Here is a 56587-nt window from a genome sequence, read left to right as displayed (position 1 = left end):
GGCTCGTGGGCCTGCGTCCACTGCGCGCCGAAGTAGCGCCGGGCGTCCTCGACGGGCGTGGCCGTGTCGCCCGGCGCGTACAGGCGAGCCTCGACCCGCAGCCAGCGGAAGTCCCTTCCCGTGGACGAGTACGTGCAGGTGGTGAGCGTGCTGTTGGAGCTCTGCCGCCGCTCGGCGTCCGGCACCAGCCGCTCGACGGTCGCCCGCGGCACGGTATCGCACGGCCCCGGCAGCGAGGTGATCGGCTGGGGCCCGCCCGATGACGGCGGCGCCGGAGCGGAAGGCCGCGACGGCGACGGCGCGGGCGTGGACGCGCCCGGCGCGGCCGAGCCGTCCGGATCGGCGGCCGCCCTACCGGACGGCGACGCCCCGGCCGCGGGGCGCCGGTCCTCGCCGTCTCCGGGCACCAGCACGAACACCGCCGCGGCGGCCAGCGCGAACGCCGCCAGCGCGACCACCGCCGCCAGCACGCGCGGACGCCGCCCCCGCGACGGGGGCTCGGGGGCCGAGTAGACCCGCTCGAACCGCTCCGGCGGACGCGGAAGGCCCACTCTCCCGCTCCTCACTCCCGGCCGACCGCGGCGCGCCCCCGCGCCGCGCGGTCCGGGCTTGCACCACCCCTTACGCCTGGCAAGGTAGTCAGCCCGACGAGGTGCTGACCAGGGTCCCCGCGAGGGCGTTTTGTCAGACCCCGAGGTCACAATGGGTCCGTGCTCCACCGTCGCGGACTCCTCGGCCGGCGGGTGTCGGCTCCGCGCACGCGGGGATGGACCTGAGCCTGTGCTGCTGGAACAGATCGCCCGCACCTCGGCGGCGGTGGCCGCGACCTCGGCGCGCAAGGCCAAGGTCGCGGCGCTCGCCGAGTGCCTGCGCGCGGCCGGCCCGCGGGAGGCGCCCCTCGTCGTGGCCTACCTGTCCGGGGAGCTGCCGCAGCGCCAGATCGGCGTCGGGTACGGCGCGCTGCGCGACCCGCCCGAGCCCGCCGCCGCGCCGACGCTGACGGTGCCCGAGGTGGACGCGGCGTTCACCGAGATCGGCGCCGTGTCCGGCAAGGGCTCGGTGGCCCGGCGGCGGCTGCTGCTGGGCGCGCTGATGGCCCGCGCCACCCGCGCCGAGCAGGGCTTCCTCGTCCGCCTGCTGTCCGACGAGCTGCGCCAGGGCGCCCTGGACGGCGTGATGGCCGAGGCGGTCGCCGCGGCCGCCGAGGTGCCCGCCGCCGAGGTGCGCCGCGCGGCCATGCTGCGGGGCGCGCTCGGCCCGGTCGCCGCCGCGGCCCTCGCCGACGGCGTCCCCGGCCTGCGCTCCTTCGGCCTCGAGGTCGGCCGCCCGATCCGCCCCATGCTGGCCGCGTCCGCCCCCACCCTGGACGACGCGTTCGCGAAGCTGTCCGCGGGGCGACGGCGCCCCGCCTCCTCCGGCGCGCCGGATCCCGCGGAGGCGGCCGTCGAGTGGAAGCTGGACGGCATCCGCGCCCAGATCCACATCCGCCGCGGCGACGGTCCCGCCGCCGAGGTGCGGATCTTCACGCGGACGCTGGACGAGATCACCGAGCGGCTGCCGGAGGTCGTGGCGGCGATGCGCGAGCTGCCGGTGCGGGACGCGGTGTTCGACGGGGAGCTGATCGCGCTGCGGCCGGACGGGCGGCCCCACCCCTTCCAGGTGACCGCCGCGCGCACCGCCACCCGCGCCCGCGGGACCGCCGGGCAGGTGCCGCTGTCGGCGTTCCTGTTCGACGTGCTGCACCTGGACGGCGCGGACCTGCTGGACGCGCCGGGCGCCGAGCGCGGCGCGGCGCTGGCCCGGGTGGTGCCCGAGCGGCTGCGCATGCCGCGGCTGGTCACCGCCGACCCCGGCGAGGCCGAGCGGATGTTCGACGAGGCGGTGGCGCACGGCCACGAGGGCGTGCTGGTGAAATCGCTCGCCTCGCCCTACACCGCGGGCCGCCGCGGCGCCGGTTGGATCAAGGTGAAGCCGCGGCACACCCTCGACCTGGTGGTGCTCGCGGCGGAGTGGGGGCACGGCCGCCGCCGCGGCTACCTGTCCAACCTCCACCTGGGCGCCCGCGACCCGGCCACCGGCGGGTTCGTGATGCTCGGCAAGACGTTCAAGGGCCTGACCGACGAGCTGCTGGCCTGGCAGACCGAGCGGCTGCGGGCGCTGGCCGCGCGCGAGGACGCCTGGACGGTGCACGTGCGGCCCGAACTCGTGGTGGAGATCGCCTTCGACGGGGTGCAGCGCAGCCCCCGCTACCCCGGCGGCATCGCGCTGCGCTTCGCCCGCGTCCTGCGCTACCGCCCGGACAAGTCCGCCGCCGAGGCCGACACGATCGACACGGTCCGCGCCGTCGCGCCCGTGCTGGACTGAGGCGCGGGTCACCGCGGCGCGCCGGGACGCCCGGCGATGAGCTCCTCCATGCGGATCTTGGCGCGGACGAGCGGACGCCGCAGGCGCTCCTCGCGGCGCACCGCCCGCAGGTATCGGCGCGAGCCGGGAGCGTACCGACGGCGCGCCCACGGCGAGCCCGGCCGCGCCACCCGGAGCGCGCCGACGACCAGCAGCACGGGCAGGAACAGGCCGATCAGCCCGGTCCACACCTTGCCCTTGAGCAGGGTGATCACGGCGAGCAGCAGGTCGAACGCCAGCGAGGCCGCGTAGCCGGCGACGAGGGCGGACCGGCTCACCGCGGCGTCCCCGCCGAGCCCCTCGGCGCCGACCGGGTGCAGGCCGAGCAGCAGCAGCCCGGTCATCGCGACGGCGACGAGCACCGCGTCCACCGACTGGCGGCCCTGCTCGGTCCAGTACACGTCGCTGAGATGCAGGATCAGCGCGAACTCGTCCAGCGTCAGGGCCGCGCCCGCCCCGAACACCGCCGCGGCCGCGACGGGCGCCCAGCCGCGGGCGTCCGGCAGGGCGATCCCGGCGACCCCGCCGACCAGCATGAGCACCACCCCGAACACCATGTGGTGGATGTGCAGGCCGCCGGGCTCGACGTTGCGCAGCGGCCCGCGCGGACGCGCCCGGATCAGCCGGACGATCACCCGCGTCAGCAGGAACACGACGATGAAGGCGGTGAAGAACGCGAACAGCGGCACCCGCCCGGTGTCGACGATCCGCTCCCGGAAGATCTCGGCCATGGCTCCCCCGTCGCTCCCGGCGCTCCCCCGCCGCGCCCTCTCGCCTCCGCATCCCTTACCCTCCCCGCGACGTGCGGGGATATGGTGCGCGGTGAGCATCCGAGGGAGGGCGTCGCATGAGCCGTGTCGTGGACCGGTGCGACCCGCGGTCGCGGGCGTGGATCGCCGAGGCGATCAGGAAGGTGGAGGCGGACGCCGGGCGCAGCGCGGACACGCACCTGCACGCGTTCCCGCTGCCGCCCGAGTGGGGCGTCGACCTGTACCTCAAGGACGAGTCGGTGCATCCGACCGGCTCGCTCAAGCACCGGCTGGCCCGTTCGCTGTTCCTCTACGCGCTGGCCAACGGGTGGATCCGCGAGGGCACGACGATCATCGAGGCGTCCAGCGGGTCCACGGCGGTGAGCGAGGCGTACTTCGCGCGGCTGCTCGGCCTGCCGTTCGTCGCGGTGATGCCCGCGACGACCAGCCGGGAGAAGATCGAGCTGATCGAGTTCCACGGCGGCCGCTGCCATCTGGTGGACGATCCGAGGGCGATCTACGACGAGTCCCGGCGGCTGGCGCAGGAGTGCGGCGGGCACTTCATGGACCAGTTCACCTATGCCGAGTTCATGGTAGCGCATCATGTCCGTGACGTGCGGAAACAACGTCCAGACATGCGAAGACCCCCGGCCGCCGAGCTGGCGACCGGGGGCCAGCTCCCGCGAGCGTGCCGCGCCCTTGCTAGTGCTCGCGGGGGTCTCAGGTCAGAACGGCGCGCGGTGGCGGCCGACGTACCGGGGACGGCGGGTGGCCAGCGCCAACGCGGCCCCACCCGTCAACAACCCGAACCCGATCACCGCGACCAGCGCCAGCGCGAGAGTCACCATGCCCGGTCTCCCTCCCCGCGCAGGTACGCGCGCCGCCGCTCCACAGCCGCCACGTTGCCCGCCCGCATCGGCAGCCACGCCCACAGCGTGTCGAGCCTCTGTGTTTCGCGGATGCACGCGTCGCGGTCCGGGCCGAACGCGTGCGGTTCGACACCGGCCGCCAGCTCCGACGGGGTAGGCGGGTGCTTCAGCCGCGCAACCCAGAAGTTGCCGTGCGGGTCGTACTCTGGGCCATCCCACCTCCGCGACGGGGCGTCAGTCGCGGGACCGGTACGCTTCATTTCCATGGGCTGACCTCCTCGGCAGGTCGGCTCAAGGCCCGCCTCGGTGTCGTGAGCATCGGGGCGGGCCGCCTTCATGTACACCCCCAGCGTCCCAAAGTTGTCCAGCCCAGTCCAGCGCAGTACAGAGATATCCAGGGTTGTCCAGCTATATCCGCAGGTCACTAGCGTTGTAGACGTGCTCGACCTGGACGGCCCCACGCCGCTGTTTCAGCAGATCGCCGCGATCCTCCGCGCCCGCATCGCGGACGGGACGTACCCGGCGGACAAGCGCATGCCGTCGGCGCGGGCCATCGCGGAAGAGTTCGGAGTGACCCGAGGGACAGCTGTAGCCGCCCTGGACTTGTTGAAAGAAGAGGGTTTGATCTACGGAGTTCGCGGACGCGGCACCTTCCCCCGCGCCCGGGACTGATCAGCGCTGAACAAACCGCGCACACAAGAAAAGCCCCCGCACCCATCAAGGGCACGGGGGCATGTCTCACTTCGACGGCGGCCGATAAACCGCCGCGATCTTCTGCTTCTTCGTGAGCCGTCGGCCGGACTCGATCCGCTCCACCGCGTCCAACACGTCCGCCATCTCATCCGCCTCCGCGTCGGACGCGGGCCGCCAGTTCCAAGCCTCAGAGGCGATCGCCTTCACGCGCGGGTCCTTCTTGGCCTCACGCACCGGGATACCCCACGACTTGCCCAGAGCGGACGCGAGCGCGTTCCGGAGCGCGGTACGGGCTCGGTTGCAGGCGAGACACTTTCGCCACCCGCGCGCCGCGCGGTCGGGCCGGTTGTTCTCCGGCGTTAGGGCGTGGCCACGCGGGCAATGCGTGCGGTTCGCCATGGGGTGCGTCCCGTCCCGCGTCACCTGGAAGCGGCTGTTCTCCACGTGAGTCACCACTTGGAGGTGATCCGGTCGAACACAGTCGCGGCGGCCGCACATATGGTCCACTTCCATCCCCGCCGGAATTTCGCCGTGCGTAGCGGCGTAGGCGACCCGGTGGGCGTACTGATGACGGCCGTCGAACCAGAACTTGCCGTACCCGTCCCGCGTCTTCGAGGCCGTCCACACGTGGCAACCGGTCTCCGGGTCGATGACAACCTTGCTCGTAAACCGCTCCGGCAGCGTAAACAATGCGATCCCTTTCTAGTGTCAACATGTAAACCCGCCCCCGACCGCCCCGGTTTCCACTCGCGGCCGCAGACTGGACACCCGGCGACGGCGGAGGCGACAGTGTGACATTTCAAACGTCAACGGGGACGACACACGCGGCAATAGCGGTTACACGCGTCAACCCGCCCCCGCCGCCGACGTCAACACCACGCGGCCGGATGTCACGCGGGGGCGTCAACGTCAACACATCTGAACACGCACTCAGACAACAACTCTCACATGCGCAAACGTTTTATCGCGGGGGCGTAGTTCGGGAACCACGAGTATCCGTCGCCAGTAGTGACAAGCGACATGCAAACCCGTATCACGTCCGCGTCGTCCTCGTCCGGAAACTCGTAGCCGTACGCCGCCGCGAACTTGTCACGCGCACGAAACCAGTCGCGCCATGTGTCGACAGTCCCCGGAGTGATTGACGCGTCAGGCGACAACGGAAACTCCACCAGATTACGCGGCGGTGACGGTGTCACGTCCACCCGCACCGACCGTTTCCGCCTCATCGGGTTCCCCAGCGGGCATGTGCGGCAACCCGCCCGGCTTCGCTTCGCGTCAGCTTGCGGTACTTCTTCGCCTCTTCCAGCCGCGTCACCTCGGCTTCCGCGTCATCGTCCGGGATGCGAAGGGTGCGGAGGTACGTCGTTAGGGCGGTCCGGTACAGGCGGAGTTCCACTAGAAGCGGGTGTTGGACCGGCTGACGCTGGGAGCCAAGAACCGTAAGTGGCTGGCCCTCCAGTTCCGCCTCCATTGCTGCGATCAAGTCGAGCGTCCGGCACGCGGCGGAGAGGACCTGGAGCTCGTCAGGTCGGAGGTCGAATTCTTCTGTGATGTCGTTCCATAGCTTTGTACCGCGTGGGCCAAGTTTTTCAAGTGCCGGAACCGGCTTCCGGTCGTCTTCCGTTGCCATGGTCACCTCCTTCCGAAATGCACAAGATCACAATTCTCGGTCGAGAACGTGCTCACCGGCGCGGATTCCAAATCAGGGACTAGATACGTCGCATCCGACCGCTCCTGCTAACCCCCGCCGTTCAGGAAACCCTTTGAGGGGAGTCCCCCCCACCCCCTGTCACCGCGTCGTCACAACACGCATGTTCTTGCAGTTCACGCGCGTTGCCCACGCTCGGCATCTCGCGGCACACAGCCCGGCCGGGGCGGGATGGGCAACCAACCGGCCGCACCCACACCCGCCCCTGTACGGCCCTCAGCGCCACGCTGACGGCCGTTCGCGTGCCACCAGCACCCAAACCTTAGTGCAGCCCTTACAAGGCTCAGAGACGCTCTCAGCGCTTCTGGTGAGGCTGGGGGGTGTTCAACCACGGGGGACTAGCTCAATCGAAGGCAGTCCCCTCGTATTCCCCTGGGCCCGCGTACTTGCGGCGGGTGATCCGGTTGACAATCTGCTCCAACATCTCGTCGTACCCCATGACGGGCACCGGATCATTACCGGTGTGCAGATTGCCCAAGTCAGGTACGCGGTTGTTGTCGTCGTTGTCGTCCGCCATTAGAACCCCATCCCGTAGATCCTCCGCCGCGTCCTATTCGCGGCCGGTCGGTTTATCTCGTCAAAACGCCCAGACCGCCGTCAGAACCAACCCGACGACGTGCATTGTCATGAAGACAGGTACCGAAATGTTCATACCCCCCACTCCCACGGGCTGTAGTCCGTCACAGATTCCCGCGTCTGATGGTCCATGTCGAACACGAACGCGTTCCGGGAACGGAACGGAATCCCATCCACCAACAGGCACCACCCCCTCCAGTCGCGATACGCGCGGAGGGTCGGCACGAGTTGTTCCGCCCGCTCGGCCGCGAAGTCTTCACGAAGGACCGCCGAAGGAACGCGGCGGGATCGCAAGTCCGGCCCAAGCATCAGGCCGCCGCCAGATTCGCGACAGACGATACACGCGGTACCCGGAACTCGTGGACGCCGGAAGGGCGGCCTTCCGCGTCTTCCACTGCCACCACCTGTACCCTCCAATATGCGTGTAGGCCGGTCTTGCCCCCGGATATCGCGGTGTGTGCGGGGGTCCATTCCGCCGCCTCTAGGCGCTCATCCAAGATATGCATGGTTCCCTTCCCAGGCTGATAAAGCACAACCGCTCACGAGCGGCGAGCGCCCATGAGCGGTTGGCCTATGTCCTACCCTGGGTCAGCCGTCAGGCCGACTTCACGACCCGCACAACACGGTTCCCGTCCAGCAGTGACGCACCAGCGAACACAGAGACGAGGCTCTGCTCAGTGGCGGTGGATGGGTTGTACTGCCGGACCACGCGAAGCGCGTACCCATCCCGCGTAACCACGGCCGAGTCCGCGCCGCTCGCGGGAAGCGGAGCAAAACTCGCCATGGCAAACGCGGACTGGTGGTACGCGACCATGGAATCGGCGGCAAGCTGGTTCGCCTTCACGAGCGTGAACCCGGCAAGCTGGCCAATTACCGCAGATCGGAAAGCGCTCGGTGAACCACTGGCAGACGCATCCAGAACCGCCGGGTGCCCGATCAGCGCCCGCGCCACCTGAGGCGACACAGCGACGAACCGGCCGCCCTCGGGCACATTTTGGATGTCCAGGGTCATGCCCGCGTCCAGGATGGCGCTAAGCCAGGCGTCCGCGTCCGGAGCGGTCAGCGTCACATCAGCCGCCAGGTCATTCATCGCGTCCGCGACGTACTGATCCATCCGCGCAGCCACGCTGTCCACCTGCGGTTCCAAGATCTGTGCACCGAAGTCCGCCAAACCGAGCGTAAGATCATGCTCGGTTAGGTTGGCCAGGTCATACACGTGGTTCACCACCACGTCAACCAGCGTTTCAGCCACGTCGACCGCCGTCAGTGCCGCCCCCGGCGTGGCCTGGACATTCGCGGTGCGGGTGTTTCGGATCCGAACCGACACCGTCCCGCCGGTTCCGGAGTAATTCCGCTGGGCCACTCGAAGAACGGTGGGCGCGAGCACCACCGTGCGGGACAGTAGCGGCACAGCGAGATCGGCAATAGCCGTGGCAGTTGCAATCGAGTTCGCCATAATGGCCACTCACCTTTCACATCACGTATCGACCATGGGCAAGTTCCCCCGTTTCGGGTGAGTGGTGAGCCTGCCGTTTCGGCGCTCAATAGAAACCCGCCGTCCGGCCTGTAGCGTTCCGCCGTAGGCCGGGGCGGGTGCGGTTCTCACCCGGCCGGTTAGCCGGGTGTGAACCCGAATTCGCGGTGGTGGTGGGGAGCCGCGCCCGTTTCGGGTCGGCGGTCGGACTTCCGCCACGCACGCCGCGCGGCGAACGCCCAACAGGTCCCCCCTGGACCCCCTTGAACACAAAAAACCCCCGCCCCCGGCCGCCGCCCTCCATGTATGGCCCCATGGAAGACGACCCCCGGGGACGGGGGTAAAAACACCGCTTTAGGACTCGCGGCTAGTCGCACACCATCCGCTGCGGTGGGCCATCACCGCTTGCGGAGGGGAAGTCTGAAGATGGGCGGGGGTGTGGCGTCCCGTGGCGCGCCTGATCCACACTGCGCCACACCCCAACATGCGGTGACGCGCAGGTGGACACGCCACCTTGGGAACCGCCCGCAGGAAAGAGAAGACACCCTGTCACCACGTTGGCGCGGCCCGCCGAATTCGTCCGCGCGAACCGCCCATGTTCCCGGCTCCCGATCGCCCGGGGGCTCGCCCCCGAAGACACATCGGAAACCCTCACTATAGTTACGGCTCCCGATCGGCCGGGTGTCAGCACAAGTTTCGCGGGGATCCGGCCGCCCCCGCCCCCTCTGCCGTCTCGTCACCCGTGAGGCTTGGTCACAGTAGGGCTGACCTGCGAAGGTGACGGAGGTGACGAGGTGACGAGAATCTGAAGTTCACTATAAAGAAACAAGAGTGAACCTCGGGTCGACGTCATCACGTCACCCTCGTCACCCCCTGGCGGGGCGCGGGATGGTCCGCCGGGCCGCTCCGTCACCGCTCCGCCGCTCCGAGCTGGGCACTCTCAGGATGTCCCCGATTAAGAAGATGGTGTCAGGGTAACTTTAAATCTAATCCCTATACATAAGCACTTAAACCAAACCGACCCTGACACCACCCCCTTTTATCGGGGACATACGGGAGTGGAGCGGCCGGACGCGGGAAGACCCCGGGCCCCTCCGTCACCGCTCCGCCGCTCCGAGGTCCGGCTGACCTGCGAAGGTGACGAGGTGACGAGGTGACGAGAATCTGAGGTTCACTATAAAGAAACAAGAGTGAACCTCGGGTCGACGTCATCACGTCACCTTCGTCACCCCTAGGCCGGAGCGGCGGGGGCGGTCCGGCTTCCCCGCGTCCCCTGCGCCGCCCGCGCCTGACGCGGCCCGGCCCGGCCGCACCTTGAAGGCCACTGGCCGGGGTGCAGTTTGCGCACCCAGGGTGCAAATTCAACACCCGATCCCGAAACCTTCGTATCTAATTAGAAGAGGTTTGGGAACCAGGTGAATTTTTGCACCCCGGGTGCGATTCTCGCACCCCGCCCGGCGGCCCTTCTCCGCGAACCGGCCGGGGGCGGCAGCGGTACGGGGACCGGGACGCCTGCCAGCCCCGCGACCACGCACCGTGACTGTCTCCGGATCCGGGGCACCCCGCTTGACCTGCGCAAACCCTTCGCCGGCCAGTGCGGAGCGTGACGATCACCGGGGGTAGGGGGTTGGGACGCGGGGAAGCCGCCGGACCTCCCGCGAACCGGCCGCGACCGCTCGTGCCCTCCCGCGCCCCTCCCGCGCCCTTCAGCGGCCCCGTGCGCGGCCTTCCGGGGTCGCAGGGGGACAGAGCACGGGCAGGGCGGCTAGGGCGGCTCTGGGGCGGCTCTGGGGCCGTTCCCGGCATGCCCGCGAACCGGTCCGCGTGCCTCCGCCCCCACGCGGCACGCGGGCGGGAGCCCCTGGTTACCCGGGGCGGGTCCGCCAAACGTTTAGCGGAGGGGGTGGTGTGAGTTCGCAAATCATTTGCGCGTTCCCATTCTTGTGCAGCGCTGCACAGAAATTGCGTTTCGTGGGAAGGTCGGTTACTGTTCCGCCGTGAAACGCAGTCGACCGGATTGGAGACCGTCATGGACGCCACCCCGATGACCGACGCTGAGATCATCGATTCGCTGTTCTTCCAGATCACCGACTGGGCGGCTGATCTGGTTCACCGTGGCCTGATCTCGGAGGCCGAAGCGAACGCGGTGGAGTTGACCGCGCTGGCCACGATCCGGCAGGACATGTCGCTTCTGGAGCCGGGGGCGGCGGCCGTGCTGGAGGCGGAGCGGCTCACGCGGTTCGCGGCAGGCCCCGAGACGCGCTGAGACGCCCCAGAAACGACGAAAGCCCCGGGACCCTACGCGGGTATCCCGGGGCTTTTCGTGTGCCGCCTGCGGACTTCTGAGCGCGTTCTACGCGGGTTCCCACACGAACCGCACGTATACGCGCCGGGTGTCTAGTCGGTTCGCGCCGCGTCCGGCCTTTATGACGCGAACCTCCGCGACCACCGTCGCCAAGATCTTCTTCAGCATTTCGGGTGTCTGGTCCCGCCACGCGGCTAGAACTTCCGGCCCGCTCCACCACCCGGCCCATTCGGGGAGTACGAGGGTTGTGCTCCCGGTGAGCTCGTCCAGCCGGGCACGTGCGGCCGCGAGCGTCTCCCGAGCGGCCTTCAAATCGCGTTCCAGGCCCGGTTCGTCGTCGTCGTAAACGCCCCACCGTGCATTTCGCTGCACGCGCTTGAGCACCTTCTCGGCGTCGCGCACGGCCATTTCTGCGTTTGTGATCGCGGCAGTGTCTTCGGGTGGGCGCATGGTCGCGGCCCACACGCTCGCGAGAGTCGCCAAATGATCCCGATCCTCCGGGTCATCTGGGTCCAACGCCGCGACCGCATTCGAAGCACGCCACAAAACGTACTCGTCGAGCGCGTTCATTTGGGCCGTAGCCGGGGCGGGACACGGGCGGCCCTTTGAGTGCCGCGAGCACCGGTAGCCCGTCCCGCCGCTGCTCATGGGCCCTCCGCACCCATCGCACACCAACCGGCCCGTCAGAAGCGCGGCCTTTCCCGTGGAGATGAACGCGCGGGACCGGGCGGCCCGGTTCGCGGCGTGCCACAGTTCGGCCGGGATGAGTTGCTCGCCCGGTGCCACGCACAGCACGGGACTTCCCGCGTCGTCCAACACGGACACCGTGCGCGGCCCTTCCCGGCGGGTTTGATGCCCCATGTAGGCCGGGTTGTTGATAATTGTTGCGATCGTGCGGGAGGTCCATTGCCCGCCGCGCGGCGCAGGGATCCCCTCAGCGTTGAGCGCGGCCGCAACACGCCGCGCACCCAGCCCCTCCACCGTCGCAGTGAAAACCCGCTCGACGACGTCCCAGTTGTCCCCGCGCATCAGGCGGCGTGTTTCGGTGTCGTCGAGCTTCATGCCGTACGGAGCTTTACCGACGAATCCGCCCGCCAGACGGGTACGCGTTTTAGCGGCTCGAATCCGCTTGGCGAGCTTATCCGAATAGCGGCGCGCCTCGATCAGCAGTTTGTCCAGCTCGTTCGCGGCCGTCTCAGGGTCTCTGTACCGGGCGGAGTCGTAATCGTCGAGAAGCCCGATGACACGTAGTTGGCCGCGCGCGATACGCCGCTTCAGCTCCTCCGCGAACGGTGTATAGCCGCCTTGCCGTGACATTCTGTCGATCGCGTGCAGGTACAGCACGCGGGGCGCGTCGGGGGCATCTAGGGCCGCCAATGCCGCATCCCACCCCTCCCGAGTGGTTGGGGTCCAGGCCGACGCATTGTCGGTGAATTCCGCCGCGATCTCGACGCCGTACGCTTCTGCCTCGTCGCGGAGTTCGCGGAGCTGATCGGCTATGGAGATCTCCCGCCGCCCCTGCCGGGCCTGGCGGGTGTGGGACTTGCGGGCGTAGACGATCGCGGGCTCGCAGCGGCTCACGCGTCCTCCAAAACGCAGAACGGGCACGGGGCGGACGGGTCGCGGTAGGTCCACCTGCCGCACCGGTCACAGAGGATCGCGCCGAGCCGACGCAGTAGGGACACCAGGTCGGTCATGGGCCTGTCCTTCCAGGTAGCGAGGTTTGGCTACTGCTTACTCTGCATACGCCGAGCGCGCCACCGACTGGCGCGGCAACAACAACATCGCCGAGTCGATCTTCGAGCAGATGCGGCTGGAGCGCTTCCCGGAGCCGACGTGGATCGTGGTGGGCGCGGGCACCGGCGGCACGTCGGCGACGATCGGCCGGTACGTCCGCTACCGCCGCTACCAGACCCGCGTCGCCGTCGTGGACCCGGAGGGGTCGGCCTTCTTCGGGGCGTTCCGCGACGAGGACCCCGCGCGCACGGCGGCCGGGTCGCGGATCGAGGGCATCGGACGGCCCCGCGTGGAGCCGTCGTTCCTGCCGACGGTGATCGACCGGATGGTCCACGTGCCGGACGCGGCGTCCATCGCCGCCATGCGCTGGACCGCCGAGGTCACCGGCCGCGGCGTCGGCGGCTCCACCGGCACCAACATGTGGGGCGCGGTCGAGCTGATCGCCGAGATGCTGGCGCGGGGCGAGCGCGGCAGCGTGGTCACGCTCATCTGCGACGGCGCCGAGCGGTACCGCGGGACCTACGGGTCGGACGCGTGGCTGGCCGAGCAGGGGCTGGACATCACGCCGTACCTGGAGGCGCTGCGCGCCTTCCACAAGACCGGCGAGCTGACCATGCCCCTGTGACCGGCCCCTGTGACCGACCCCTGTGACCGGCCGCCCTGCCCCGCCGTCGCGCCGGTCGGCGCGGCCGGTCAGCCGGAGAACCTGATCGGGTTGACCAGGTCGGCGTAGATCAGCAGACCGCCCATGATGATCAGCACGGCGGCCATCACGTAGGTCACCGGCAGCGCCTTGGCCACGTCCACGTAGCCGGGGTCGGGCCGCCCGAGCAGCCGGGCCACGCCCTTCTTGAGGGCCTCCAGCAGCGCCCCCGCCATGTGCCCGCCGTCCAGCGGAAGCAGCGGGATGAGGTTGAACAGCGCGACCGCCAGGTTCACCGAGCCGAGCAGGGCGATGAACATCGCCAGCTTCTCCACCACGGGGCTCTCCGAGGCGGCGATCTCCCCGCCCAGGCGGCTCACGCCGACCACGCCGATCGGCCCGTTGGGGTCGCGCTCCTCGCCGCCGAAGGCCGCGTTCCACACCCCGACCATCCGCTCGGGCAGCCGCAGCAGCGCCCCGGCGGTGTGCGCGGTCAGCTCGCCCATGTACTCGGCGACGGCGACCGGGCCCTGCCGCTCGCGCTCCTGCAGCGGGGTGATGCCGAGGAACCCGACGTTGACGATCTTGTCGGGGTCCTCGAGGTCGTACATCTGGTTGCGGGTGACGGCGATGTCCATGGAGACCGTGCGGCCGTCGCGTTCGACGACGACGGGCACGGTGCGGCCGCCGGAGTCCCGGATCAGCCTCTGCAGCTGCTCATAGGAGGAGATCTTCGTGCCGTCGTAGGAGACGAACCGGTCGCCGGCCCGCAGCCCGGCCTGCGCGGCGGGTGTGGGCGTGTAGTCGGCCGGGCACTCCTGGGCCTGCTGCCCGGCCGGGATGGCGCACTTGGCCACCGAGCCGATCACCGGCTGCGGGGTGGGCGTGCCGATGCCCATGAGCAGGATGGCGAAGAAGACCACGGCGAGGACCAGGTTCATGGCCGGCCCGGCGAACATGATGATGAGCTTCTGCCACCACTTCTTGGCGTAGAAGACGCGGTCCTCGTCGCCCGGCCGGACCTCTTCCAGGGCCGCGCCCCGGGCCGACTCGATGAGCCCCTGCCACGGGCCGGTGCTGATCCGGCGGACCTGGCCGGGCCGGTCGCCCTTGCGCGGCGGCAGCATGCCGATCATGCGGATGTAGCCGCCGAGCGGGATCCACTTGATGCCGTACTCGGTCTCCCCCTTGGTGCGCGACCACAGCGTGGGCCCGAAGCCCACCATGAACTGGGTGGTGCGCACGCCGAAGAGCTTGGCGAAGGAGAAGTGCCCGAGCTCGTGCAGCGCGATGGACGCCAGCAGGCCCAGAAAGAGGATCAGCACCCCCGTCAGCCAGTCCACCGTCGCATCCCTCCGTGATCTCCAGCAACCCGCTCAGGGTACGTCATGGGCAACGCATCCGACCGCGTACAAATGCACTTGAGCCAGTCCCTAATTCCCTTCGAACCCGTCCTCATTGCGGCGCGAACCGCCGCCGACAGCGGCGCCCGGCAAGTCGAAGCCTGCGTTCAGGCCGTACGCGGGACGCGACCGAAGCGTTCGGCGCGCCGCCGTGGCTCCGTCCGCGCGAATGCGGGGGGCGCACTGCTTCGCCTCGCGGCCCCGAGGCGGCCGCCGCCGCAGGGTCGGCCTCCTCCTGCCCGCCCCGCACGCTTTCACGGCGGGCACCCGGCGGCCGACAGGCCGGGCGACTGCCCCGGCCCTGCTCCCACGCTGGACGGCGCCGTCTCGGAGCCGTCTCGGCCGTCCGGCGCCAGGCGGCCGCGGCCTGCGGCACCGCTTCGGGTCTCCGCGAAAGGCGAGGCCGCTGCTACTCTGACCCTGCGCCGCTGATCCCGCGCGGGAGAGCGCCCTCGCAGCCGGCGGGGGCCGCCGAAGGAGCAAACCCTCCCCGGAACCTCTCAGGCCCCAGGACCGCGCGGACCAGGCGCCCTCTGGAAAGAGGGGACGCTCCCAGGTCCCCCGCCGAAGGTGAAAACCCCGCGAGGGGTGAAGCTCTCAGGCGCCGATGACAGAGGGGGAGGCACCGACCACGCCGGTGCGCCGGTGGGACGATGATGATGCGTCCCGACGCGCGCCCCGCGATGAAGGAGCCGACCCATGTCCAAGAAGACACCGCTGTACGACGTGCACGTCGAGCTCGGCGCCACGCTCGTCGACTTCGCGGGCTACCGGATGCCGCTGCGCTACCAGAGCGAGACCGCCGAGCACCGCGCGGTCCGCACCGCGGCGGGCCTGTTCGACCTGTCCCACATGGGGGAGATCTTCGTGTCCGGGCCGGGCGCGGCCGCCGCGCTCGACTACGCGCTGGTCGGCAACCTGTCCCCCATGGCCGTCGGCAAGGCGCGGTACACGATGATCTGCGCGCCCGACGGCGGCGTGCTGGACGACCTGATCGTCTACCGGCTGGCCGCGGAGACGTTCATGGTGGTCGCCAACGCCGCCAACGCCGCGACGGTCCACGGCGAGCTGGTCGAGCGCGCCGCCGGTTTCGAGGCGGCCGTGGAGGACCGGTCCGCCTCCTACGCCCTCATCGCGCTGCAGGGCCCCGACTCCCAGGACATCCTCTCCCGGTTCACCGAGGCTCCCCTGCCCGACCTGCGTTACTACGCCGTCATGGCGGGGGAGGTCGCCGGGGTGGACGCGCTCATCGCCCGCACGGGCTACACCGGCGAGGACGGGTTCGAGCTGTTCGTGTCCGTCGGCGACGCGGTGCCGCTGTGGAAGGAGCTGGCCGGAGTCGAGGGCGTGACGCCCGCCGGCCTGTCGGCCCGCGACACCCTCCGCCTGGAGGCGGGCATGCCGCTGTACGGCAACGAGCTCACCACCGAGACCACCCCCTACGAGGCGGGGCTCGGCCGCGTGGTGAAGCTCGACAAGAAAGTCGATTTCGTGGGCAAGGCGGCGCTGGCGGCACAGGCCCAGACCCCGCCAGGCCGTAGGCTCGTAGGACTGGTCGCGCACGGCCGCCGGGCGCCCCGCAAGGGGTATCCGGTCGTCGGCTCCGACGGCACGCCGTGCGGCGTCGTGACCAGCGGCGCTCCGTCGCCCACACTGGGCAGGCCGATCGCCATGGCGTACGTCGACAGCGGCGTCGCGGAGAGCGGGCTCGCCGTGGACGTCCGCGGCCGGCGCGAGCCGGTCGACGTCGTCGCCCTGCCGTTCTACAAGCGTTCCTGAAACACCTGGGAGAGACGAACGTGAGCGTTCCGGAACAGCTGCGGTACAGCGAGGAGCACGAGTGGGTGTCCGGCCTCGACAACGAGGACGGCATCGTCACCGTCGGCATCACCGCGCACGCAGCCGACGCCCTGGGCGAGATCGTCTTCATCGAGCTGCAGGCCGGCGAGGGCGACACCGTCGAGGCCGGGGAGCCGTGCGGCGAGGTCGAGTCGACCAAGTCGGTCAGCGACATCTACTCGCCGGTCAGCGGCGAGATCACCGCGGTCAACGCCGCGGTGATCGACGAGCCGAAGGTGATCAACGACGACCCGTACGGCGAGGGCTGGATCTTCAAGGTGCGGCTCAGCGAGGAGCCCGGCGATCTGCTGGACGCGACCGCCTACAGCAAGCTGATCGAGGAGAGCTGAACCGTGACCCTCAACGAGTCCCTGGCGGCCGTCGACCCGCAGGTCGCCGAGGCCGTCTCCGCCGAGCTGCGCCGCCAGCAGACCACGCTGGAGATGATCGCCTCGGAGAACTTCGCGCCGGTCGCCGTCCTGGAGGCGCAGGGCTCGGTGCTGACCAACAAGTACGCCGAGGGCTACCCGGGGCGGCGCTACTACGGCGGCTGCGAGCACGTCGACGTCACCGAGCAGCTGGCCATCGACCGGGCCAAGGAGCTGTTCGGCGCCGAGCACGCCAACGTCCAGCCGCATTCGGGCGCGCAGGCCAACACCGCGGTCTACTTCGCGCTGCTCCAGCCGGGGGACACGATCCTCGGGCTGGACCTCGCGCACGGCGGGCACCTCACCCACGGCATGCGCCTGAACTACTCCGGCAAGCTGCTCAACGTCGTCGCCTACCACGTGCGGCGCGAGGACGGCCGGGTCGACATGGAGGAGGTCGCCCGGCTGGCCGAGGAGCACCGCCCGAAGATGATCGTGGCGGGCTGGTCGGCGTACCCGCGGCACCTGGACTTCGCCGCGTTCCGCGAGATCGCCGACTCGGTGGGGGCGCTGCTCATGGTGGACATGGCGCACTTCGCGGGCCTGGTCGCGGCCGGGCTGCACCCCTCGCCCGTGCCGTACGCCGACGTGGTCACCACCACCACGCACAAGACCCTCGGCGGCCCCCGCGGCGGCCTCATCCTGGCCCGCGAGGAGTACGGCAAGAAGATCAACTCGGCGGTGTTCCCGGGCATGCAGGGCGGCCCGCTGGAGCACGTGATCGCGGCCAAGGCGGTCGCGTTGAAGATCGCCGCGTCGGAGGAGTTCCGGGAGCGGCAGGCGCGCACCCTGGAGGGCGCGCGCATCCTGGCGGAGCGGCTCATGGCCGAGGACGCGGCCAAGGCCGGGGTGAAGGTGCTCACCGGCGGCACCGACGTCCACCTCGTCCTGGTCGACCTGGTCGAGTCCGAGCTGACCGGCCGGGACGCCGAGGACCGGCTGCACGACATCGGGATCACCGTGAACCGCAACGCGGTGCCCGACGACCCGCGCCCGCCGATGGTCACCTCCGGCCTGCGGATCGGCACCCCCGCCCTGGCCACCCGCGGCTTCACCGCCGCGGACTTCACCGAGGTGGCCGACATCATCGCCCAGGCCCTGCAGCCGTCCTACGACCGGGCGGACCTGTCGGCCCGGGTGCGCGCCCTCGCCGAGGCGCACCCCCTGTACCCCACCCTCTAGAGCCTCCCGTGACCGGAGCGATCCTCCGGTCACGGAGGGAGCGGCGATGGCCATCAGCGTCTTCGACCTTTTCAAAATCGGAATCGGGCCGTCGAGCTCGCACACCGGCGGGCCGATGGCCGCCGCGCACCGCTTCGCCCGCGGCCTGGCCCGCGACGGCCTGCTGGAGAAGACGGCGTCCGTCCGGGCGGTCCTGTACGGGTCCCTCGGCCTGACCGGCAAGGGGCACGGCAGCGACAAGGCCGTCATCCTCGGGCTGGAAGGCGACACCCCCGAGCGCGTGGACGTCGACACCGTCGACTCCCGTCTGGCCGCGGTCCGCCGGAACGGCGCGCTGCGGCTGTTCGGGTCCCACGACGTCCCCTTCGTCGTCGGCGAGCATCTGGTCTTCGAGCGCACGCGGACGCTTCCCGGCCACCCCAACGGGATGCGCTTCACCGCGTTCGACGACTCCGGCAACGAGCTGCGGGACCGCGTCTACTACTCGGTGGGCGGGGGCTTCGTCGTCGACGAGGACGAGGCGGGCGCCGACCGCATCACGCGGGACGACACCGCCCTGCCGTACCCGTTCTCGTCCGCCGCCGAGCTGCTCGCCCTCTGCCGCGACACGGGCCTGTCCATTCCGGCCCTGATGATGGAGAACGAGAAGGCGTTCGGCCGCACCGAGGACGAGATCCGCGCGGGCCTGCTGCGCCTGTGGGGGGTCATGCGCGCCTGCGTGGAACGCGGCTGCACGCGCGAGGGGAACCTGCCGGGCGGTCTGAAGGTCCGCCGCCGCGCGCCGCACCTGCACCGGCAGCTGCTGGCCGAAAAGCCCGCCGACCCGCTGCACGCGATGGACTGGGTGACGCTGTTCGCCCTGGCGGTGAACGAGGAGAACGCCGCCGGCGGGCGCATCGTCACCGCCCCCACCAACGGCGCCGCGGGCATCATCCCCGCCGTGCTGCACTACTACGACCGCTTCGTGCCGGGCGCCGACGACACCGGCGTGGTGCGGTTCCTGCTCACCTCCGGCGCGATCGGCGTCCTGTTCAAGCAGAACGCCTCCATCTCCGGCGCCGAGGTGGGCTGCCAGGGGGAGGTCGGCTCGGCGTGCTCGATGGCCGCCGCCGGACTGGCCGAGGTCCTCGGCGGCACCCCCGAGCAGGTGGAGAACGCCGCCGAGATCGGCATCGAGCACAACCTCGGCCTGACCTGCGACCCGATCGGCGGCCTCGTCCAGATCCCCTGCATCGAGCGCAACGCCGTCGGCGCCACCAAGGCCATCAGCGCCGCCCGCATCTCGCTGCGCGGCGACGGCCGGCACTTCGTCTCCCTCGACAAGGCCATCGCGACCATGCGCGACACCGGTCGCGACATGCTCGACAAGTACAAGGAGACCTCGCGCGGCGGCCTCGCCGTCAACGTGATCGAGTGCTGACGTCCGCCGCAAACACAATGAACACAACCGTGACGGCCCTCACAAAGGGCTCCATAGTCGCCTTCGAGGCGAACCATCCACCGACCGGGGCCGACGACGATGACGAGCGGGAGCGACGAGGCGGGGTGCCTGTGCGCCCTGGCGCTGACGGCCTGTCCCGCGGCCGTGCGCGAGGGGCGGAAGCTGGTCGGTGAGCTGCTGGAGCGGCACGCGCCGGCGGAGCTGGCCGACGACGCGATGCTCGTCGCCTCCGAGCTGATCGGCAACGCCGTCCGCGTCGGCGGCAGGATCGTGCTGTCCGTCCACGTGGAGGCGGACCGCCGGGTGACGGTGCGGGTCTGGGATCGCAGCCCGGTCGAGCCCGTGCCCGGTGCGCCCGGGGCCCTGGACGAGCACGGACGCGGCCTGCTCATCGTCCAGTCCCTCTCCGAGGACTGGGGATGGACTCCTCACCCTCTCGGCGGCAAGACCGTCTGGGCCGCGCTCACCGTCCGGCAGCGCCGCGACGCGTCGCCGGACGACGTCACCGTGCAACCGTCGCTCGATGCCGTCTCGGCCGTTTCGGTGTGACCCGCGGGCGATGCCGCGCGCATGACCGCTCGCGGCGTCCGCGTCCCCGCCCGCCGGGCGGGGCGGACGGTCAGGTGCGCGCGCCGCGGCCGGTCGGGGTCGCCCCCTCCCGCGCCGGACGGCCGCAGGAGCCGCAGACCACCTCGGGCTGCAGATGCTCCCCGCAGGTGTGGATCCACCGCACGGGCGGGTCGTCGGGGTGCAGGTGCCGGTCGCCCCACCGCATCAGCAGGGCCAGCACGTCGCTCAGCTCCCAGCCCGCCTGGGTGAGGTGGTATTCGTAGCGGGCCGGACGCTCGCTGTAGAGCTCGCGCCGAAGGATGCCGGCGGCTTCGAGCTTGCGCAGCCGCGCCGTGAGGATGTCCCGCGGAGCGCCCGTGTTGCGGGCGATGCCGTCGAACCGGCGGACGCCGTAGATCAGCTCCCGGATGACGAGCAGACTCCAGCGTTCGCCGACGATCTGGAGGGTGTCGGCGATGGAGCACTCGCGCGGGTCGGCGTTCTTCGGCATGCCCCCAGCATACGTCCGTTGGTTTTTCCGACGCCCTCGCTCGCGTGACGCGGCCGGGACAGGGGACCGGGTCGGCCCGGGCTCCATCGCCCGGTCCCCCGGCGGCGGACGGCGGTCAGAGGCGCTCGATGATGGTGGCGTTGGCCAGGCCGCCGGCCTCGCACATGGTCTGCAGGCCGAAGCGGGCCCCGCGGTCCTCCAGGGCGTGCAGGAGGGTGGTCATGATGCGCGCGCCGCTGGCGCCCAGCGGGTGGCCGATGGCGATCGCGCCGCCCCGCACGTTCAGCTTCTTCGGGTCGACGCCGGTTTCGCGCCGCCACGCCAGCACGACCGAGGAGAACGCCTCGTTGACCTCGAACAGGTCGATGTCGTCCAGCGTCAGCCCGGCGCGCTTGAGCACCTTCTCGGTCGCCGGGATGACGGCGGTGAGCATCATCAGCGGGTCGTCCCCGGCCACCGCGAAGCTGTGGAACCGGGCGCGCGGCCGCAGTCCGAGCCGCTCGGCGGCGTCCCCGCTCATGATCAGCAGGGCGGCCGCGCCGTCGTTGATCGGGGAGGTGTTGCCCGCCGTGACCTGCCACCCGATCTCGGGGAACCGCTCCTCGTAGACGGGGTCGTAGTAGGCGGGCTTGAGCCCGGCGAGCGCCTCCATGGAGGTGGTGGGGCGGATGGTCTCGTCCCGCTGCCCGGTCCAGGCGACCTCGCGGTCGAACTCGCCGCCCTCCCAGGCGGCGTGCGCGCGCATGTGCGACTCGTAGGCGAAGGCGTCGAGCTCCTCGCGCGACAGCTTCCACTTGGCGGCGATCCGTTCGGCGGCGATGCCCTGCCCGATCAGCCCGCCGGGGTAGCGCTCGGGCAGAAGGGTGCCGAAGGGGTCGCTGCCGGGCAGCACGTTGGATCCCATCGGGACGCGCGACATCGACTCGACGCCGCAGGCGATCGCGATGTCGTACGCGCCGCTGATCACTCCCTGCGCGACGAAGTGCGCGGCCTGCTGCGACGAGCCGCACTGGCGGTCCACGGTGGTGGCCGGCACGCTCTCGGGGAACCCCGCGGCGAGCACGGCCGAGCGGGTGATGTTGAGCGCCTGGTCCCCCGCCTGGGTGACCACGCCGCCCACCACGTCGTCGATCTCGGCCGGGTCGACGCCCGCCCGCTCCACCAGAATCTTGAGGGTCTTGGCCAGCAGGTCCACCGGGTGTTCGGAGTGCAGCCGCCCGCCCGGCTTGCCCTTGCCGATCGGCGTGCGCACCGCCTCCACGATCACTGCGTCCCGCATCTCGATCTCCTTGTGACGGCTCGGGACTCCAACGAACCGAATTGCGTTCGATTCCCACTATCCGCACGTTAGTTGGAAAACACAACCCACTCCCCGCGTGGCCGCCGTCACACGGCGCGGCGCCGGGGCGGGCGCGGCGCCGCGCCGCTCGGTCGCTTCAGGAACGTCGGGCGCGCGGGACCGCCAGGCACGCCGACGCGGCCGCCGCGGCGGCGATCACGGTGGCCAGCCAGCCGGCGTCGAACGCGCTCCGGACGTCGTCGCGCGCGCCCAGCACCGCCACGAGCATCGCGACGCCGAGCACGGTCCCGACCTGGCGGGCCATGGTGACCACCGCGGACCCGGTGGAGAAGTTCTGCGGCGGCACCGCCGACACGGCGGCTCCGATCAGCGTGGGCAGGGTCAGTCCGACGCCCACGCCGGTCAGCAGCATTCCGGGCAGCATGCCGGCGGCGTAGCCGTCCTCCATGCGCCACATCCACCAGCCGATGCCCGCCGCGAACACGGCGCAGCCGAGGAACGACAGCGGCCCCGCGCCCAGCCGGCGGGCCAGCGGCGCGGCGCCCACCGCGAGCCCGGGCACCATCAGCGGGCCGGGGGCGATCGCCAGCCCGGTGCGCAGCGCCGACCACTGCCACACCTGCTGGCACCACAGCACCGCCGACAGCAGCATGGCGCCGAACGCCACCGCGAACAGGATGTTGGCCGCCGTGGCGGGGCTGAACGCGGGCAGCCGCAGCAGCGCGGGCGGGACCAGCGGCGACGGGTGCCGCGCCGACTGCCACGCCAACAGCGCGAGCAGCACCGCGCCGACCGCGATCGAGCCCGCCGCCCGCGGCGACGTCCAGCCCCAGTCCTCGCTCTTGACCACGCCGAGGGCGATCGCGGCGACGCCGGCCGTGAGCAGCGCCGCGCCCAGCAGGTCCGGCCGCGACCGGTCCGTCCGGGCGGGCGGACGCGGCAGCAGCGACAGGCCCGCCGCCAGCGCGGCGACGCCGATCGGCACGTTCACCAGGAAGGCCCAGCGCCAGTCGGACTGGGCGAGCAGGCCGCCCGCGACCGGCCCGAGCGCCGCGGCCAGACCGCTGATCGCCGTCCAGCCGCGCACCGCGGCCAGCCGCCGCTCCGGCGGCGCCGCGGCCAGCAGCAGCCCCAGCGAGGACGGGATGAGCGTCGCCGCGCCGGCCGCCTGGACGACCCGCGCCGCCACCAGAGTCCAGACGCCCGGCGCGACGGCGCAGGCCACCGAGGCCGCCGTGAACACGGCCAGGCCGAGCAGATAGGCGCGGCGCGCCCCGGTCCGGTCGGCGAACCCGCCGGCCGGGACCATCAACGCGGCGAACACCACCGCGTAGGCGTTGAGCACCCAGGACAGCTCGGACAGCGACGCCCCGGCGTACTGCTCGCCGATCTGCGGCAGGGCCACGTTCACGATGAACATGTCGAGGTTGGACATCGCCACCCCGGCGGCGACGACGGCGAAGACGGGGCCCAGCCGGGCTTTGGGCGCCGCCGTCGCGGCGCCGGCGGGCCGGGTGGTCGGACTGCTCACGGGCGTTCCTCCGGATCGCGTTCGGGACCGGGAGAGTTTGTTTTTCCAACCCTCCCGGTCCCGAACGTAGCAGCCGTGTTTTTCACGGCACAACCGGTGGCCCGTGTGGACGAGGTCTCAGCCGAAGAAGTCCACGAAGGCGTCGACGACCGCCTGCGGCTGCTCCTCCACCAGGTAGTTGCGCGTGTTCGCGACCTCCACCACGCGCACGTCCTCCGCCTGCTGGGGCAGCACCTTGCTCATGTACTCGTAGAACGGCCCGTACGCCAGCCCCAGCACCGGAACGGTCAGCCGACCGTAGGAGGCGAAGTCCGCGATGTCCTTCTGGTACGCCTGGAACCATCCCTGGCACGCGCGGATCGCCTCGGGCGAGTCGTAGGCGCGCGCGTACACCTCCCGGTCCCGGTCGGTGACGGCCCGCGGGTCGGTCAGGCTGAGCCCGAACATGTAGTCGATCATCAGCCGGTACCGCCCGGCCAGCAGCTTCACCGGGAAGTCCGGGACGATGTTGAACGCCAGCCACCAGCGGTGCGGCGGCGGCTCGTCCGGCGGCGGCATGATCCGGAAGTCGTAGTAGCTCTCGTCGATGTGCGTGGTGTTGAGCAGCGCCAGCCGGCGGGTCGCCTCCGGATGGTTGGCCGCGTGCGCGAACGCCACCATGGAGCCGATGCCGTGCCCGGCGATGTTGATCCGCTCGTGGCCGAGCCGCCGGGCGAGGGCGCGGATGTCGGCCGCCATGGTCTTCTTGTCGAACCCGCCCGCCGGCTTGGACGACCCGCCCATGCCGCGCAGGTCCACCGCGATCACCCGGTACCGCTCGGCGAGCGCGGGCATCACCTTGCGGTACTCCCACCACGTCTCCGGCCAGCCGGGCACCAGCACCAGCGGCTCGCCCGCGCCGCCGGCCACGTAGTGGAGGCGGACGCCGTTCACCTCGGCGTGCCGGCTCTCGAAGTCGCCCAGGGAGGCCGCCAGCTCCGGGTCGCTCAGCCCGTCGGCCGCGCCGTCGGTCGCGCTCATCGCCGTCGTGTCCCCTTCCGTGCTCGTCGCGTGCTCGTCGCGTGCTGGGTCGTCGCTTCCGGTCCGCGGCGGTCGCCGGCGTTCACTTCGTGACGACCGGCAGGGTCGCGTGCCCCCGCTGCACGAGCTGGTCGCGGAAGGTCGGACGGTCCGCGAGCCTCATGCGGGGGAACCGGCGCAGCAGCCGCGGCACCACCGTCCGCGCCTCCATCCGGGCCAGCGGCGCGCCCAGGCAGAAGTGCGCCCCGCCGCTGAGCGTGAGCGGCTGGTTGTCGGGCCGGGTCGGGTCGAACACGTCCGGCCGGTCGAAACGGCGCGGGTCGCGGTTCCCCGCGGCGATGAGCAGCGTCACCGGCGTCCCCCCGGCGATGTGCTCGCCGAAGAACCGCATGTCCCGCGCCGCCACCCGGTTGAGCGCCTGCACCGCGGGGTCGTACCGCAGCGTCTCCTCCACGAACCCTTCCGCGAACGGCGAGTCCGGCTCGTCGCGCAGCCGCTCGGCGTGCTCGGGGTGCTCCAGGGCCAGCCGCACCATGTTGCTGAGCAGGTCCTGCGGCGCCTCCGCCGCCGCCACGATCAGCAGCATCAGGTTGGCGATCAGCTCCTGCTCCGACAGCTCCCCGCTGTCGTCGCTGGCCTTGATGAACGCGCTGGTCAGGTCGGATCCGGGACGGGCGCGCCGCGCCCGGACCAGCTCGGTGGTCCAGTCGGCCAGCCGGTCCATGCCGGAGTCGCCGCGCTCCAGTTCGGACAGGTCGCCGATCGGGTCGAGCGCGGTGGTGATGTCGCCGATGATCCCGCGCATCCCGGCCCGCTCCTCCGGGGGGATGCCGAGCAGCTCGCCGATCACCGAGATCGCGAAGCGGTAGGAGAACTCCGGCACCAGGTCCACGACCGCGCAGCCCGCGCCCAGCACCGCGACGTGCTCGACGACCTCGTCGGCGACCCGTTCCACCAACGGCTGCCATGCCGCCACGCTGCGCGCGGAGAAAGCGCTGCCGAAGAAGCGGCGATAGCGCTCATGGTTCGGGTCGTTGGAGAACAGCATGTTGCGGGTGAGCCACCGCCACGACGAGTGGTCGCGCCACCCGGGCATCCTGGCGTCCTGGACGGCGGCGTCGGTGGACAGCAGGTCGGGCTCGCGCAGCGCCCGCGCGCATTCGGCGTAGCCGGTGACGACGACGTGCGCGCCGCCCAGGCTCACCACCGCGCCGTGCGCGCGCATCTTCTCGTACAACGGGTAGGGGTCGCGCTTGCCCTCGGGGGTCAGCAGCCGCAGCATCACCTCGACCGGATCGGCCAGCGTCCCGGCCGACGTCCCGGCCGACGTCGTGGTCGTCGTCATGTTCGCTCCTCAGGACAGGGGGGCCATCACGAAGTCGTCCTTGCTCACGCCGCAGTCCGGGCAGACCCAGTCGTCGGGGATGTCGTCCCACGCGGTGCCCGGCGGGATGCCCTCCTCGGGCAGGCCCTCGTCCTCGTAGTAGACGAAGCCGCACACCAGGCACATCCAGGCCTTGCCCTTGACGGCGCCTTCGGCGACGCCCGGTGTCGTCATGTCATCGCCTCCTCTCCCGCGCCCGCGTGGCGCACGATGAAGTCGCAGACCAGCTCCCGGACGGCGGGGGCCATGAGGATCCCGTAGTGGCCCGTCCCGGCGACCGGCTCCAGCCGGACGTCGCGCAGCCCGGTCACGACCCGCTGCGTCTCCGCGAACGGCACCACGTCGTCGTCCGGGTCGTGCATCGCCAGGACCGGCAGTCTCAGGTCCCGGCCCAGCCCGACGACGTCCCAGTGCGCCACCGGCACGCCGTTGCGCTTCCACAGCTCGGCATAGATCCGCTCCACCAGGGGCCGGCGCAGCCGCAGCTCCGACCGCGACCAGCGCTCCAGGACCCCGGTCAGCGTGCAGGCCGGAGCGATCATGGCCAGGCACGCCACGTCCGCCCCGCCGCGCTCGGCGACCGCGCCGGTGGCGGCGATCGCGCCGAGCGAGTGCGCGACCACCGCCCGGACGCCGCCGTGGTCCTCCAGCGCGTCCAGCACCGCCCCGGTCGCCCGCGTGAACTGGGTCATCGTGGCCTGCGCCCCCGGGTTCACGCCGTGCCCGGGCGCGTCGAACGCCGCGACCCGGTAGCCCAGCGCGCGCAGCGGCGCGACCAGGGGGTGCATGCTGCCGCTGTCGATGCCCCAGCCGTGGACGAGCAGGACGACGGGGCCCGTGTCGCCCCACAGGTAGCCGCCGCGGACGTCGGGGTCGCCGTCCACGGGGAACCGCCGCGCGCCCAGCGGCACCACGTCGTCGGGGCGGACGCCCAGCGCGCGGGTGTCGCTGAACACGTCGGTGGCCCGCCGCCCGGCGGCGCCGGGCGCGAGCGCGCCCAGCACCGCGTAGCCCAACCGCCGCACCGGCAGCGGGATCCGCACCGCCGTCACGACGCCGCCCGCAGCGGCTCCGCCCGGCGCTCGCGTCCGCCGTCGGCCGTGGGCGGCACCTGCCCCCGGGAGAAGTCGGTGTAGAACCCGGACTCGGTGTCGTAGAAGTGCAGCCGCCGGATGATCGTCCACAGGTGCGACAGCTTCAGGTCGCGCTCGCGGACCATGCCGGGATAGGCGCGCTTGAGCGCCTCCTGCGCCTTGGGCAGGTTGTAGAAGGGGATCGGCGGTGCGACGTGGTGGGCGGTGTGCACCGAGATGTTGTGCGTCAGGAACAGCAGCCAGCGCGGATAGCGGTAGTCGGTGGTCAGCAGCAGCCGTCCCGCGTTCTTGGTCCAGTGCTCAGAGGTCAGGAACGGGACGTCGGCGGCGCTGTGGTGCATCAGCGTGGTGGCGCTGAACCAGGCGTGCGTGGCCAGCCACGGCCCGACGAAGTACAGCAGCAGCCCCTTGACACCGGTGAAATACACCAGCGGCGGGAAGTACAGCGCGCTCGCCGCCAGCACGAACCAGATGGAGCGCCGCACGTCCCGGCGCATCTCCCGCTTGGGGAAGAACGACGGCCGGAAGCCCGACACCCGCCAGTAGTTGATCGTCCCGCCCCAGAACGCCCAGGTGCGGGTGGCGTGGTAGACGAACTTGTCCCACCAGGGCATCCGGTCGTACATCGCCGCCGGCAGCGGCTTCCAGTCGGTGTCCAGCTCCAGGTTGTTGGTGTGCGCGTGGTGCATGTTGTGGACGTGCCGCCACGCGTGGAACGGATAGATCAGCGGCAGCAGCGCGATGTGCCCGATCGCGACGTTGAACCGGCGCGACCGGGAGAAGGATCCGTGCCCGCAGTCATGGGCGATGCAGTGCAGGCCCCAGCCGCCGAGACCCGCCACGACCAGCAGCGGGATCCACAGCAGCCAGTGCGGCGAGAACGCCATGGCGACGATCGCGCCGAGGTAGAGGGCCCAGCTCACCGCGAACCCCAGCAGCCCGCGCCAGGGCCGGGGCTCGAAGTACTCGCGCGGGATCGCCGCCGCCAGTTTCTCGTCCTTGATCTGCGCGGACCGGCGCATGAACTCCACGAAGGGATCCCCCGGCGCGGTCGGATAGCTGAACGATGCGGCCATGGTCACCTGTCCCTCGAACGGTCCGGTGGGTGCTCAGACCCGGTCGGCGAGCCGCAGTTCGGCGGCCAGATGGGCGGTCAGCGCGTCGATGGTGGGGTGCTCGTACAGCAGGCCGGGCGACAGCCGCCGCTCGACGATCTTTTCGAGGGCACCGGAGACCTGCACCGCCACCCGCGAGTCCAGGCCGTAGGACTCGAAGGTGCGGCCGGTGTCGACCTCGGCGACCGGGATGCCCACCCGGTCGGCCAGGTGCTCGGTCAGCCAGCGCCGCAGGTTCTCGGCGGTCAGCGGCCCTTCGAACTCCCGCGTCCTCTTCTTGCGCTTGAACATCGTGGTCACACTCCGCTGCTCGATCGGGTCGTGGCGGTACGGGCGGGGCCGGCGGCGGCCGATGCGGCACGGGTCCGGGCGGTACCGCCGGCCCGGGCGGCGCGGCCGGCGGCGCGCCGCTTGGCGATCGTCGCGGCGTCGGGTTGGCGCAGGTCCCACACCACGCGCGCCCGGCCGAGCGCCGTGAGCAGCCAGCCGCTCAGGTCGGGCTCCCAGCGGCGCACCGCGTGCCTGTAGGAGCCGGGGAAGGCGTGGTGGTTGTTCTGCAGTCCCTCGCCGAAGGTGAAGATCGCCACCGGCCAGTTGTTGGCGCTGCGGTCGCCGTTGTCGAACGGCCGTCCGCCGATCATGTGGCTGAGCGAGCCGACGCACCAGGCGGCCTGGTTGGCCAGGAACATCCGGGCGAGCCCGCCGAACAGGAACCCGGTGAGCGCGGCCGTCGCGGTGCCCTCGACCGCGAACCCGATCAGCGCCGGGAGCGCCAGCCCGGCCGCCACCCACAGCTGGTAGGTGCGGTGGTAGAAGAACAGCCGCCGGTCGCGCAGGATGTCCGGCGCCCAGAAGCTCCAGCTGGAGTTCTCGTCGCTGAGCATCCACGGCATGTGCGCGTACCACAGCCCGCGCAGCTTGCCGCGCAGCCCGGGGCCGGCCAGGTTGGGCGAGTGCGGGTCGCCGTCGTGGTCGCTGAAGCGGTGGTGGCGGCGGTGCGTGGTGACCCAGTCCATGATCGGCCCCTGGCCGCCCATCGATCCGGCGATCAGCAGCACGCCCTCGAAGAACCGCGACGTCTTGAACGACTTGTGCGCCAGGTAGCGATGGAAACCGATGGTGATGCCGGCCATGTGCACGAAGTACATGGCGGCGAACAGCCACAGGTCGGTCGCGGTGTAGACCCCCTGCCACAGGCACCAGGCGGCGGCGACGGTGCCGAGCCCGGGGACGGCCATCATCGTGAACGCGATGGTCCGCTTCGTCCGGGCGCTGGCGGGGTCCAGTTTGACGATCGCCGCCTCGGGAGGCGTCATCGTCGCGGTCGTCATGGTTGCCTCCTTCGGTGTTCCCGGTTGCTCCGCCCGGCGGCCCTGCGGTGGGCGCCGGACGACTTGGGGTAGCGGACGTCGTGGATCAGCCCCAGCCGGTCCAGCAGGGTGATGAACATCCCGGTGAGATCGATCTGCCAGAAGGCGTGCCGGTTGTGCGCCAGCGACGGCCGGGCGTGGTGGTTGTTGTGCCAGGAGCCGCCGACCGAGAACGGCGCCATCGCCGCGACGTTGCGGCTGTTGTCGCGGGTCTTGTAGGGCCGGCTGCCCAGGGTGTGGCCGATGGAGTTGACCCCCCACGTCACCTGGTCGAGCAGGAAGATCCGGGCCAGCCCGCCCCACAGCAGGCCGCTGACGGCGCCGCCGACGCTCCAGGTCAGCAGGCCGCCGAGGGCGGCGGGCAGCGCCAGCCCCAGCAGCACCCAGACGAAGTACAGCTCGTTCACCCGCATCACGGTGCGGTCGGCGAGCAGGTCCGGGACGTGCTTGCTCCAGTTGTCCCGGCGCACGGTGAACAGCCAGCCGACGTGGCCGTGCCACAGCCCGCGCACCCGCGCCAGCGGTCCGGTGCCGATCGGCCGGGGCGAATGGGGGTCGCGATCGGTGTCCGTGAAAGCGTGGTGGATGCGGTGCGTCGCCACCCAGAACACGATCGGCCCCTGGGCCGCCATGCTCCCCGCCACGCCCCACAGCGCGGTGACCACGCGGCCGGCGGAGAACGCCCGGTGCGAGAAGAAGCGGTGCATCCCGCCTTCGACGCCGAACGCGGTCACCAGGTACATCACGGCCAGCAGCAGCCCGTCGACGACGGTGAAGCCGTACCGCCACGCGTAGGCGACGGCGGCGACGAAACCGGCCGCCGGCACGCACACGGTGACGTACGCCAGTCGCCGCGCGGCCCTGTCGGTGTCGCCGCCCGTCGCGGCGGCCGCCGCGGACCCGGTCAGTTCGACGGTCATGCGGGCACCCCCCGCGCGGCCGCGAGGACGTCCCCGGCGACGGGGAGCGTGCGCAGCTCGCCCTTTTCGAACGCCTCCCGGGCAGCGCTCCGCCGCACCTTGCCGCTGGTGGTGGTCGGCACCGTGCCGGGCGGGCCGAGGTGCACCTCGGCGGGGCGGACGGCGTGGTCGGCGGCGACCGCCGCCACCACCGCGTCGCGCAGCTCCGCCAGTTCCCGGTTGGCGCGCGCCCGCGCGTCCCGCAGCTCGGCGACGACCACCAGTTCCTCCGCCCGCCCCCGCGGCCGGACGGCGAACGCGGCGGCGCGGCGCAGCTCGGGCCGCGCGGCGAGCACCGACACCTCGATGTCCTGCGGATACAGGTTGCGTCCCGCGACGATGACGACGTCCTTGAGCCGCCCGGTGACGTACAGCTCCCCGCCGTCCACGAACCCCGCGTCGCCCGTGCGCAGATACGTCCGGTCGGAGGGCGCCCCGTCGGCGGGGGCGTCGGCGCCGTCGGCGGCCGGCCGGGCGGCGAACAGCTCGGCGCTGAGGTCGGGGCGGCCGTGGTACCCGCGGGCGACGCTCGGGCCGCGCACCCAGATCTCGCCGACCGTGCCGGGAGGGACGGGACGGCGGGTGTCCGGGTCGACGATCAGCACCTCGTGCCCGTGCGCGACCGCGCCGCAGCTGACGAGTTCGGCGGCCGCGGCGGCCGGGTCGTGCGCCCCGGCCGGGCGGACGCGTCCCCGCTCCAGCGCGGCCCGGTCCACCCGCAGGGTGCGCATCGACGTCCCGTCGGGCTTGCCGGCCACGAAGAGGGTCGCCTCGGCCAGGCCGTAGCAGGGGATGAGCGCCTCGGGCCGGTACCCGTACGGCGCGAACCGTTCGGTGAACCTCTTCATCGTGGTGGCCAGCACCGGCTCGGCCCCGCAGTACAGCTGGCGCAGGGAGCCGAGGTCCAGCCCGTCGAGGTCGTCCTCGTCGACGGAGTCCACGCACATGTCGAACGCGAAGTTCGGGGCGACCGAGATGGTGACCCCGTACTCGCCGATGGCGCGCAGCCACCGGGCCGGGCGCTGCACGAAGTGCACCGGGGAGAACATGATCAGCGGCCAGCCGCCGTGCAGCGCCAGCATGATCGTCCCCATCAGCCCCATGTCGTGGTACGGCGGCAGCCAGGACAGGCCGACGCGGCCGGGGTCCACGCCCATGTGGTGCTGGAGCGCCACGCAGTTGGCCACCAGGTTGTCATGGTCGAGCACGATCCCCTTGGGGTCGCCGGTGGACCCCGAGGTGTACTGCAGCAGCGCCGGGTCGGCGGCGCGCGGCCGGTACCGGGGCGGATCGGCGTGCCGGGCGAAGAACTCCTCGTCCACGGTCAGCCACCGGACGCCGCGCAGCGCGGGCGGGAGCCGGTCCGCGAGTTCGGCGACCCGCTGCGCCGCCCAGCTCGACAGTAGCACCGCGCTCGGCGCGCAGTCGGCGAGGATGCCGAGGAACCGCGCGGTCGCGCGCCGTCCGACCGGCGGGAACGAGGGCACCGCGGTGGCCCCCGCGGCGAGCACGCCGTACAGCGCGGCCACGTAGTCGAGGCCGGGATCCACCGCCAGGACGACCCGCCGCCCGGCCGCGCCGTCCAGTTCGGCGGCCACCACGGCGGCCCGGTCGGCCACGTCCCGGTAAGTGTGGTCGACGGCGGTCGCGGGCGTCCCGTCGGCGAGAAAGCGATAAGCCGTGGCCGTGGGCTGTTCCTGCGCCCGCCGCCAGAGGACGTCGGTCAGGGGGATCGTGGATTTCACCGTGCACCACCCTTGGTGATCTCTTCGGTCACCACCACAGCCGCCGACGTTCGCACACGGAAATTCAGCAGGTCAACGCCGGGAATTGCGGTTCGCCGCCATCGTGTTCCGCGGACACAACGAGCGGCGCCCGGGCTGTGCGGGTGCACAACCCGGGCGCCGATCGATCGGCCGGCATGCGGAGGGCGGAGTCAGGGGTGTCGCCCATGGACAGACGGCCCGCGCCTCCCGCCGAGCCTCTCAGGTGCGTGGTGAGCGATGCCGTCCGCGTGCGCGTCGGTCACGCGGCGTCGCCACGGCCCAGGCGCAGCTGGTGGGCGGTGCCGAGGTGGACGCCCTGGGGGTCCCAGGCGTCGATGATCTCCTCGTTCCAGCCGGCGGCGCCCGCGCCCCGGGTGCGGGCGCGCAGCAGGACCCAGGGCGAGGAGGCGGTCTCCAGTCCCTCGGCGGGGTGGACCGTGAGCTCCATGGTCGGCACCAGCAGCAGGTCGGACAGGACGGCGGCGTAGGCGGGCGCGAGCGCGTCCATGAGCAGCACGAGGCGGTGCGCGTCCGGGGGCGTGTCGTCCTCCGTCAGCCGCACCCACGCGGTCAGTTCGGGTTCGGCGCAGCGCGCGTACGGCCGGTTGGGGCCGACCGGGCGGATCTCCCAGAACTCGGAGATCGGCACGAATTCCGGCGGAATGCGGAAGACCTCGCAGTCGGCCGGGGGCGGCGCCGCGGGGGCGGGCGGGGCGAAGCGCGGCCAGTTCCCGGCGCGCGGCACCGAGAAGATCGCCGAGGCGTCCACGAGCGGCCCCTCCTCGTCGGCCAGTTCCCCCGCGCACGTGGTGATCCGCCCGACGCGCATGGTCCGGGTGGCGAGCTGGAACGTTCCGGTGACGGCCCGGTGCAGCCGCGCGGAGGCGCTGCGCAGCCGTGCCTGCGGCGCGTGCCGCTGCATCGCGGCGGTCGCCAGCGCGAGCGCCAGCCCGCCGTGCAGCCCGCCGAAGCCCTGGAATCGGGGCGCGGGGACGAACGGTCCGTCCTCGGCGGCGGCGAGCAGCCGGCCGGGGGTGGGCGGCGGAGCGGTGATCGTCATGAGCACTCCAGTCCACGATAATTGGAAATTCCAACTCACTCTACGGCGTTCCGCCCCGCCCCACTAGCCGTCCGCTCGCACGGGCCCCTCCCGCGATTCCCGCGGTGACGGCGCGGCGCCGGCGGGCGACGGCGTGGACAGCTGCCGGTACGCCTGCACCGCCAGACCGAGTTCGATCAGGTCGCGCGGCGACGACAGGTTCTTGCCGGTGAGCTGCTCGATGCGGCGCAACCGGTTGAGCACCGTGTTGCGATGGCAGTAGAGGGCGGTCGCGGCGGCGGACACCGAACCGTCGACGGCCAGCCACTGCTCGAGCGTCTCCAGCAGCTGCTCCCGGCGCTGCGCGTCCAGCTCGAACAGCGGCGCCAGCACCCGGAACTGCAGCCGCCTGGCCAGGTCCGGGGCGGCGTTCAGCATGGCGGTGGGCAGCCGCTCCTCCAGAAGGGCCACCCCCGGCCCCCGCAGCGTGCGCGCCGCCGACTCCGCCTGGCGGCGGGCCTCGCCGAGCTCGGCCAGGCCGCGGACGGCGGCGCTGATGCCGGTGCGCAGATCGCGGGCCTTGGACAGGGTGTCGACCAGGTCGCCGGGCCGGCGGTCCCCCAGGGGCGCGACGGCGACCGCGCTGACACCGTGCGCCCGCCACAGCAGCCGTATCCCCCTGGCCACCGGCGGCTGGTCGTCCGGGTCGACCGACCCGCCGCCGACCGGATGCCGGACGACCACCGCGTACCGGCCGGTCGGGCAGACCGGAAGGGATCGCGCCACGGCCCGCACCAGCGACTGGTGCGTCTCGCCGTTGAGGAGAGCGTCCAGCAGGTAGCCGGCGACGCGGCGGTCGGCCGGTTCCTGCCGGGCCTGGTGCAGGGCGTCGATCGCCGCCGCCGAGTGCTCGTCGACGATCGTCCACAGCGTCTCGATGAACAGGCGCGTCTCGGCCGAGCGCAGCCCCTCCTCGGCCGCCCACTCCATGGCCGCGGCGGACAGCAGCCGGCCGCCGAGGTGGTAGGCGCGCAGCAGCGCCCGCTCCGGGACGCCCTGCCTGCCGCGCCGCGCGCCGGTCCGCCGCGGGACGTCCAGCGTGGCGGGCACTTCGGCGGCGGGGAGCGCGAGGGCGTCCAGGAACCGGTGGTACGAGCGCGCGATCCACTGCGGCGGCTCGTGCGCCGGGACGTTGCGGTAGGCGGTCTCGATGCTGCGCAGCTGACCGACCAGCCGGGCGGTCAGCTCCGGAACCCGGGTCCGGATCGCCCGCTGAAACTGATCTCGCGAGGCTCGAGAGAATTCTTCGACTTCTTCGACCAAGAGCAATGACCCCGTTTCTTCCGATCGCAAGCCGACAGCGTCACCCGCTCTTTGATCAACTTTGCGTTATGTGCAGCGGCTTGTAAAGGCCGCGTTGCGCGTTATTGAAATTTCACAATTTCAGGACCTGCGCGGACGACATTTTCGAAGGCGCGCGCCAAGGTGAATTCCACGAAATTGGAACGTTCTCGGCGGGACATGTCTTACCGACGAGTAGCTCTCGTTGCGAAACGTTCGCGGGCGCCCGTGGGAACGATCCATCCGCGACGGCGCCGGCGCGCCGGGCCGCCTGTCCGGACCTGGACGGCGCACAAAAAGGCCGATGGCGCGCCCGGCGCCATCGGCCCGCTCCCGCCGCGGCTACATCTTCGGCTCGAACATGGCCCTGATCTTCTTCGCCGCCTCGTCCCGCTTCGCCTTGTCCGGAATCTGGCGCCCGGTCTGCCCCTTGCGCCGGGCGGCGTCCCGCCGGCCGTCCTGGCGGGCCTCGCCGGCGCCGCGCCGGTCCCGTCCCGTCCCCTTGCCGGCCGCTTGGCCCGCCCGCGCGGCGGCCGTCCGGTCCGTGTTGTCGTGCAGGTCCCCCACAGCGCATCCCCCCGTTGCCGTTCGGTCCTGGTCGGACAGCGGATACCTACCCTGACCTGCGATGATCTACTCCGTCGCGGCGGCCCGGTAGAACCGCACCTCGGGCCTGCCGACCTGGCCGTAGTGCGGGCGCCGCCGCACCAGCCCCTGCTCGGCCAGGTACTCCAGATAGCGGCGCGCGGTCACCCGGGACACGCCGGTCAGGGTCGCGGCGGACGCCGCCGACAGCCCCTCCTTCGCGCCGGCCAGCGCCTCGGTGATCGCCTGGAGGGTCTCCTCGCTCATGCCCTTGGGCAGCGAGCCGCGGTCGGGGGTGCGCAGCGTGGCGAGCATGGCGTCCACGTCGGCCTGGCCCGTCACCTCGCCCGCGCGGGCCACGCGGCGGCGGAACCGGGCGTACCGGTCCAGCTTGTCGCGCAGCGTCGCGAACGTGAACGGCTTGAGCAGGTACTGCACCACGCCGGCGGACACGGCCGAGCGCACCGCGGCCAGGTCGCGGGCGGACGTCACGGCGATCACGTCGACGGTGCTGCCCGCGGCGCGCAGCGCCCGGCAGACCTTCAAGCCGTGGGTGTCGGGCAGGTAGAAGTCCAGCAGCACCAGGTCGACGGGCGTGCGCTCGCAGAACCGCAGCGCGTCGGCCCCCGAGTGCACCACCCCGGCCACGGCGAACCCGGGCACGCGTTCCACGTAGGTCCGGTGCGCCTCCGCGGCGACCTGGTCGTCCTCGACCACCAGCACCCGGATCACGATGTCACGTCCTCCTCGCAACGCAACGGCAGGCGGACCGTGAAGACCGCGCCCCCGTCGCGCGCGACCTCGATGGCCCCGCCGTACCGCCGCACGGCCCGGCCGACCAGCGCCAGCCCCAGGCCGTGCCCCACCGGGCCGTCGGCGGGCTTGGTGGTCCAGCCGCGGCGGAACATGGCGGGCACGCGATCGGGGTCCACGCCCGGCCCGTTGTCGGCCACCCGCAGCACCAGCTCGCCCTCGTCCGCCCGGGCGGTGACCACCACCTTGGGCGGCTCGCGGCGGGACGCCGGGCCCTCGATCGCCGCGTCGACCGCGTTGTCTATCAGGTTTCCGAGGATAGTGACCAGGTCGCGGGGGTCGATTCCGGCCTGCTCGATGACCGCGTCGCCGAGCGCGGTGTCGTCGGTGAGGACGAGTTCGACGCCGCGCTCGGCCGCGTCGGCGCCCTTGCCGAGCAGCAGCGCCGCCAGCACCGGCTCGCGGACCGCGCCCACCACCCGGTCGGTGAGCCGCTGGGCGGTCGCCAGCTCGGCGGTGGCGAACTCGACGGCCTGCTCGGCGCGCCCCAGCTCCACCAGCGACACGATGGTGTGCAGGCGGTTGGCGGCCTCGTGCGCCTGCGCGCGCAGCGCTTCGGCGAACCCGCGCACGGCGCCCAGCTCGCCGGTGAGCGTCTGCAGCTCGGTGTGGTCGCGCAGCGTGACGGCGGTGCCCATGGCGCGCCCCCGGGACCGCACCGGGACGGCGTTGACCACCAGCACCCGCGTGTCGGCGACGTGGATCTCGTCCGGCCGGGGCTCGGCCGACACCAGCGCGGCGGTCAGCTCCTCCGGCAGGCCCAGCTCGGACGCCCGGCGGCCGCGCGGGTCGTCCGACAGGTCGAGCAGCTCCCGGGCGGCGTCGTTGCACAGCACGACGCGGCCGTCCCGGTCGAGCAGGATCAGGCCCTCGCGCACCGCGTGCAGGATCGACTCGTAGTAGTCGAACATGGCGCGCAGGTCGCCGGGCGCCATGCCCCGCGTCTGCCGGCGCAGCCGGACGCTGACCAGGGCGCTGCCCGCGATGCCGACCGCCAGCACGACCAGCACGACCACGGCCAGGGCCGACAGCCGCCCGCGCAGCTCGGCGGAGATGGCCTCGACCTTGATGCCGACCGAGACCAGCGCCACGACCCGGCGCTCGCCCGGTTCGGCGTCGTCGAAGACCGGCGCGACGGCTCGCACGGACGGCCCCAGCGTGCCGGTGTAGGTCTCGGTGAACGTCCGCCCGGCCAGGGCGGGGCCGATGTTGCCGATGAAGCGGCGGCCGATCTGCGCCGGGTTCGGGTGCGTGTAGCGGACCCGGTTCGGCTTCATGATCGTGATGAAGTCGACGCCGGTGTCGGCGCGCACCCGTTCGGCCAGCGGCTGCAGCGTGCGGCTCGGGTCGCGTTCGGCCAGCGCCTCCCGCACGCTCGGGGAGTCGGCGAGCGTGGTGGCCACGACGGTGACGGTCTCGCGGGCGCGCTCGTCGACGGTCCGCGCCGCGTCCAGATACGACAGGACGGCGCCGACCACGACCAGCAGGGCGACCACCGCCGCCTGCAGGGCCAGCAGCTGCCCGGCCAGACTCCACCGCCGGACGCGCCCGGGAATGGGCGTCCTCATCCCGCCGCCTTCAGCATCCCGCCGTCCCCTTCACGCCGCCTTCGACGACCACTCACCTGCACGTGAACGAAATGTACAAAAGCGTGACGACTGTCACATGAACCCGGATAGTCGCTCTTCGAATGCGCCGGCCCCGCCCGGCGCACCCCCCTGAACCCACCCCCGGACCCGCGACGGTCCGCAGAACCTCGAGGAGGCGATCCGTGTCCGCTAGCCCGACGACCGGCGGCACCGGTGCCGCCGCGGCCCGGCGGCACCGCGATCCGGTGCACTACCTCTACCTGACCGTCATCGGCGCGGTGGCGGTCGGGATCGTGGTGGGCCTGGCCGCGCCGGACGTCGCGACCGAACTCAAGCCGCTCGGCACCGGGTTCGTCAACCTGATCAAGATGATGATCTCGCCGATCATCTTCTGCACGATCGTGCTGGGCATCGGCTCGGTCGCCAAGGCCGCCAAGGTCGGCAAGGTCGGGGTCATCGCCCTGTGCTACTTCCTGGTCATGTCGACGTTCGCGCTGGCCATCGGCCTGGCGGTGGGCAACTTCCTGCACCCGGGCGAGGGCATGCACCTGGACCCGTCGTCGGCCGCCAAGGCGAAGGAGTCGGCCGAGGGCGGCGAGGGCACCGTCGACTTCCTGCTCGGCATCATCCCCACCACGCTGCTGTCGGCGCTGACCGAGGGCGAGGTGCTGCAGACGCTGCTGGTGGCGCTGCTGGCGGGCTTCGCGCTGCAGAAGATGGGCCCGGCGGGCGCGCCGATCCTGCGCGGCATCGAGCACATCCAGCGCCTGGTGTTCCGCATCCTGGCGATGATCATGTGGGCGGCGCCGGTCGGCGCGTTCGGCGCGATCGCCGCGGTGGTCGGCGAGACCGGGTGGACCGCGCTGCGCAGCCTCGCGGTGATCATGCTGGGCTTCTACATCACCTGCGTGGTGTTCGTGGTGGCGGTGCTCGGCACCGTGCTGTGGGCGGTGGCCCGGGTCAACCTGTTCCAGCTGCTGCGCTACCTGGCGCGCGAGTTCCTGCTGATCCTGTCGACCTCCTCGTCGGAGTCGGCGCTGCCGCGGCTGATCGCCAAGATGGAGCACCTGGGCATCAGCCGCTCGGTGGTCGGCATCACCGTGCCCACCGGCTACTCCTTCAACCTGGACGGCACCGCCATCTACCTGACCATGGCGACGCTGTTCATCGCCGCGGCGCAGGACGACCCGCTGTCGCTGGGCGCCCAGCTCTCCCTGCTCGTCTTCATGATCATCGCGTCCAAGGGCGCGGCCGGGGTGAGCGGCGCCGGCCTGGCCACGCTGGCCGGCGGCCTGCAGTCGCACCGGCCCGAGCTGGTGGACGGCGTCGGGTTCATCGTCGGCATCGACCGGTTCATGTCCGAGGCGCGGGCGCTGACCAACTTCGCCGGCAACGCGGTCGCCACCGTGATCATCGGCGCCTGGACGGGCGAGCTGGACCGGGCCAAGGCGCGCCGGGTGCTGTCGGGCGAGGACCCGTTCAACGAGGCGACGCTCCTGGACGACCACGACGCAGCAGCCGAACGGGCGACGTCCTCCGAACAGTCCCCGTCGTCGGAGCCGTCCGAGCCGTCGGAGCGAGCCCAGACGAGCGGCGCGCCCGCCTAGGCCGGCGCCGCCACGGCAGTGGTCCCCAGCGCCGCGCCGGACGGCGGTTCGGCCGCTCGGACCGCTGCAGCCGGAAGTCGATGACGGCCTCCAGTCCCCCCATCGCCGTCACGGCGCGGTACCGGGCCACCGGCCCGGAGACCAGGGCCGCGTAGACGGCCGCCGGGGACGCGTCCTCGGCGCAGGTGACGGTCATCAGCAGGCGCGGCCGGGCCGCGCTGCCGGTGAGCCGCATCCGCACCTCCGCGACGCCGGGCACCCGCTCGGCGTCGCGGAGCAGCTCCTCCCCCGCCCGCCGGGCCTGCGCGCGGGCGGGGCCGCGCAGCGCCGGACGCCACCGGCGCACCAGTTCGCGCCCCTCCCGGATCAGCCAGGCCAGCCCCACCAGGGCCAGGAACTCGGCGACGCTGGCCAGGACGGGCCAGAACCAGCTGTTGCGCGCCGCGTACCGCACCACCGCCGGGTCGAGCACCGGCCGCAGCTGCCAGGACGCGCCGAACGCGCCCAGGCCGCAGCACAGCGCGAGCGCGCCGCACGTCAGCAGCACCGTGCCGGTCAGAGCCGTGGCGACTCGCATCGGTCAGCCCTTCCGCCACGTCGTCCGGGCGCTGACGCGCCGCTCCTCCAGCAGGTCCAGCTCGGCCAGCCGGTCCAGCACCGCCTGGCGCACCGGCGCGTCGAACCTGGCGGGGTTGCAGTAGGGCGTGGTCGTCCTGACGACCACCCGCGGCCGCACCCGCCTGCCGCGCACCCTGACCCGCGCGCGGGTGATGCCGGGCACGCCCGCGGCCGTGTCGGTCAGCGCGGCCCGCACGTTGGCCCTGCTCATGCCGGCCGCCGCCCATGGGGCGAGGCTGCGCATCGGCAGCGTCCGCCCTCTGCGGGGCACGGCCGAGACCACCATGGCCAGCCCCAGCTCGATCAGGACGACCGCCGTGAGCAGCACGGGCGTCTCCTGCCAGGCGAGGGTCTGCAGCGCGGCGGCCAACCGGTCGACGGGCAGCAGGTGCGCCCCGTTCGCGCCCATCGCCCACACCGCCTCGACCGCGGTGACCGTCCCGACCGCCGTGACCACGGCGGCCGCGACCAGCGCCGCAAGCCCGCACTGCGGCCGGAACGCCCGCCGGGTCAGCCATTGGGCGCCCTCGGGTTCGGCCACCCGCATCACGTGCGTGGACATCACGTGCGTGGACATCACGTGTGTGGACACTGTCGTCTCGCCCATCGCCACCCCCGTCGACACCTGGACCTTGCAACGCAACTACCCAGCGCGACGGATGATTACCCTGGGCGACGACCCAAATGATCGGCGCGGCGGGTCAGCGGAAGACGACGGTGCGATCGCCGTTCAGCAGGATGCGGTGCTCGGCGTGCCAGCGCACGGCGCGCGCCAGGGCCAGGCACTCCATGTCGCGGCCGACCGCCATCAGGTCCTCGGGGCTGTGGGTGTGGTCGACGCGCGCGACCTCCTGCTCGATGATCGGCCCCTCGTCCAGGTCGGGCGTCACGTAGTGCGCGGTGGCGCCGATCAGCTTGACGCCGCGCGCGTGCGCCTGGTGGTAGGGCCGGGCGCCCTTGAAGCTCGGCAGGAACGAGTGGTGGATGTTGATCACACGTCCGGGCAGCTTCGCGCAGAAGTCGTCGGACAGGATCTGCATGTACCGGGCCAGCACCACCAGGTCGGCGCGGTAGTGCTCGACGAGCGTGAGCACCTCGGCCTCCTGGGCCGCCTTGCCGCCGGGTTCCACCGGCAGGTGGTGGTAGTCGATCCCGTAGGACTGGGTGAGCGGCCGCAGGTCGGGATGGTTGGACACCACCGCGACGATGTCGATGTCGAGCAGGCCGGACCGCTGCCGGTACAGCAGGTCGTTCAGGCAGTGCCCGCTCTTGGACACCATGATCAGGACACGGGTGCGCTCGGCGCGGTCGTACAGCCGCCACTCCAGGCTCAGCTCGGGCGCCAGGGACGCGAACGCCCCGCGCAGCTCGTCCGGGTCGCCGTCGGGCGGCACGGTGAACTGCACCCGCATGAAGAACGTGCCGGAGTCGCGGTCGCCGAACTGCTGGCTCTCCAGGATGTTGCACCCGCGCTCGGCCAGCAGCCCGGAGACGGCGGCGACGATGCCGGGGCGGTCCGGACAGGAGAGCGTCAGCACGTACTCGCGTGGACTGGAGCTGGTCACGGTGTCACTCGTCGCTTTCCGAGACGGCGGAACCATTACGCAGGGTGAGGCTTACGAGCTTACGCCCGCACGCACCCATCACGGACACTGCCCGCACCACCGTTCGGAAAGCTTCCCATGACCGAGACGCCGTCCGATCGTCCCGCCGTCCGGGTCGTCTGCGTCGAGCCCGGAGGGCGCATCCTGCTGCTGCGCTGGCGCGACACCGTGTCCGGCCGGGTCTTCTGGGAGCCGCCCGGCGGCGGGATCGACCCCGGTGAGACGCCCCTGCAGGCGGCGCGCCGCGAACTGTACGAGGAGACGGGCCTGCCGGGCGACGCCGTCCAGGACGTCTTCGTGCGGGTCGACCGCGACTTCCATTGGCTCGGCCGCCACTACGTCAAGGTGGAACCGTTCTACCTGGCTCAACTGGACAGCCCGCATGAGGCGCGTCCGACCGCGTTCACTCCCGAAGAGAACGACACCTATCTCGGTTGCGCCTGGCTCTCCCTTGATGAGATCGCGACCCTGCCCGACGTGGAGCCTCCGCATCTCCTGACCGCCATCGCCCCCTTGCTGACGAGGTAGAAGCCACCCCCAACGATTGCCGTTTGAGCACCACCCATGTACTTTAGCGTCACTGAAGTAGTTCAGCAGAAGGGAAGACGAGCATGACGAGCCCTGAGCAGGCCCGCGCCGCCCTCGCCGAAGCCCGCCGCGTCCAGGAGCGGGCCCGGCGGTCCGCCCGGTGGTTCACCTGGTTCCTGGTGGCGACGGGCGCGGTCTCGATCGCCTGGATCACCGCGATGGAGGCGGTGTGGCCGCAGGGCCGACTGGCGCTGGCCCCCGTGTGGGCGGCCCTCTTCCTGATGGCCGGCTTCTGGATGAACCGGCGGGAGGCGCTGCCGCTCGGCGCCGGGCGCAGCCTCATGGCGGCGACGCTGACGTGGTTCGCCCTCTACCTGGTGGTGGTCGGGCCCGTCACGCGCTGGCAGTGGGGCACCTCCGTCCCGGCCTGGACGGCGGCGTCGGCGATCGCGGCGCTGCCGTTCTTCGTGGCCGCCTGGATGAGGCGGCGCGCATGAGCCACCCCCGGCACGACCTGGACCCGATCGTCCACACCCCGGCGCGGTTCTCCATCCTGGCGCTGCTGGCGGCGGTCGACCGGGCCGAGTTCCGCCTCGTGCGGGACACCGTCGAGCTGAGCGACTCGGCCCTGTCCCAGCATCTGACGACGCTGGAAAAGGCCGACTACGTCACGGTCCGCAAGACCCAGACCGGCCGCCGCACCACCACCTGGATCGCCCTCACCCGCAAGGGCCGGACCGCCTTCACCCGGCACGTCGAGATCCTCAACCAGATCGCCAACACCGACCCGCCGGCCCAGCGCGCCGGCTGATCGCGCGTCACGCGCGGAGTGCCCGCGCGTCACGGCACCGGCTGGGCCACACACCGCTCCTGGGGGCCGGTGAGGGAAGGGCGCGGATGCCGGCCCGCCATCGTCGTCGGGACGGCTCGTCGAAGGTGAGCATTCCGCTCATGCCGCGAGGACGTCACACCGTCCGGACGACGCCGAGCAGACCCGCGACGATAGTGGCCAAGGGCCTCCTCGCGACCATCGCGCGCCACACGGTAGGGCACCGGGCGACGGGACCGCGACGGCTCCGGCTTCTGCAGCGCCTTGAGGCGGAGGGTGAACGCAAGCCCAGGCTGCCCCGGCAAGGCGGCGCGCGGACGTGTTCACAGCGCCGGACGGTGACCTGGCAGCTGCAGCAGACCGAGCGGCGCGTCCAGGTCGACCAGGCCCACCTGGGCCTCCGCCGACCCGCCGTCCAGGACGGCGCGCGACGCAAGCCCAAGCTGACCAGCAAGACAGCGCACGGGCGCAAGGCCCAGGCTATTTGGCGAGGCAGCGCGCGGGGCGTTCACAGCGCAGGGCGGCAATACTGACGACGCATCGTGACCGGGGTCGCAGTTGCGGGACTCGGGAGGTTGACCGAGCGGTAGCTCTGGTGGCGGCGACGGGTTAGATTCGCCCACATGCAGCGTGCCATGCAGCGCCGCCACCGGCCGCGGCGGCTTCGCGCACTTCTGGCGGCTGCCATGCTGGTGCTCGTCGGCTGTGCGGACTCCGGCGGCGACCGGGGCGAGAGCTCGGGTGTGCACGACCGGCGGCCCGCGACCGTGGCCGGGATCCCCACCGACGAGGGGCCGCATAAGCTGCACCTCGCCGTCGACGCGTTCAGGCAGCGCGAGTACCTGCTGTACATCCCGTCGAAGCTCTCGGACGGGCGGTGGCGCGGCGGCCGCCCCGCCCGGCCCCTGCCGCTCGTGGTGGCGCTGCACGGCGGCCTGGCCACCAAGGACAAGATGCGCGAGCTGACCGGGTTCGACAGCCTGGCCCTCCAGCTCGGCTTCCTCGTCGCCTACCCCGACGGCTTCCTGACCACATGGAACGCGGGCGACTGCTGCGGCGCCGCGAAGATCGGCCGCATCGATGACGTCGGCTTCCTCACCCGACTCATCGACATGCTGACCGGCGTCGGCCTGGCCGATCCCCGGCGCGTGTACGTCACCGGGTTCTCCAACGGCGCGGGCATGGCCTACCGGCTGGCCTGCGAGAAGCCCGACAAGGTCGCCGCGATCGGCGTGGTCGAGGGCGCGCTGGTCACCAAGTGCACCCCGGACCGCCCGGTCGCCGTGATGATCTTTCACGGGACGGCCGACCGCAACGTCCCCTTCGACGGGGGCGGACGCCGCGACATCAACGACGACCGCCCCTTCCCGCCCGTCTCCTACGCGGTCGACGTGTGGCGCAAGGCCGCGGGCCTGCCGAGGCCTCGACACAAGGTCGTCCACGACGGCCCAATAGACTGCAAGTCCACCGGCAGGGGCGCGCATGGCGCGGAGGTCACCCTGTGCACCGTGCACGGCGGCAAGCACACGTGGCCACGCCCCGCGACCACCATGCTCTGGGACTTCTTCGCTCGGCACTCCCGCACCTGAACCCCAGCGCCGATCTCACTGGTGGCGCGGCCGCGCCTGCATTCCCCCGCGTGATCCCTGGCCCCCTTCGCCCCGGTACTTGAATCGGTACGGCCCGCCAGACACTCCCGCACCTGACCCCCAGCACTCATCTTCTAGCAGCTGGATTCAGGGCAGCCGACCCGGTATTCCCGCCCCTGAGCCCCGCCGCCCATCGTCCTAGCGCTGCACTCGGCGCAACCGGCCGGGCATTCCCGCGCGTGAGACCCGGTGCCGTCACGTCCGGGCGGGCGCCGGGACCTCCTGCGCGGCGCGTCCTGGCAGGTGAGCCGGGGCGCCGCCGTTCCCCGTCCAGCGGATATGAACTGTTTTCATATTCGCCGGGAGCTGTGGCAGGGTGAGCCCATGAACCTTCGGGAGCGCTACGACACGGCCACCGCCGCCCTCGACGCCCCGTTCGCGGTCGTGGACATGGCCGCGTTCCGGGCCAACGCCGCCGACCTGGTCCGCCGCGCCGCCGGCAAGCCCATCCGGGTCGCCAGCAAGTCCGTGCGGTGCCGGGCGCTGCTGGAGGAGGTGCTGGCCCTCGACGGCTTCTCGGGCGTCATGGCGTTCACCCTCCCCGAGGCGCTCTGGCTGGCCGAGCAGCGGGTCAGCGACGACATCCTCGTCGCCTACCCCACCACCGACCGCGCCGCCCTCGCCGCTCTGGCGCGCGACGAGCACGCCGCCCGCGCCATCACCCTGATGGTCGACTGCGACGACCACCTCGACCTGATCGAGAGCTGCGCCGCGGGGCGCACCGTCCGCGTCTGCATCGACATCGACGCCTCGTACCGGCTGCTGCGCGGCCGGGTGCGCGTCGGGGCGCGCCGCTCGCCGTTGCACTCCCCCGCCCAGGTACGGGCCTTCGCCGAACGCGTCCTCGAACGGTCCGGGGTGTCCCTGGTCGGGCTCATGGCCTACGAGGGGCAGATCGCCGGCGTCGGCGACGTCCCGCCGGGCCGTCCCGTCCGCGCCCGCGCCATCCAGGTCATGCAGCGGCGCTCGCGCCTCGAACTGGCCCGCCGCCGCGCCGCCATCGTCGCGGCCGTGCGCGAGCTGACCGACCTGGAGTTCGTCAACGGCGGCGGCACCGGCAGCGTCGAGAAGACCGCCGCCGAACGCGCCGTCACCGAGGTCGCCGCCGGATCGGGCCTGTACCAGCCGCACCTGTTCGACCACTACTCCAACTTCCGCGGCCGCCCCGCCGCCCTGTTCGCGCTGCCGGTCGTGCGGCGGCCCGGCCCCGGCGTGGTCACCTGCCTCGGCGGCGGCTATCTGGCGTCCGGCCCCGCCGACCCGCTCCGCCTGCCCCAGCCCTATCTGCCGACCGGCCTGTCCTACGACCCGGAGGAGGGCGCCGGAGAGGTGCAGACGCCCCTGATCGGCGCCGTCGCCGACAAGCTGCGGATCGGCGACCGCGTCTGGTTCCGGCACACCAAGGCCGGGGAGCTGTGCGAACGCTTCGCCGAACTGCACCTGATCGACGGCGACCGCGTCGTACGGACCGTCCCCACCTATCGGGGCGAGGGACGCACGTTCCTGTGACCGTGGCACGGGCCCACGGGCGCGGCGACCGGGCGGAGCGGCGTCGTAGATTGAGGACATGAGCGACGCCCCAGTGATCAGCGTCCGCGGCGAGGTCGTGCTGGAGGCCCAGCCCGAGCTGGCGCGGCTGTCGGTGCACGTCCAGAGCCAGGAGAGCGAGCGCCGCACCGCCCTGGACCGCCTCGTGGAACGCAACCAGCGCGCCCTCGACCTGATCAGGTCGTACGGGGCGGCGGTCGAACGGGTCGAGACCGGGGGCCTGGCGATCTCGCCCGTGCTGCGGCACCGCCGCCGCGAGGGCGAGGTCCGCGCCTACCAGGGAACCGCCTGGATCAAGATCACTGTGGTGGATTTCGCCGTGCTCGGCGAGCTGGTCACCCGGCTCGGCGACCTGGAGCGCACCTACGTCCACGGCCCCGACTGGGACCTGCGCCGCGACAGCGAGGTCTACGCGCGGGCCGCGCGGCAGGCCGCCCAGGAGGCCGTCGCCCGCGCCCGCAGCTACGCCGAGGCCCTCGGCGCCCGCCTCACCGGCCTGATCGAGCTCGCCGACTCCGGCCTGATCAGGGACAACGCCCACCGCGGGACGCCCCTGATGGCCGCGCCCATGGCCGCCGTCGCCGACGCCGGCGCGTCCGAACCGGAGCCGATCGCCCTCGAGCCCGAGACGCAGCTGGTGCGCTCCTCCGTCGAGGCGCGCTTCACGATCACCGCTCCCGACCTCGACGCCTAGCGGGGCGCCGCGCGAGCCGATCACGAACGGGGGATGAGATGACCGTGGTCCGACCGGGGCCGCCGCCCGGCACGCCTCCCGAGCCCGACCTGCGCGACCCGTGCGCCGAACGCGGTCCCGCCGGCGACATCCTGCACTCCTCGGGCGAGGCGCCGTCCCGCGACCTGGACGTGTTCCTCAGCGGCCGCGTCTTCATGGACATGATCTTCACGGGGCTGCCCGGGCTGCCGCCGCCCGGCACCGAGCTGGTCACCGACGGCCTCGGCTCGGCCCCCGGCGGCGTCGCCAACCTCGCCGTGGCCATGAGCCGCCTCGGCCTGCGCGTCGGCCTGGCCGGCGCCTTCGGCGACGACATGTTCGGCGCCTACCTGTGGCGCGCGCTGTCCGAACAGGAGGGCGTCGACCTGCGCTGGTCCCGCGAGATCCCCGGCTGGCCCACGCCGGTCACCGTGTCGCTGGCCCACGACTGCGACCGCAGCATGGTCACCTACGCCCGGCCCGTCCCGCTCGGCGACGCCGACCTGGTCGCCGACCCGCCCGCCGCCGCGACCTGCTTCGTCGACGTCGACCGGCCCGTGCCCGACTGGGCGCTGCAACTGCGCCGCTCCGGCGCCCGCGTGTTCGCCGACGCCGCCTGGGACCCCACCGAGACCTGGTCCGCCGACGTGCTCGACCGCCTGCGCCACGTCGACGTCTTCCTGCCCAACGCGGTCGAGGCGATGGCCTACACCCGCACGAGCACGCCCGAGGACGCCCTGCGCGCGCTCGCCGACCGGGTGCCCGTCGTGGTCGTCAAGCAGGGCGCCCGCGGCGCCATCGCGATCGACTCCTCCACCGGGGAGGAGGCGCACGCCGAGGCGCTGCCCGTGGAGGCCCTCGACCCCACCGGCGCGGGCGACGTGTTCGCCGCCGCGTTCGTGTTCGGCACCCTCGCGGGATGGTCCCTCGAGGACCGGCTGGGGTTCGCCAACCTGTGCGCGGGGCTGTCGGTGCGCCACCACAGCGGCTCGCTCGGCGCCCCCTGCTGGGGCGAGATCGCCGCCTTCGGCGAAAGCGGCGAGGTGCCGTCCGAGGTGTTGGAACGGTACGCGTTCATCGTCCCCTACATCCCGGAGACCGAGGCGGGCCGCGGCCCCCACGGGGTGATCCGCGCCCAGCCCACCCTCCGCTGACTGAACGGTCCGCGCCCCGCGTCCGTACTGGTGGACGTGGCACAGAGCGGATGCGGCGACTTCCGGCTCGGGCTCGGGGTCTACGTCCTGGGACGTCTTCCACCGCCCGAGTCCGACGCACTGCGCGCCCACCTGACCGACTGCCCCGCGTGCCGTGCCGAACTGGCCGCCCTGCGCCCCGCCGCCGACGCTCTCAGCCGCGTCTTCCCCGAGCCCGTCTTCCCCCCGGACGACGCCGCGGCGCACAGCTCCCCGCCGCCGGTGGCGGCCGCCAGGGTGGGACGGGCCGGAACACGGCGAGGCGCCGGCCGCGGACCGCGGACCGGCGCCTCGCCGAGGGGAGCGCTCATCGCCGCCTGCGCCGCCAGACGACGAACGCGGTGATCGTCACCGCCACCCCGATGCCGATCAGCAGGGCCCGGCGGTCGCCGCCCCGCTCCCCGGTGCGCCCGCCGTCGGGCGGCGCCAGCATGGCGCGGGCGACCTTGGCGACCTGCCCCGCCTCCTCCTTGATCCGCTCGGCGCCGCGTTGGGCGACGTTGCGGGGACTGACCCGGTCGGCCAGCGCGTCGATGGTGCGGGCGAGCTCCTGACGGGTGCGCTCGATCTCCCTTTCCAGCGCCTCCGGGTCGCGAGCCCTGTCAGCCATGCCGTGTCCTATCGTCGTCGTGGTCGTTAGAGATCGTCGTCCCGCCCGTTCGAGCGCCGCGCGCGGGCGTCGCGGCACGGGCGTCGGCAGCGCATGATCCGAATAGTCTGTCAGGTCTTCCCGCCGAACGCCCGCCTCACCCCAACCGGTACGGTGGAAACGTCCATCCGAGCAGGAAAGGCGGAAGTGGTGTCCGATCGGTTGCAGCCCGGCGACGTCGCCCCCGAATTCGAGCTTCCCGACGCCGACGGCAAGCCGGTCTCCCTGGCGTCGCTGCGCGGCAAGCGGGTGGTCCTCTACTTCTACCCGGCGGCCATGACGCCCGGATGCACCAAGGAGTCGGTCGACTTCCAGTCCAGCCTCGCCGACTTCGAGGCCGCGGGCGCCACCGTGGTGGGCGTCTCCCCCGACGAGCCGCCCAAGCTCGCCAAGTTCCGCGAGAAGGAGGGGCTGACCTTCCCGCTGCTGTCCGACCCCGACGCCGCGGTGCTGCGCGCGTACGGGGCGTACGGCGAGAAGAAGCTGTACGGCCGCGTCGTCGTCGGCGTGATCCGCTCCACCTTCGTCATCGACCCCGAAGGCAGGATCGAGCGGGCCTACTACAACGTGAAGGCCACCGGCCACGTCGAGCGCATCCGCCGCGACCTGGGGTTGTGAGCCCGACGCGATGACCGCTGGTGCGGGCGGGGGGACTCGAACCCCCACGGTGTCTCCACCAACAGGACCTAAACCTGCCGCGTATGCCGGATTTCGCCACGCCCGCCGGAATGCCACGAAGAGACTTCGATCAGCTTAGCGCGGGGACGGGCGTGTGATGCATTCCGTTCCGCGGCATCGCGTTACACCAAAGGTCCTCACTATCTGAAAACGGCGGGGGGCGGGAAGAGGACCGGCGGGCCTACGCTGGACTCGGTGCCGTTTCAGGTGGATTGCGCCGGATGCGGCCGCGCGTCCGAGCTGTCAGGTGGGAAGCCGTGAGCGAACCCTTCACCCATCGCCTGCTCCCCTATGACGGCGTGGAATCGTTCGTCGCCGGTGCGGTGCCGTTCCTGCGCGCGGGCGTGGCCGCGGGCGACCGCGTCATGGCCGTGACCGACATGGCGCGGGAGACGCTCCTGCGGGAGGCGCTCGGCGAGGACGCCCGGCGCGTCGAGTTCGTCGACGCCGAGACCTGGTACGCGCACCCCGCCCGCACGCTGGCCGAATGCCTGGCCGAAGCCGACGCCGCCGCGTCCCGGGGACGGCGGCTGCGGCTGCTGGGCGAACCGGTGTGGACCGCCCGCCCGCCGCTCGAAGTGCTCGAATGGCAGCGCGCCGAGGCGCTGGCCAACATCGCGTTCGCCGACACCGGGGCGGCGCTGATGTGCCCGTACGCGGTGCGGACGCTGCCGCCGGGGATCGTGGCCGCGGCGCGGCACACCCACCCCGAGACGGCGCGGGGCGCGCGGGCGACGCGCAACCCCGGCTTCGTCGACCCCGCGGCGTACTGCCGGCGGGTCGACAGCGCGCCCCTGCCCGACCCGCCGCCCGACGCCGTCGTCCTCGACCTCGACCGGCCGGACCTGTACTGGCTGCGCATGTGCGTCGGCGACTACGCGCGCGGCTGCGCGCTCCCCGAGGACCGGCTGCAACGGCTGCTCGTGGCCGTCACCGAGGTGGTCACCAACGCCGTCCGGCACGGCGCGCCGCCGATCGTGCTGCGGATGTGGACCGACGCCGACGGTCCCGGCCCGCCGGCGCTGGTCTGCGAGGTCGTCGACCACGGCGAGTGGGCGCCCGACGCGGGGTTCGGGCATGTGCCGCCCCGGCCCGGCGGGGACGGGCGGTTCGGCCTGTGGGCGGTGCGGCTGCTGTGCTCGCTCGTCCAGATCCGGACAGGCGGCGGCGCCACGACCGTCCGCCTGTGGTTTCGCCACCGCGCCGGACCACCGAGGGTGAAGGGGTTCATGCAATCGGCTCACCGCCTCGATTCCGCGGCGTACGCTGAACGGGTGCGCGACGACCTCGATCGGCAGGTCACGTCATGAACGGCTTGGACGTCGGCTGGTTCACCGAGCGGCCCGTGGGCGAGCTGCGACCCGGCGATCACGCCTGGCTCGCGTACGCCACGCGCGAGGAACGCGAGCACGTCATCGGCGACTTCGTCCATGACGGCTTGCGCAACACCGAAGAGAAGGTGGTGTACGTCGCCGACTCCCCGCCCGAGCGGCTGCCCGGGGTGCGGCGCCTGGACGACGTCACCCTGCGCGACCGCGTGCGCCGCCGGCAGCTGCGGGTGCTGTCGCGGGCGCAGACGTGCCTCGACCGCGCCGGGCGGTTCGATCCGTCGCGCATGGTGGACGTGCTGGCGCACGAGGTGGACGCGGCGTTCGACCAGGAGTTCCGGGCGGTGCGCGTCACCACCGACTTCAGCTGGCTGCTGACCGCGCCCGGCGGCGGCCTGACGCGGATGCTCAGCTGCGAGCACCTGGTCGCCGAGGCGGTCTCGCCCAGCACCACGACGATGGCGATCTGCCAGGTCCGGCGCGGCGCCCGTCCGCCCGACGAGCTGGCCGCGCTGCGCGACACGCACGAGGTCCTGGTGGAGGCCAACCCGGAGTTCGACGACGGGGTGCTGAAGATCGTGCGCACCTTCGACCCTCCGGGGCTGCGGGTGGAGGGCGAGCTGGACGCGGCCCGGCACGCGGCGTTCTCCGACCGGCTGGCGCGGGTGTCGAAGGGGCGGCTGCGCACGCACCTGGACCTGTCCCGGCTGCGCTTCGTCGACCTGGGCGGGCTCTCCCTGCTGACCCGGCACGCCTGCGACCTGCCGGGCGGGAGCGTGCTGGTGCTGGACGAGCTGCCGCCCGAGGTGGAGGACGTGATCGAGATGGTCGGCTGGCACCGGCTGCCCGGCCTGGTCCGGGGCCGCCCGCGGGAGGCATGACGCAGATGACGCTGGAGCATCGGGCGTTCCTCTATCGCGGCGTGGAGGACTTCCTCCGCGTCACCGAGCCGTTCCTGCGGGCCGGGGCGCGCGCCGGCGAGGCCATCGTCGCCGTCGTCCGCGAACCCGGCCTGAGCGCGCTGCGCGACAGCCTGTCCGATCTGAAGGGGCAGGTGGACTTCTACGACTCCGACGCGTTCTACCGGCATCCGGTGCGGACGCTCAAGCAGTACCACGAGCTGGTGAAGGCGATGGCGCCGCGCCGCGTGCGGGCCCTGGCCGAGCCGGTGTGGCACGGCTGGGACGCGCGGGAGGCCGTGGAATGGGCGCGGTACGAATCGCTGATCAACGTGGTGTTCGGCGGGGTCGACGCGCTGGCCCTGTGCCCGTACGACCGCGCGTCGCTGCCCGAGGCGGTCCTCGACCAGGCCCGCCGCACGCATCCGCTGCTGCTGGACGACGGCGCGGCGGTGCGCAGCGACCGCTATGTCGATCCGGCGGTCTTCGGGGACGACTGCGACCGCGCCCGCCGCGCGAACGGCCGGCCCGCCGACGCCGAGTACCTGCCGGTCGAGTCCGATCTGGTCCCGGTGCGCCTGTTCGTCGGCGAGCGGGCCGTCCGGCTCGGAGCGGACGAACGGTCGGCGCGGAACCTGGTGACGGCCGTCAACGAGGTCGTCGCCAACGCGCTGGCGCACGGCTGCCCGCCGGTCGGGCTGTGGATGTGGCGGGACGGCCCGGACGTGGTGTGCGAGGTCGGCGACCACGGCCTGTGGCGTCCGCGGCCCAGCTCGCTGACCGGGTTCATCCCGCCGTGCTCCGCCCTGGACCGCGGTTTCGGGCTGTGGACGGTCCGGCTGCTGGTGGACCATATGGAGGTGCGCGCCGGCTGGGACGGCACGTTCGTCCGCCTCTACACCGCCTGCGCCGGGGACGCGGACGCCGGGGACCGTCCCGCGCCGGGCGGCGCCGCCTGACCGCGCGTCACTCCAGGGCGGCGACGAAGCGTTCGGCCTCCGCTCGGGTCATGCCGGTCTCGGCACGGACGAGCGCGATGGCGGACTCCAGGTCGTTCTGGGCCTTGAAGCCGCGGACGCGGTCGGCCAGCGAGCCGTCGCCGACGACCGGCAGCGGAGGGACGCGCCCGTCCTTGAGCGCGTCGACGAACATCTTGGCCTCCCTGAGCCCCAGGCCGGTGTCCATGCGCACCTCTTTGACGGCCTGGATGATCCGGCCCTGTGCGATGAGTTGCTGGACGCGGTCCCGGGTCGCGGCGGGCACGGCGACGACGGGGACGGCGGGCTGCACCCGGGGGGAGACCACGGGCTGACCCACGACTGAGCCCGTCTTCGCGAAGGTCATGCCCTGGTGAGGCCCGCGCCGCCGGCTGGAGACCCCGAGGAGCACCACGAGCACGACCAGCAGTACCGGGATGACGCCGAGCACGAGGATCACGGTCGTGGACATTGGATCACCTTATCCCGGCCTTTGCGGCACCCGCGGCCGATCCACCGCACTCGAGGGCGGGGGCGGGGGAGGCCGTCAACGAGGGGCGGCGGAGACGAGCGCGTCGGGCAGAAGGGCGGCCAGGGCGCGGAAGGCGCGGCCGCGATGGCTGATCGCGTTCTTCTCCTCCGCGGTCAGCTCCGCCGTGGTGCGGCTCTCGCCCTCGGGCTGGAAGATCGGGTCGTATCCGAAGCCTCCGTCGCCGCGCGGGGCGTCCACGATCCGTCCGCGCAGCCGTCCCTCCACGCAGTGCTCGGCGCCGCCGGGGACGACCAGCGCCGCCGCGCACACGAACGCGGCGCCGCGGCGGGGTCCGGGGACGTCGGCGAGCTGGTCCAGCACCAGGTCGAGGTTGGCGCGGTCCTTGTCGCCCGCCGCGTCGCCGAACCGGCCGGACCAGCGCGCCGACAGCACGCCGGGCATGCCGTTCAGCGCGTCCACGCACAGACCGGAGTCGTCGGCGACGGCGGGCAGGCCGGTGTGCTCGGCGATCGCGCGGGCCTTCAGCAGGGCGTTGCCGGCGAAGGTCGCCTCGGTCTCGGGCACCTCGGGCGCGTCCGGGAAGCCGTCCAGGCCGACCACGTCGATGCCGGAGCCGTCGGCGGCCCGCAGACCGGCCAGGATGGCGCGCAGCTCGGCGATCTTCTTGGTGTTGCGGGTGGCCAGCACGACACGGGTGGAGCAGGAAGCCTGGGGGGCCGTCCCCCCGCCGGAAGCGCGCGTCACCGGCCGAGCACCTCGCGCTGCAGGGCGGTCAGCTCGGCGCAGCCGCTCGCGGCCAGGTCCAGCAGGGCGTCCAGCTCGCCCCGGTCGAAGGGGCGCCCCTCGGCGGTGCCCTGGACCTCCACGAACCGGCCGTCGCCGGTGCACACCACGTTCATGTCGGTCTGGGCGACCACGTCCTCGGCGTAGCACAGGTCGAGCCGGGCCTCGCCGTCGACCACGCCGACGCTGACCGCCGCCACGGACGCGATCAGCGGCTCCCCCGTGGTCATGCCGCGCTCGCGCATCCAGGCGATCGCGTCGGCGAGCGCCACGTACGCGCCGGTGATCGCGGCGGTGCGGGTGCCGCCGTCGGCCTGCAGGACGTCGCAGTCGAGGTGGACGGTGTTCTCGCCGAGCGCCTTGTAGTCGACGCAGGCCCGGACGGACCGGCCGATCAGACGGGAGATCTCCTGGGTGCGGCCGCCCGGCCGGCCCTTGACCGACTCGCGCTCGTTGCGGGTGTTGGTGGCGCGCGGCAGCATCGCGTACTCGGCGGTCACCCAGCCGAGGCCGCTGTCGCGGCGCCAGCGCGGCACCGAGTCCTGCACGGACGCCGCGCACAGCACGCGCGTCCCGCCGAACTCGATGAGGACCGAACCCTCCGCGTGGTCGAGCCAGCCGCGCTGCATGCGGACGGGACGGAGCTGATCTGGTGCGCGATCGTCGGGGCGTGCCATGGGCACCACCCTAGCCCCCGCGCGCGTCACAGGTCGTACGCGGCGCCGACGTGGGCGAGTTCGATGGCGCCGCCGAACGCGCTCGCCTTGGCCTCGGCCAGGGAGCGGTCGGGGTCGTTCCAGGGCACCAGGTGCGTCAGGACGAGCCTGCGCACGTCGGCGCGGGCCGCGTGCTCGCCCGCCTCGCGGGCGGTGAGGTGCAGGTCGGTGGGCAGATTCGGCTGGTCGAGGAAGGACGCCTCGCACAGGAACAGGTCGGCGTCGCGGGCCAGCTCGACGAGCGCGGCGGACCGGCCGGTGTCGCCGGAGTAGGCCAGGACCTTGCCGTCGTGCTCGACACGGAACGCGTACGCCTCGACGGGATGCGGCATCCGCGCGGTGGTGACGCGGAACGGTCCGACCTCGAACGAGCGGGCGAGCGGGCGGAAGTCGAACGCCTCGGCCATGCCCGGCTCGGGGTCCAGGTCGTAGGCCTTGGCCATGCGGGCCGCGGTGCCCTCGGGCCCGTACACCGGGATGCGGGGCGGCGGGCCGTCGGGACAGTAGGTGCGGGCCACCCAGTATCCGCACAAGTCCAGGCAATGGTCGGCGTGCAGGTGCGACAGGCAGACCGCGTCGATGTCGTAGAGCCCGTGGTAGCGCTGCAGCGTGCCGAGCGCACCGCTGCCCAGGTCCAGCAGCAGCGAGAAGCCCTCCGCCTCGACCAGGTAACAGGACGCGGGGCTCTCCGGCCCCGGGAAGCTGCCGGAGCAGCCGATCACAGTGACCCGCACGCTCACTCCTCCTTTGTGTCCCCGAGGAATCAGGTGGTCAGGGCGCCCGCTGTGGGCGGACCCCCGGACCCCTCGGGCTTCGCCCGAAGGGCGGTTGCGGCCTTGTCCGCGACGGGCTCCACGAGACTGATCTCCGGGCCCAGGAATCGGCGGCCGAGCGCCGCGAACACGGCCGGGTCACCGGTCACGCGGAACCGGTGGACGGGCGGGGGCACGGCCTCCGTCCGGGCCAGCCCCTGATCGTGCAGCACTCGATAGACGTCCTTGGCGATCTCGTCGGCGCTTGAGACCAGTGTGACCCCGTCTCCCACGACATACGAGATGACGCCGGTAAGCAAGGGGTAGTGGGTGCACCCAAGAATCAGCGTGTCGCACCCCGCGTCGATGATGGGCCGCAGGTACTCGCGCGCCACCTCCAGCAGCTCGTCGCTCATGGTCACCCCGGCCTCGACGAACTCCACGAAGCGGGGGCAGGCGGCGGCGGTCAGCCGGATGTGCGGTGCGGCGGCGAACGCGTCCTCGTAGGAGCGGCTGTTGACGGTGGCGGCGGTGGCGATCAGCCCGACGCGGCCGTTGCGGGTGGCGCGGGCGGCCCGCCGCACCGCCGGGTGGATCACCTCGACGACCGGCACGTCGTAGCGTTCCCGGGCGTCGCGCACCATCGCCGAGCTGGCGCTGTTGCACGCGATGACCAGCATCTTCACGCCCTCGTCCACCAGCCGGTCGAGCATCTCCAGGGCGAACGCCCGGACCTGGGCGATGGGCCGCGGACCGTACGGCTGGCGCGCCGAGTCGCCGAGGTAGACGATCGGCTCGTTCGGCAGCTGGTCGAGGATGGCGCGGGCCACCGTGAGGCCGCCGAATCCGCTGTCGAAGATCCCGATCGGCGCGTCAGACATGGGAATCAAGGCTAGGCGAACGGACGCCGCCGGAGCGCGTCATGCGTCGGACATCACACGGTCACATGCGCGAAACCGCCGTGCGCGGCGCCTTCGGCCCGTCTCTCTGATCCCGGGAGTGTCCCGGGCGCGCCGCGGCGGTCGCACGGTCTCAGTCGCACGGTCTCAGTCGCACGGTCTCAGCGGGACGGGGGGCGTCCGACGCGGGCGAGCTGGCGGCTCTGGGCGACCAGGCGGCCGGCCGAGTCCCACACCTCGACCTCCTCGTCGAACCAGCCGCCGGTGACCATGCGGCCCCTGCCGTGCAGCTCCAGCAGGCCGGGGGCGGGGACGGCGCGCATGTGCCAGGTCATCTCGACGGTGGGGGCCCACCCCTTGGCCCCGGTGTTGAGGACGACGGGCGGCAGCGCGTCCACGGCCAGGGCCAGGGCGAACGCGTCGGGCTCGTACGGGTCGCGCAGCCGGAACCAGGCCCGGCACTCGGGCCGCCCGCTCGGCCGCCCGTCCAGCCAGCCCAGCGTGGCCGGGTCGAAGTGCAGCTCCACATGGTCGGCGAAGCCCCGGTCGCGCTCGCTCGGCTCGACGTGCTTGCACCGCTCCACCGGCGGCAGCGGCGGGGAGGGCGGCGCGCCGACCCAGTCGGGTTCGGCGTCCGGGGCCAGGTCGGCGGTGGTGATCAGGGCGTCGACCGCGACCCGGTCGTCCTGGACGAGCGAGACGTGCGCGG

The 56587-nt window shown here is 72.2% G+C and carries 56 protein-coding genes, 1 tRNA gene, 1 pseudogene and 2 riboswitches (1 of these 60 cut by a window edge); of the genes and pseudogenes, 23 read left to right on the top strand and 35 right to left on the bottom strand.

Going from position 1 to position 56587, the window contains the following annotated elements; translation table 11 throughout:
• Positions 1-551, bottom strand: the 5' portion of a protein-coding gene (locus tag AR3_RS11520; RefSeq protein ID WP_067912831.1) for a hypothetical protein. The gene continues 247 nt to the left of window position 1, outside the view; 551 of the gene's 798 nt are visible here — the first part of the coding sequence; it begins with the start codon at positions 549-551; its stop codon lies off the left edge, out of view.
• A 229-nt stretch (positions 552-780) separates the two neighbouring features.
• On the opposite strand from AR3_RS11520, the gene AR3_RS11515 reads away from it, so the two are divergent.
• Positions 781-2364: an ATP-dependent DNA ligase gene (locus tag AR3_RS11515; protein WP_067912828.1), complete on the top strand. Its 1584-nt coding sequence runs from the start codon at positions 781-783 to the stop codon at positions 2362-2364.
• 8 nt (positions 2365-2372) lie between these two features.
• On the opposite strand, the gene AR3_RS11510 is transcribed toward AR3_RS11515, so the two are convergent.
• Positions 2373-3134, bottom strand: a complete 762-nt coding sequence (locus tag AR3_RS11510) for a hypothetical protein (RefSeq protein WP_067912824.1) — start codon at positions 3132-3134, stop codon at positions 2373-2375.
• 116 nt (positions 3135-3250) lie between these two features.
• On the opposite strand from AR3_RS11510, the gene AR3_RS32590 reads away from it, so the two are divergent.
• Complete coding sequence (locus tag AR3_RS32590; protein ID WP_281179249.1) at positions 3251-4294, top strand: pyridoxal-phosphate dependent enzyme; 1044 nt, start codon at positions 3251-3253, stop codon at positions 4292-4294.
• 165 nt (positions 4295-4459) lie between these two features.
• Positions 4460-4693 (top strand): GntR family transcriptional regulator, encoded by a 234-nt coding sequence (locus AR3_RS11500; RefSeq protein WP_067912895.1) that lies wholly within the window; start codon positions 4460-4462, stop codon positions 4691-4693.
• Between the two features lie 66 nt (positions 4694-4759).
• Here AR3_RS11500 and AR3_RS11495 read toward each other — a convergent pair whose 3' ends face one another.
• From AR3_RS11495 to AR3_RS11480, 4 genes are all read right to left on the bottom strand, one after another.
• Positions 4760-5404: an HNH endonuclease signature motif containing protein gene (locus tag AR3_RS11495; protein ID WP_067912821.1), complete on the bottom strand. Its 645-nt coding sequence runs from the start codon at positions 5402-5404 to the stop codon at positions 4760-4762.
• Positions 5405-5936: 532 nt separating this feature from the next.
• Entirely contained in the window at positions 5937-6344 is a 408-nt protein-coding gene (locus AR3_RS30455) for a hypothetical protein (protein WP_067912892.1), read from the bottom strand.
• Positions 6345-6765: 421 nt separating this feature from the next.
• Positions 6766-6939, bottom strand: coding sequence for a hypothetical protein (locus AR3_RS30450; protein WP_157406654.1), 174 nt, complete (start codon positions 6937-6939; stop codon positions 6766-6768).
• Positions 6940-7593: 654 nt separating this feature from the next.
• On the bottom strand, positions 7594-8454 hold the full coding sequence (locus AR3_RS11480; RefSeq protein WP_146150234.1) for a major capsid protein: 861 nt from the start codon (positions 8452-8454) through the stop codon (positions 7594-7596).
• A 2047-nt stretch (positions 8455-10501) separates the two neighbouring features.
• On the opposite strand from AR3_RS11480, the gene AR3_RS11475 reads away from it, so the two are divergent.
• Positions 10502-10738, top strand: a complete 237-nt coding sequence (locus AR3_RS11475; RefSeq protein ID WP_146150235.1) for a hypothetical protein — start codon at positions 10502-10504, stop codon at positions 10736-10738.
• An 87-nt stretch (positions 10739-10825) separates the two neighbouring features.
• On the opposite strand, the gene AR3_RS11470 is transcribed toward AR3_RS11475, so the two are convergent.
• On the bottom strand, positions 10826-12358 hold the full coding sequence (locus AR3_RS11470; RefSeq protein WP_067912809.1) for a recombinase family protein: 1533 nt from the start codon (positions 12356-12358) through the stop codon (positions 10826-10828).
• 163 nt (positions 12359-12521) lie between these two features.
• On the opposite strand from AR3_RS11470, the pseudogene AR3_RS11465 reads away from it, so the two are divergent.
• Positions 12522-13139, top strand: a pseudogene (locus tag AR3_RS11465) (pyridoxal-phosphate dependent enzyme); the annotation flags it as partial.
• 68 nt (positions 13140-13207) lie between these two features.
• Here AR3_RS11465 and AR3_RS11460 read toward each other — a convergent pair.
• Entirely contained in the window at positions 13208-14500 is a 1293-nt protein-coding gene (locus AR3_RS11460; protein WP_067912806.1) for a M50 family metallopeptidase, read from the bottom strand.
• A gap of 489 nt (positions 14501-14989) precedes the next feature.
• Positions 14990-15086, top strand: a riboswitch (glycine riboswitch).
• A 1-nt stretch (position 15087) separates the two neighbouring features.
• A riboswitch (glycine riboswitch) is annotated at positions 15088-15184 on the top strand.
• A 75-nt stretch (positions 15185-15259) separates the two neighbouring features.
• On the opposite strand from AR3_RS11460, the gene gcvT reads away from it, so the two are divergent.
• The 5 genes from gcvT (at position 15260) to AR3_RS11435 (ending at position 19999) form a co-directional block, all read left to right on the top strand.
• Positions 15260-16339 (top strand): glycine cleavage system aminomethyltransferase GcvT, encoded by a 1080-nt coding sequence (gene gcvT / locus AR3_RS11455; protein WP_067912803.1) that lies wholly within the window; start codon positions 15260-15262, stop codon positions 16337-16339.
• A gap of 20 nt (positions 16340-16359) precedes the next feature.
• The gene (gene gcvH / locus AR3_RS11450; RefSeq protein ID WP_067912800.1) at positions 16360-16749 is read left to right on the top strand and encodes a glycine cleavage system protein GcvH; all 390 of its coding nucleotides are present in this window, start codon (positions 16360-16362) and stop codon (positions 16747-16749) included.
• A 3-nt stretch (positions 16750-16752) separates the two neighbouring features.
• Entirely contained in the window at positions 16753-18009 is a 1257-nt protein-coding gene (locus AR3_RS11445; protein WP_067912797.1) for a serine hydroxymethyltransferase, read from the top strand.
• 46 nt (positions 18010-18055) lie between these two features.
• Entirely contained in the window at positions 18056-19429 is a 1374-nt protein-coding gene (locus AR3_RS11440) for an L-serine ammonia-lyase (RefSeq protein WP_067912792.1), read from the top strand.
• 99 nt (positions 19430-19528) lie between these two features.
• Positions 19529-19999 carry an ATP-binding protein gene (locus tag AR3_RS11435; RefSeq protein WP_067912789.1) on the top strand — a complete coding sequence of 157 codons (471 nt, stop codon included), beginning with the start codon at positions 19529-19531 and terminating at the stop codon, positions 19997-19999.
• Positions 20000-20069: 70 nt separating this feature from the next.
• On the opposite strand, the gene AR3_RS11430 is transcribed toward AR3_RS11435, so the two are convergent.
• The 17 genes from AR3_RS11430 to AR3_RS11350 all read right to left on the bottom strand — a co-directional run bounded on the left by AR3_RS11430 (position 20070) and on the right by AR3_RS11350 (position 37395).
• Positions 20070-20510 (bottom strand): winged helix-turn-helix transcriptional regulator, encoded by a 441-nt coding sequence (locus tag AR3_RS11430; protein WP_067912787.1) that lies wholly within the window; start codon positions 20508-20510, stop codon positions 20070-20072.
• 115 nt (positions 20511-20625) lie between these two features.
• The gene (locus AR3_RS11425) at positions 20626-21789 is read right to left on the bottom strand and encodes a thiolase family protein (RefSeq protein WP_067912782.1); all 1164 of its coding nucleotides are present in this window, start codon (positions 21787-21789) and stop codon (positions 20626-20628) included.
• A gap of 157 nt (positions 21790-21946) precedes the next feature.
• Entirely contained in the window at positions 21947-23341 is a 1395-nt protein-coding gene (locus tag AR3_RS11420; protein WP_067912779.1) for an MFS transporter, read from the bottom strand.
• Positions 23342-23458: 117 nt separating this feature from the next.
• Entirely contained in the window at positions 23459-24361 is a 903-nt protein-coding gene (locus tag AR3_RS11415) for an alpha/beta fold hydrolase (protein WP_067912776.1), read from the bottom strand.
• Between the two features lie 82 nt (positions 24362-24443).
• The gene (locus tag AR3_RS11410; protein ID WP_067912773.1) at positions 24444-25706 is read right to left on the bottom strand and encodes a cytochrome P450; all 1263 of its coding nucleotides are present in this window, start codon (positions 25704-25706) and stop codon (positions 24444-24446) included.
• Between the two features lie 9 nt (positions 25707-25715).
• Positions 25716-25919 (bottom strand): rubredoxin, encoded by a 204-nt coding sequence (locus AR3_RS11405; RefSeq protein ID WP_067912771.1) that lies wholly within the window; start codon positions 25917-25919, stop codon positions 25716-25718.
• Positions 25916-26788: an alpha/beta fold hydrolase gene (locus AR3_RS11400; protein ID WP_217998517.1), complete on the bottom strand. Its 873-nt coding sequence runs from the start codon at positions 26786-26788 to the stop codon at positions 25916-25918. Before AR3_RS11400 ends, AR3_RS11405 begins: the two co-directional genes overlap by 4 nt.
• Before the next feature lie 5 nt (positions 26789-26793).
• The gene (locus AR3_RS11395; protein WP_067912889.1) at positions 26794-27915 is read right to left on the bottom strand and encodes a fatty acid desaturase; all 1122 of its coding nucleotides are present in this window, start codon (positions 27913-27915) and stop codon (positions 26794-26796) included.
• A 33-nt stretch (positions 27916-27948) separates the two neighbouring features.
• Entirely contained in the window at positions 27949-28245 is a 297-nt protein-coding gene (locus AR3_RS11390; RefSeq protein WP_067912886.1) for an acyl carrier protein, read from the bottom strand.
• Between the two features lie 5 nt (positions 28246-28250).
• On the bottom strand, positions 28251-29285 hold the full coding sequence (locus AR3_RS11385) for an acyl-CoA desaturase (RefSeq protein ID WP_083951315.1): 1035 nt from the start codon (positions 29283-29285) through the stop codon (positions 28251-28253).
• A complete protein-coding gene (locus AR3_RS11380; RefSeq protein WP_067912766.1) occupies positions 29282-30244 on the bottom strand; it encodes an acyl-CoA desaturase in 963 nt (320 codons plus the stop codon). The genes AR3_RS11385 and AR3_RS11380 overlap by 4 nt, the downstream gene beginning before the upstream one ends.
• Positions 30241-32028 (bottom strand): fatty acyl-AMP ligase, encoded by a 1788-nt coding sequence (locus AR3_RS11375; protein WP_067912762.1) that lies wholly within the window; start codon positions 32026-32028, stop codon positions 30241-30243. Before AR3_RS11375 ends, AR3_RS11380 begins: the two co-directional genes overlap by 4 nt.
• Positions 32029-32308: 280 nt before the next feature.
• A complete protein-coding gene (locus AR3_RS11370; protein WP_083951313.1) occupies positions 32309-33109 on the bottom strand; it encodes a thioesterase family protein in 801 nt (266 codons plus the stop codon).
• A gap of 63 nt (positions 33110-33172) precedes the next feature.
• A complete protein-coding gene (locus tag AR3_RS11365; RefSeq protein ID WP_067912759.1) occupies positions 33173-34411 on the bottom strand; it encodes a PucR family transcriptional regulator in 1239 nt (412 codons plus the stop codon).
• 360 nt (positions 34412-34771) lie between these two features.
• Positions 34772-34996, bottom strand: coding sequence for a hypothetical protein (locus AR3_RS11360; protein WP_067912756.1), 225 nt, complete (start codon positions 34994-34996; stop codon positions 34772-34774).
• 66 nt (positions 34997-35062) lie between these two features.
• Positions 35063-35746 (bottom strand): response regulator, encoded by a 684-nt coding sequence (locus AR3_RS11355; RefSeq protein ID WP_067912753.1) that lies wholly within the window; start codon positions 35744-35746, stop codon positions 35063-35065.
• A complete protein-coding gene (locus AR3_RS11350) occupies positions 35743-37395 on the bottom strand; it encodes a sensor histidine kinase (RefSeq protein WP_067912750.1) in 1653 nt (550 codons plus the stop codon). Before AR3_RS11350 ends, AR3_RS11355 begins: the two co-directional genes overlap by 4 nt.
• Positions 37396-37598: 203 nt before the next feature.
• Between AR3_RS11350 and AR3_RS11345 the strand changes: the two genes are divergently transcribed.
• Positions 37599-39023 (top strand): cation:dicarboxylate symporter family transporter, encoded by a 1425-nt coding sequence (locus AR3_RS11345; protein ID WP_227023082.1) that lies wholly within the window; start codon positions 37599-37601, stop codon positions 39021-39023.
• Between the two features lie 580 nt (positions 39024-39603).
• On the opposite strand, the gene AR3_RS11340 is transcribed toward AR3_RS11345, so the two are convergent.
• Together AR3_RS11340 and purU are read right to left on the bottom strand one after the other, a co-directional pair.
• Positions 39604-40248, bottom strand: coding sequence for a DUF6286 domain-containing protein (locus AR3_RS11340; protein ID WP_169803817.1), 645 nt, complete (start codon positions 40246-40248; stop codon positions 39604-39606).
• Positions 40249-40342: 94 nt separating this feature from the next.
• On the bottom strand, positions 40343-41206 hold the full coding sequence (gene purU / locus AR3_RS11335) for a formyltetrahydrofolate deformylase (RefSeq protein WP_227023083.1): 864 nt from the start codon (positions 41204-41206) through the stop codon (positions 40343-40345).
• A gap of 117 nt (positions 41207-41323) precedes the next feature.
• Here purU and AR3_RS11330 point away from each other — a divergent pair, with 117 nt between their 5' ends.
• The 8 genes from AR3_RS11330 (at position 41324) to AR3_RS32900 (ending at position 48049) form a co-directional block, all read left to right on the top strand.
• On the top strand, positions 41324-41773 hold the full coding sequence (locus AR3_RS11330) for an NUDIX hydrolase (protein ID WP_067912741.1): 450 nt from the start codon (positions 41324-41326) through the stop codon (positions 41771-41773).
• A gap of 83 nt (positions 41774-41856) precedes the next feature.
• Complete coding sequence (locus AR3_RS11325) at positions 41857-42270, top strand: hypothetical protein (protein WP_067912738.1); 414 nt, start codon at positions 41857-41859, stop codon at positions 42268-42270.
• Positions 42267-42584 carry a winged helix-turn-helix domain-containing protein gene (locus AR3_RS11320; protein ID WP_067912735.1) on the top strand — a complete coding sequence of 106 codons (318 nt, stop codon included), beginning with the start codon at positions 42267-42269 and terminating at the stop codon, positions 42582-42584. The genes AR3_RS11325 and AR3_RS11320 overlap by 4 nt, the downstream gene beginning before the upstream one ends.
• 641 nt (positions 42585-43225) lie before the next feature.
• Positions 43226-44191 carry a CE1 family esterase gene (locus AR3_RS11310; protein ID WP_227023084.1) on the top strand — a complete coding sequence of 322 codons (966 nt, stop codon included), beginning with the start codon at positions 43226-43228 and terminating at the stop codon, positions 44189-44191.
• A 384-nt stretch (positions 44192-44575) separates the two neighbouring features.
• Positions 44576-45760 carry an amino acid deaminase/aldolase gene (locus tag AR3_RS11305; protein ID WP_067912726.1) on the top strand — a complete coding sequence of 395 codons (1185 nt, stop codon included), beginning with the start codon at positions 44576-44578 and terminating at the stop codon, positions 45758-45760.
• Positions 45761-45818: 58 nt separating this feature from the next.
• On the top strand, positions 45819-46493 hold the full coding sequence (locus AR3_RS11300; protein ID WP_067912723.1) for an SIMPL domain-containing protein: 675 nt from the start codon (positions 45819-45821) through the stop codon (positions 46491-46493).
• Between the two features lie 38 nt (positions 46494-46531).
• Positions 46532-47665, top strand: coding sequence for a carbohydrate kinase family protein (locus AR3_RS11295; protein ID WP_083951310.1), 1134 nt, complete (start codon positions 46532-46534; stop codon positions 47663-47665).
• Between the two features lie 30 nt (positions 47666-47695).
• On the top strand, positions 47696-48049 hold the full coding sequence (locus tag AR3_RS32900; protein ID WP_390098544.1) for an anti-sigma factor family protein: 354 nt from the start codon (positions 47696-47698) through the stop codon (positions 48047-48049).
• Here the strand turns inward: AR3_RS32900 and AR3_RS11290 are convergent.
• On the bottom strand, positions 48012-48314 hold the full coding sequence (locus AR3_RS11290; RefSeq protein WP_067912720.1) for a DUF3618 domain-containing protein: 303 nt from the start codon (positions 48312-48314) through the stop codon (positions 48012-48014). The genes AR3_RS32900 and AR3_RS11290 overlap by 38 nt on opposite strands.
• Positions 48315-48503: 189 nt before the next feature.
• Between AR3_RS11290 and bcp the strand changes: the two genes are divergently transcribed.
• Complete coding sequence (bcp, locus tag AR3_RS11285) at positions 48504-48971, top strand: thioredoxin-dependent thiol peroxidase (RefSeq protein WP_067912873.1); 468 nt, start codon at positions 48504-48506, stop codon at positions 48969-48971.
• Between the two features lie 18 nt (positions 48972-48989).
• On the opposite strand, the gene AR3_RS11280 is transcribed toward bcp, so the two are convergent.
• Positions 48990-49077, bottom strand: a tRNA-Leu gene (locus AR3_RS11280).
• 211 nt (positions 49078-49288) lie between these two features.
• Here AR3_RS11280 and AR3_RS11275 point away from each other — a divergent pair.
• From AR3_RS11275 to AR3_RS11265, 3 genes are read left to right on the top strand one after another with little or no spacing between them, the layout of a single operon-like run.
• Positions 49289-50341, top strand: a complete 1053-nt coding sequence (locus AR3_RS11275) for an anti-sigma factor RsbA family regulatory protein (protein ID WP_227023085.1) — start codon at positions 49289-49291, stop codon at positions 50339-50341.
• Positions 50338-51240, top strand: a complete 903-nt coding sequence (locus AR3_RS11270; RefSeq protein ID WP_067912717.1) for an MEDS domain-containing protein — start codon at positions 50338-50340, stop codon at positions 51238-51240. Before AR3_RS11275 ends, AR3_RS11270 begins: the two co-directional genes overlap by 4 nt.
• Entirely contained in the window at positions 51237-52217 is a 981-nt protein-coding gene (locus AR3_RS11265) for an anti-sigma factor RsbA family regulatory protein (RefSeq protein ID WP_227023086.1), read from the top strand. The genes AR3_RS11270 and AR3_RS11265 overlap by 4 nt, the downstream gene beginning before the upstream one ends.
• A gap of 7 nt (positions 52218-52224) precedes the next feature.
• Here the strand turns inward: AR3_RS11265 and AR3_RS11260 are convergent, their stop codons facing one another.
• The 6 genes from AR3_RS11260 to AR3_RS11235 form a co-directional block, all read right to left on the bottom strand.
• Positions 52225-52707: a hypothetical protein gene (locus AR3_RS11260; protein WP_067912715.1), complete on the bottom strand. Its 483-nt coding sequence runs from the start codon at positions 52705-52707 to the stop codon at positions 52225-52227.
• 75 nt (positions 52708-52782) lie between these two features.
• Positions 52783-53472, bottom strand: a complete 690-nt coding sequence (gene rdgB / locus AR3_RS11255; RefSeq protein WP_067912712.1) for an RdgB/HAM1 family non-canonical purine NTP pyrophosphatase — start codon at positions 53470-53472, stop codon at positions 52783-52785.
• Positions 53469-54188: a ribonuclease PH gene (gene rph / locus AR3_RS11250; RefSeq protein ID WP_067912709.1), complete on the bottom strand. Its 720-nt coding sequence runs from the start codon at positions 54186-54188 to the stop codon at positions 53469-53471. Before rph ends, rdgB begins: the two co-directional genes overlap by 4 nt.
• A gap of 26 nt (positions 54189-54214) precedes the next feature.
• On the bottom strand, positions 54215-54961 hold the full coding sequence (locus AR3_RS11245) for an MBL fold metallo-hydrolase (RefSeq protein ID WP_067912870.1): 747 nt from the start codon (positions 54959-54961) through the stop codon (positions 54215-54217).
• Between the two features lie 29 nt (positions 54962-54990).
• Positions 54991-55860, bottom strand: a complete 870-nt coding sequence (gene murI, locus AR3_RS11240) for a glutamate racemase (protein WP_067912706.1) — start codon at positions 55858-55860, stop codon at positions 54991-54993.
• 179 nt (positions 55861-56039) lie between these two features.
• The coding region (locus tag AR3_RS11235) for a thioesterase family protein (protein WP_067912703.1) at positions 56040-56587 on the bottom strand (548 nt) is incomplete at its 5' end.

Origin of the sequence: Actinomadura rubrobrunea NBRC 15275, assembly GCF_001552235.1 — a bacterium.
In the GTDB taxonomy this organism is placed as follows: Bacteria; Actinomycetota; Actinomycetes; order Streptosporangiales; family Streptosporangiaceae; genus Spirillospora; species Spirillospora viridilutea.
Note: the sequence above shows the minus strand (reverse complement) of the source record. Positions and strands in the feature narration are given on the sequence as shown.

Coding starts and splice junctions, on each gene's coding strand:
- AR3_RS11410 (WP_067912773.1), bottom strand. CDS start 25,706: ATGACGACGACCACGACGTCGGCCGGGACGTCGGCCGGGACGCTGGCC.
- AR3_RS11510 (WP_067912824.1), bottom strand. CDS start 3,134: ATGGCCGAGATCTTCCGGGAGCGGATCGTCGACACCGGGCGGGTGCCG.
- murI (WP_067912706.1), bottom strand. CDS start 55,860: ATGTCTGACGCGCCGATCGGGATCTTCGACAGCGGATTCGGCGGCCTC.
- AR3_RS11395 (WP_067912889.1), bottom strand. CDS start 27,915: ATGGCCGCATCGTTCAGCTATCCGACCGCGCCGGGGGATCCCTTCGTG.
- AR3_RS11415 (WP_067912776.1), bottom strand. CDS start 24,361: ATGAGCGCGACCGACGGCGCGGCCGACGGGCTGAGCGACCCGGAGCTG.
- AR3_RS11295 (WP_083951310.1), top strand. CDS start 46,532: ATGACCGTGGTCCGACCGGGGCCGCCGCCCGGCACGCCTCCCGAGCCC.
- AR3_RS11390 (WP_067912886.1), bottom strand. CDS start 28,245: ATGTTCAAGCGCAAGAAGAGGACGCGGGAGTTCGAAGGGCCGCTGACC.
- AR3_RS11440 (WP_067912792.1), top strand. CDS start 18,056: ATGGCCATCAGCGTCTTCGACCTTTTCAAAATCGGAATCGGGCCGTCG.
- AR3_RS11405 (WP_067912771.1), bottom strand. CDS start 25,919: ATGACGACACCGGGCGTCGCCGAAGGCGCCGTCAAGGGCAAGGCCTGG.
- AR3_RS11425 (WP_067912782.1), bottom strand. CDS start 21,789: ATGCGGGACGCAGTGATCGTGGAGGCGGTGCGCACGCCGATCGGCAAG.
- AR3_RS11435 (WP_067912789.1), top strand. CDS start 19,529: ATGACGAGCGGGAGCGACGAGGCGGGGTGCCTGTGCGCCCTGGCGCTG.
- AR3_RS11310 (WP_227023084.1), top strand. CDS start 43,226: ATGCAGCGTGCCATGCAGCGCCGCCACCGGCCGCGGCGGCTTCGCGCA.
- AR3_RS11370 (WP_083951313.1), bottom strand. CDS start 33,109: ATGACGATCACCGCTCCGCCGCCCACCCCCGGCCGGCTGCTCGCCGCC.
- AR3_RS11305 (WP_067912726.1), top strand. CDS start 44,576: ATGAACCTTCGGGAGCGCTACGACACGGCCACCGCCGCCCTCGACGCC.
- AR3_RS11475 (WP_146150235.1), top strand. CDS start 10,502: ATGGACGCCACCCCGATGACCGACGCTGAGATCATCGATTCGCTGTTC.
- AR3_RS30450 (WP_157406654.1), bottom strand. CDS start 6,939: ATGGCGGACGACAACGACGACAACAACCGCGTACCTGACTTGGGCAAT.
- AR3_RS11325 (WP_067912738.1), top strand. CDS start 41,857: ATGACGAGCCCTGAGCAGGCCCGCGCCGCCCTCGCCGAAGCCCGCCGC.
- AR3_RS11300 (WP_067912723.1), top strand. CDS start 45,819: ATGAGCGACGCCCCAGTGATCAGCGTCCGCGGCGAGGTCGTGCTGGAG.
- gcvT (WP_067912803.1), top strand. CDS start 15,260: ATGTCCAAGAAGACACCGCTGTACGACGTGCACGTCGAGCTCGGCGCC.
- AR3_RS11380 (WP_067912766.1), bottom strand. CDS start 30,244: ATGACCGTCGAACTGACCGGGTCCGCGGCGGCCGCCGCGACGGGCGGC.
- AR3_RS11260 (WP_067912715.1), bottom strand. CDS start 52,707: ATGTCCACGACCGTGATCCTCGTGCTCGGCGTCATCCCGGTACTGCTG.
- AR3_RS11480 (WP_146150234.1), bottom strand. CDS start 8,454: ATGGCGAACTCGATTGCAACTGCCACGGCTATTGCCGATCTCGCTGTG.
- AR3_RS30455 (WP_067912892.1), bottom strand. CDS start 6,344: ATGGCAACGGAAGACGACCGGAAGCCGGTTCCGGCACTTGAAAAACTT.
- AR3_RS11265 (WP_227023086.1), top strand. CDS start 51,237: ATGACGCAGATGACGCTGGAGCATCGGGCGTTCCTCTATCGCGGCGTG.
- AR3_RS11430 (WP_067912787.1), bottom strand. CDS start 20,510: ATGCCGAAGAACGCCGACCCGCGCGAGTGCTCCATCGCCGACACCCTC.
- AR3_RS11290 (WP_067912720.1), bottom strand. CDS start 48,314: ATGGCTGACAGGGCTCGCGACCCGGAGGCGCTGGAAAGGGAGATCGAG.
- rph (WP_067912709.1), bottom strand. CDS start 54,188: ATGGCACGCCCCGACGATCGCGCACCAGATCAGCTCCGTCCCGTCCGC.
- AR3_RS11320 (WP_067912735.1), top strand. CDS start 42,267: ATGAGCCACCCCCGGCACGACCTGGACCCGATCGTCCACACCCCGGCG.
- AR3_RS11350 (WP_067912750.1), bottom strand. CDS start 37,395: ATGAGGACGCCCATTCCCGGGCGCGTCCGGCGGTGGAGTCTGGCCGGG.
- AR3_RS11385 (WP_083951315.1), bottom strand. CDS start 29,285: ATGACGACCGCGACGATGACGCCTCCCGAGGCGGCGATCGTCAAACTG.
- AR3_RS11330 (WP_067912741.1), top strand. CDS start 41,324: ATGACCGAGACGCCGTCCGATCGTCCCGCCGTCCGGGTCGTCTGCGTC.
- AR3_RS32590 (WP_281179249.1), top strand. CDS start 3,251: ATGAGCCGTGTCGTGGACCGGTGCGACCCGCGGTCGCGGGCGTGGATC.
- AR3_RS11340 (WP_169803817.1), bottom strand. CDS start 40,248: ATGGGCGAGACGACAGTGTCCACACACGTGATGTCCACGCACGTGATG.
- AR3_RS11270 (WP_067912717.1), top strand. CDS start 50,338: ATGAACGGCTTGGACGTCGGCTGGTTCACCGAGCGGCCCGTGGGCGAG.